Source organism: Aminobacter aminovorans (assembly GCF_900445235.1).
Taxonomy (GTDB): Bacteria; Pseudomonadota; Alphaproteobacteria; order Rhizobiales; family Rhizobiaceae; genus Aminobacter; species Aminobacter aminovorans.
The window spans coordinates 2,926,054-2,982,845 of record NZ_UFSM01000001.1 but is presented as its reverse complement, the minus strand read 5'-3'; the positions used below and the strand labels follow the sequence as shown (position 1 = coordinate 2,982,845).

Here is a 56,792-nt window from a genome sequence, read left to right as displayed (position 1 = left end):
CTCGACGCATCTCCGGCCGGGGATTAGAGCGCCAGCCCCTCACCTTCTCGGCAATCAGCTTGCGTCGGCGGAACGCCCAGATTGCCAAAAGGATGAATGTGTCGAGGATGCAGGCCTTGCCGATCATCCACGGGATCTTCGCCGCTTCGACGCCGAGCAATTCGCCATAGAGGTCGAAGATCGCCAGGTTCAGGGCGCGACTCAGGATCGGGTAACCGAAATGGAGGTCGTTGATCGACAGGAAGTACCAGCCCCAGAACAGGACCAGCGGCGCAGCCCAAACGGCGAAAATATAGCGCATCAGACGCTACCTCTGCCCGGCCGTCTGGCGGCTTTATCGCCCTGGAACTGGTTCGAAAGGACCGGCATCGGGATTCCTGCTTCTTTGCAAAAGACAGTGGCCCCTGCGCCTACGACGCGCAACGTAAACCATTTGTTAAGGTTAATTTGGCCGCAGCCATTCGAAAATGGGACGGCCTGTGACCCGGAACGTGTCAGCCCACCTGTGGATAGAGCGTATCGATGATCAGGCGCGAATCGTGGCGCGCGTCGAGCATGCCGTAGGTGCCGCGCCACTGGCCGGCGAGACGGGTCTCGATGAAGGCGTCGGCGATCCGCCCTGCCCCCATGCGGCGCAGTTCGGCAGCGGCCGCCGAGATCGCCAGTTGTTCGGTCAGGATGCGTGCCGAGCCCTCGTCCGACGATGCCACCTGCATGGCTGCGCGGAGCACGCCGAGCACACTGCGTCCGCCGGGACCAAGGTCGCGCTCAAGTGTAGCCAGTACATCCTCGAACAGGCCAGGCGCGCGCTGCAGAACGCGCAGCACGTCGAGCGCCATGACATTGCCCGAGCCTTCCCAGATCGCGTTGACCGGCGCCTCGCGATAATAGCGGGCCAGCGGCGCTTCCTCGACATAGCCGTTGCCGCCGAGGCACTCCATCGCCTCGTAGAGCAGCGCCGGCGCGATCTTGCAGACCCAGTATTTGACGACGGGCGTCATGGCGCGGGCAAAGGCCGCCTCGCCGCGATCCGATGCCGCTTCGTCAAAGGAACGTGCCAGCCGGAAGGCGAGCGCGGTCGCGCCGGCGACATCAAGCGCCATGTCGGCCAGCACGCGCTGCATCAGGGGCTGATCGACAAGATTGGCGCCGAACACCTGGCGGTGACGGGTATGATGGACGGCTTCCGCGAGCCCTGCCCGCATGATCGCCGAGGAGGCGACGGCGCAGTCGAGCCGCGTCAGCGTCACCATGTCCATGATCGTCTTGATGCCGCCGCCCGGTTCGCCGACGAGGTCACCGATGGCGCCCTGGATTTCGACTTCCGACGAGGCATTCGAACGGTTGCCGAGCTTGTCCTTCAGGCGCTGGAACTGCAGCCCGTTGGCCGAGCCGTCGCTCAATATGCGCGGAACGAGGAAGCATGACAGCCCCTCGGGCGCCTGCGCCAGCATCAGGAAGGCGTCGGACATCGGCGCCGACATGAACCACTTGTGGCCGGACAGCCGGTAGAAGCTGCCACCGGCCCGCTCGGCCTTGGTGGTATTGGCGCGCACATCGGTGCCGCCCTGCCTTTCGGTCATGCCCATGCCGAGCGTGAGACCTGTCTTTTCGACGGGCGGCTTCTGCGCCTGGTCGTATTTGCGCGTGGTGACGCGCGGCGCCCATTCGCGGAACAGCTTCGGGCTCGCCATCAGGGCGGCAAGCGAGGCATTGGTCATGGTGATCGGGCACAGGTGCCCGCATTCGAGCTGTGCGGTCAGATAAAAGCGCGCGGCCCGAACCTGGTGGCGCCGGCCGGTCTCGGTGCCGCCATTCTCCCAGACGGAGGAATGCAGGCCGCCTGCTATCGAGCGGCGCATCAACGCGTGATAGGCTGGGTGGAACTCGACCTGGTCGATGCGGCGGCCCTGGCGGTCATGCGTCCTGAGCTTCGGCACTTCACTGTTGGCGAGCCGCGCCAGATCCTGCGCTTCATGGGTCAGCACGAAGCGTCCGAGCCCGTCGAGGTCACGACGCACCGGGTCGGAAAAACCTTCTGCGATCTGGATCAGCAGCGGGTCGCCGCGCCAGGCATTGCTGCCCGTCAGCGGAGGGGGCTGGTTCGGCACGTCCTGCGTCACGCCTTGTCCTTCATCGGTGTGGGCGACGGGCACGAATCCGCAGCCATGGCCGGCTTTATAGCCGAAATGCTTATCGATAGCTTATGGCCCAGCTTGGAAGCGACGAAAATCCCGTGGGAGAACTTTCATCGATGAAATGCCGGCTTGCGGGTCACTTAAGCACAGCCTATAGCAGCGCCTTGAGATGACAGACCTATCGTCCCTGCCGCCCTACCCGCACCGCCATCTTCTTGGCATCCGCGACCTTTCTCCATTCGACATCGAAATCTTGCTCGACCGCGCCGACGCGGCCGTCTCGATTTCGCGTCAGTCGGAGAAAAAGACCTCAACGCTGCGCGGCAGAACGCAGATCAACCTGTTCTACGAAGCCTCGACGCGAACCCAGTCTTCCTTCGAACTCGCCGGAAAGCGCCTCGGCGCCGACGTCATGAACATGTCGGTGGCAAGCTCTTCGGTGAAGAAGGGCGAAACGCTGATCGACACGGCGATGACGCTGAACGCGATGCGGCCCGACATTCTGATCATTCGCCACCAGTCGGCAGGTGCCGCGGCCCTGCTGGCGCAAAAGGTCGGCTGCTCGGTGGTCAATGCCGGCGACGGCGCCCACGAGCACCCGACGCAGGCGCTGCTCGACGCACTGACCATCCGCCGCGCCAAGGGCCGCATTGCTCATCTTACGGTGGCGATCTGCGGCGACATCCTGCATTCGCGCGTCGCCCGCTCCAACATCCTGCTGCTCAATGCGCTCGGCGCCCGCATCAAGGTCGTGGCGCCTTCGACATTGCTGCCTTCCGGCATCGCCCAGATGGGCGTCGAGGTGACACAATCGATGGCCGAGGGCCTGAAGGACGCCGACGTCGTCATGATGCTGCGCCTGCAGCGCGAACGCATGGCCGGCGCATTCGTCCCTTCGGTACGCGAGTATTTCCGCTATTACGGCCTCGACGCCGAAAAGCTGAAGGCGGCCAAGCCAGACGCGCTGGTGATGCACCCCGGCCCGATGAACCGCGGCGTGGAAATCGCCTCGGAGATCGCCGACGGCCCGCAGAGCGTCATCCAGGAACAGGTGGAAATGGGCGTCGCCGTGCGCATGGCGGTGATGGAAGCGCTGCTCGACCCGCGCCGCAATCGCGACGGAAAGAACGCATGAGCATCACGGTTTTCCAGCGCGCCCGCGTCGTTGACCCTTCGCGCGGCATCGATGAGACCGGCACCGTCATCGTCGACGGCAAGAAGATCGTCGCCGCAGGCGCAGACGGGCTCAACCAGGGCATACCAGGCGGCGCCGAGGTCATCGACTGCACTGGTAAGGCGATCATTCCCGGCCTGATCGACGGCCGCGTCTTCATCGGCGAACCCGGCGGCGAACACCGCGAGACGATTGCCTCGGCAAGCATCGCCGCTGCAGCCGGCGGCGTCACGTCAGTCGTCATGATGCCCGACACCGACCCGGTCATCGACAACGTAGCGCTTGTCGAGTTCGTCCTGCGCACCGCCAAGGAAACCGCATCCGTCAACATCTTCCCGGCAGCGGCCATCACCAAGGGGCTCGACGGCCATGAGATGACCGAGTTCGGCCTGCTGCGGGAAGCCGGTGCCGTCGCCTTCACCGACGGACGCCACACCATCGCCAGTTCGATGGTGATGCGCCGGGCGCTGACCTATGCCCGCGACTTCGACGCGGTGATCGCGCATGAGACGCAGGACGCCGACCTCGCCTCGTCGGGCGTGATGAACGAGGGCCTTTATGCCAGCTGGCTCGGTCTATCAGGCATTCCGCGCGAGGCCGAGACCATCCCGCTCGAACGCGACCTGGCGCTCGCCCGCCTCACCCGCGGCCATTATCACGCCGCCAAGATCTCGACCGCGATGGCGGCAAATGCCGTTGCTCGCGCCAAGACCGACGGCGCCAGGGTGACCGCGGGCGTCTCGATCAACAGCCTGTCGCTCAACGAAAACGACGTCGGCGAATACCGCACCTTCTTCCGGCTGGCGCCACCGTTGCGCGCCGAAGAGGACCGCATTGCCATGGTCGAAGCGCTGAAGGACGGCACCATCGATCTGATCGTCTCTTCGCACGATCCGCAGGACGTCGACACCAAGCGCCTGCCCTTCGCCGATGCAGCCGTCGGCGCGATCGGGCTGGAGACGCTGCTGGCCGTGGCATTGCGCCTGCATCATAATGACGAAGTACCGCTGCTGCGCATCATCGAAGCGCTCTCGACTGCTCCGGCAAAACTGTTCGGCCTGCCCGGCGGCACGCTTAAGCCCGGCGCCTTGGCGGATCTGGCGCTTGTCGACCTCGGCGAGCCGTGGCTGGTGCGAGAGGCCGACATCCGCTCGCGTTCCAAGAACACCTGCTTCGAAGGGGCGAGGCTGCAAGGCAAGGTCTTGAAAACCTTGGTCGGCGGACGCACAGTGTTTTCGGCCTGACGGGCCACGGGGGAGACCATAGACCTTGATGCCGGATGACATTTTTCCGACGGCCATGCACGTACTCATCGCGGCCGCCATATTCGGCTATCTGCTCGGCTCGATCCCATTCGGCCTGCTGCTGACGCGCGCCGCCGGCCTCGGCGACGTGCGCAAGATCGGTTCCGGCAATATCGGCGCCACCAATGTGCTGCGCACCGGCAACAAGAAGCTGGCGGCCGCAACGCTGCTGCTCGACGCGCTCAAGGGCACGGTGGCGGTGATCATCGCCGCATGCTGGAGTCATGATGCCGCGCTTGCCGCCGGCCTTGGCGCCTTCATCGGCCATCTCTATCCGATCTGGCTCGGTTTCAAGGGCGGCAAGGGCGTCGCCACCTATCTCGGCGTCCTGTTCGGCCTGTCGGGGCTCGGCGCGCTCGCCTTCGCCGTCACCTGGCTTCTCGTCGCGTTCGTCAGCCGCTATTCGTCGCTTGCAGCGCTCACTGCGGCAGTGGTCGTGCCGATCGCACTTTACATGATCGACATGCCGCAGGCCGCCGGCCTGCTGGCCCTGATGAGCCTGATTGTCTTCGTCCGGCACCGCGCCAACATCTCGCGCCTGCTCGCCGGTACTGAATTGCGGATCGGGTCCAAGGGATGAGCCAAGCCGCCGTCGGGCCGCATCTCAGCGACCGGCAGCGGCTTCATTGGCTGCGCCTGATCCGTACCCCAAATGTCGGTCCCGCAAGTTTTCGCGATCTGATCAACCGCTTCGGATCCGCCGAAACGGCAATCGAGATGCTGCCCGAAATCATGATGGCCGGCGGCGCAAACAGACTGGTTCGGGTTCCCTCGGTAGCCGAGGCAGAGGCGGAGATGCAGCTGGCGCGCAGATGCGGCGCGCGCTTCGTTGCGCTTGGCGAGCACGACTACCCCAAGACGCTCACGCGTATGGACAACCCGCCGCCGCTGCTCGCCGTCAAAGGCACTGCCGCCGCCTTTGGCTTGCCACCGGTGGCCATCGTCGGCGCGCGCAACGCCTCGCTCGCCGGTATCAAGATGGCGCGCATGCTTGCCTCGGAGCTCGGCCGCAACGGCTATTGCGTGATCTCGGGGCTGGCACGGGGCATCGACACCGCAGCACATCAGGGCAGCCTCGACACCGGCACCGTCGGCGTTCTGGCCGGCAGTATCGATCGCCCCTACCCGCCCGAAAACACCAGGCTTTGCGACGAGATCGCCGAACGTGGCGCCATCGTTTCGGAAATGCCATTCGGCTGGGAGCCGCGCGCCCAGGACTTTCCACGCCGCAATCGCATCGTCGCCGGTCTGGCGCTCGGGCTTGTGGTCGTCGAAGCAGCACAACGTTCCGGCTCGCTTATCAGTGCGCGGCTTGCCGGCGAGTTGGGACGCCTGGTCTTCGCCGTGCCCGGCTCGCCGCTCGACCCGCGCGCCGCCGGCACCAACGGCCTGCTCAAGGATGGCGCGACGCTGGTGACCGAAGCAGCCGACGTGCTGGAAGCGCTGGCGCCGCTTGTTACCGGCCAGCCTTTTGTCCCGACCAGACTGGAGGAGCCGCCTGATTTCACCGCCACGCCGCCACCCGTCGACGGCGACCGCGCCCGGGTGGTCGAGGCGCTCGGCCCGGTCCCCGTCGAGATCGACGAATTGATCCGCCACACCAAGCTTCATCCGGCGCAGATCTTCATGATCCTTCTGGAGCTCGACCTCGCCGGCCGGCTCGAACGCCATTCGGGTGGACGAGTTTCGCTTGTCGCGCCTGACATGTGACTGCCGCTCGCCGCAACGGTCGGGCTCGGCGTGAGCCGGCGCCAGTTCCGGTGCCAAGACCAGCCGCAACCGGCGCTGGCGGAATCATGGCAAAACCATCCTGAATTGCAACAGCGAGATTTAATATACCCTGGATTGCAATCCCGTTCTTCACCGTCGTTTTTGCCCCCTTCCCCTTGACCGGACCGAAAAGCGCGGCCATGTGACGAGCGAATTCAAAATCTTCGCCACGCGCCGTTTGCCGTTGTTTTGGCGCTTCACTGGAAAATCAGCCACATATGGACGTCGTTGTCGTCGAGTCACCGAACAAGGTGAAAAGCATCAACAAGTACCTGGGCCGGAACTACAAGGTTCTCGCCTCGTTCGGCCATGTCCGCGATTTGCCGGCCAAGGACGGCTCGGTTAAACCGGAAGACGATTTTGCCATGTCCTGGGCGGTCGACAGCGCTTCGGCGAAGCGGCTCAACGACATCGCCAAGGCGGTCAAGGAAGCCGATGGCCTGATCCTCGCAACCGATCCGGATCGCGAAGGTGAAGCCATCGCCTGGCACGTGCTCGAGGTGCTGAAGCAGAAGCGGGTGCTGAAGGACAAGACGATCAAGCGCGTCGCCTTCAACTCGATCACCAAGCAGGCGGTGCTCGAAGCCATCTCCAATCCGCGCGAGATCGATCCGCCGCTGGTCGACGCCTATCTGGCGCGCCGCGCCCTCGACTATCTCGTCGGTTTCACGCTGTCACCGGTGCTGTGGCGCAAACTGCCCGGCGCCCGTTCGGCTGGCCGCGTGCAGTCTGTGGCGCTGCGCTTCGTCTGCGACCGCGAGGCCGAGATCGAGCGCTTCGTGCGTGAGGAATACTGGCAGATCGCAGCCACCCTCGGCACGCCGCGTGCGGAAAACTTCGAAGCCAGGCTGACCGCTTTCGACGGCAAGAAGCTGCAGAAGCTCGACATCTCCTCGCAGACCATGGCTGACGACATCAAGGCGATGCTCGATGGCGCCAGCTTCAAGACGCTGTCGGTCGAGGCCAAGCCGACCCGGCGCAACCCGAGCGCGCCGTTTACGACGTCGACTTTGCAGCAGGCGGCGTCCTCGCGTCTCGGCTTCTCGGCAAGCCGCACGATGCAGGTCGCCCAGCGGCTTTATGAAGGCATGGAGATCGGCGGCGAGATCGCAGGTCTGATCACCTATATGCGTACCGACGGCGTGCAGATGGCGCCGGAGGCCATCGAGGCCGCTCGCAACGCCATCGTCAAGGAATTCGGCGCCAAGTACCTGCCCGAAAAGGCGCGCCAGTACACCACTAAGGCCAAGAACGCCCAGGAAGCGCACGAAGCCATCCGTCCGACCGACTTCAATCGCACGCCGGCCGAGATGCGCAAGTTCCTCGATGCCGACCAGGCCCGACTCTATGAGATGATCTGGAAGCGCGCGATCGCCAGCCAGATGCAGCCCGCCGAGATCGAGCGCACCACCGTCGAGATCGAGGCGCGCAATGGCGCAAGGACTGCCAGCCTGCGCGCCGTCGGTTCGGTCACCCGTTTCGACGGCTTCATCGCCGCCTATACCGAGCAAAAGGACGAAGATTCGGAAGACGAGGAAAGCCGTCGCCTTCCCGAGATTCGTGCCGACGAAACGCTCAAGCGTGAGAGCGTCAACGCCACTCATCACACAACCGAGCCGCCGCCCCGCTATTCCGAAGCCAGCTTCATCAAGAAGATGGAAGAGCTCGGCATCGGCCGGCCCTCGACCTATGTCGCCACACTCAAGACGCTTGAGGACCGCGACTATGTGAAGATCGAGAACCGCAAGCTCGTGCCCCAGGCGAAGGGGCGGCTGGTCACCGCCTTCATGGAGAGCTTCTTCCGGCACTATGTCGAATACGACTTCACCGCCTCGCTCGAGGAAAAGCTCGACTTAGTCTCCGACGGCAAGCTCGCCTGGCGCGACGTGCTGTCCGATTTCTGGAAGGACTTTTCCGGCGCCGTCGACGAGATCAAGGAGCTGCGCGTCACCAACGTTTTGGACGCGCTGAACGAGGAACTCGCACCTCTGGTGTTCCCGGACCGCGAGGACGGATCGAATCCGCGCATCTGCCCGAAATGCGGCACCGGCAACCTGTCGCTCAAGCTCGGCAAGTATGGCGCTTTCGTCGGCTGCTCCAACTACCCCGAATGCGGTTTCACTCGCCAGCTCGACGGTCCCGGCGGCAATGGCGACAATGGCGGCATGGAAGACGGCACCAAGATCCTGGGCAGCGATCCCTACACCAATGAAGAGATCACGCTGCGCAGCGGCCGCTTCGGTCCCTACATCCAGCGCGGCGACGGCAAGGAGGCAAAGCGCTCGAGCCTGCCCAAGGGCTGGGCGGCGGCCTCCATCGACCATGAAAAGGCGCTCGCTTTGCTGGCGCTGCCGCGCGATGTCGGCCAACATCCTGAGACGGGCAAGATGATTTCGGCCGGTCTTGGCCGCTATGGCCCGTTCGTGCTGCATGACGGCGCCTACGCCAATCTCGAAAGCATCGAGGACGTGTTCTCGATCGGCCTCAACCGCGCGGTCACCGTGCTTGCCGAAAAGCAGGCCAAGGGCAAGGGCGGACGGGGCGGCGGCACCCCGGCAGCCTTGAAGGATCTCGGCGAGCACCCCGCAGGCGGCGGCAATGTCACCGTGCGCGACGGCAAGTACGGCGCCTATGTCAATTTTGGCAAGGTCAATGCTACCTTGCCGAAGAATACGGATCCGGCCACCGTCACCATGGAAGCAGCGCTTGCTTTGATCGCCGAAAAGGAAGCGAAAGGCGGCGGCGCCAAGAAGCCTGCCCGTGCCGCCAAGAAGCCCGCGGCCAGCGCAACCAAGAAAGCGGCCGCCAGCAAGGCCAAGAAGAAGGACTAGGCGACCGTGGCGCGAAAGATTTCCGGACGAAATGCCGGCACCAGACGCGCCGCAAGCGACGAGGTCCGAGGCAAGGACATCTACCGGCCGTCGCGGGACGAGATTCTGCGCTACATCGCGGAGAATCCCGACCGCAGTGGCAAGCGTGACATCGCCAAAGCCTTTGCGCTCAAGAACGACGACCGCATCTGGCTCAAGCACCTGCTGCGCGAATTGCAGGACGAGGGCCTGCTCGAAAAGAGCCGCAAGCGCCTGACGCGCGCCGGCGCGCTGCCGCATGTCGCCGTGCTCGACATTTTCGGCCGCGACGCCGAAGGCACGCTGCTCGCTCGCGCCTCCGAACAGCCGGATGGCCAGATCGTTGCCATCAAGCTGTCGCGCGGCGGCAACGGGCCGACGCCCGGCGTCGGCGACCGCGTACTGGCCAAGACCTTCCCGATCGAGGATCACATAGACGACAACGAGCCGGCCTACACGGCGCGCGTGATGAAGATTTTCGAAAAGCGCAGCGACACCGCGCTCGGCATCTTCCGTATCCTCAAGGACGGCACGTTCCGCATCGAGCCGGTCGAGCGCCGTCAGCCCGAGCTGGTGATCGAAAAGGACCACCAGAACGGCGCCAAGGATGGCGACCTCGTCGAGGTGGTGCCGGAACGCGCCAGCCGCTACGGCCTGCCGCGCGCCAAGGTGGTCTCGGTGCTGGGCTCGCTGACCAATGAGAAGGCGGTCTCGATGATCGCCATCCATGCGCATGACATTCCCCACATCTTCCCCGCCGAAGTGATCGCCGAGGCCGAGGCCGTGAAACCGGCAACGCTCGACGGCAAGCGCGAGGATTGGCGCGAGCTGCCACTGGTCACCATCGACCCGGCCGACGCCAAGGATCACGACGACGCCGTCTATGCCGAGCCGGATACGGACGAGAAGAACCCAGGCGGCTTCATCGTCACCGTCGCCATCGCCGACGTGGCGGCTTATGTCCGTCCGGGCACGGCGCTCGATAACGAAGCGCTGAAGCGCGGCAACTCGGTCTACTTCCCCGACCGTGTCGTGCCGATGCTGCCCGAACGCATCTCCAACGACCTGTGCTCGCTGCGCGAAGGCGTCGACCGCCCGGCTCTTGCCGTGCGCATGACGTTTTCGGCGGAAGGCCGCAAGACCAGGCACGCCTTCCACCGCATCATGATGCGGTCTGCGGCCCGCCTCGCCTATCCGCAGGCCCAGGCCGCCATTGACGGCGTGGCGGATGACAAGACCGGACCGATCCTGGAAAGCATCCTCAAGCCGCTCTGGGCCGCCTATGACGTGCTCAAGCGCGGCCGCGACAGCCGCCAGCCGCTCGAACTCGACCTGCCGGAACGCAAGATCCTGCTCAAGCCTGACGGCACGGTGGACCGCGTCATCGTTCCCGATCGCCTCGATGCCCACAAGCTGATCGAGGAGTTCATGATCCAGGCCAACGTCGCTGCTGCCGAGACGTTGGAAAACAAGAAGCAGAAGCTCGTCTACCGTATCCATGACGGCCCATCGCTCGCCAAGCAGGAGTCGCTGCGCGAGTTCCTGCAGACGATCGGCCTGTCGCTGGCGCGCGGGGCCGCGATGCGCCCAAGCCAGTTCAACGGCATCCTCGCGCAGGTGCGCGGCGGCGACAACGAGCAGCTGGTCAACGAGGTGGTGTTGCGCTCGCAGAGCCAGGCCGAGTACAACCCCGACAATATTGGCCACTTCGGCCTCAATCTGCGCCGCTACGCGCATTTCACATCGCCGATCCGCCGATATGCCGACCTCATCGTCCATCGCGCGCTGATCGGTTCGCTCGGCCTGGGCGCCGGCGGGCTGACACTCCAGGAAGAAGCGCGGCTGGAAGAGATTGCGGGCCTGATCTCGCAGACCGAACGCCGCGCCATGGCGGCCGAGCGCGAGACCGTCGACCGGCTGGTCGCCGGCTTCCTGGCCGAACGCGTCGACGAGACCTTCGACGCGCGCATCTCCGGTGTGGTCAAGGCGGGACTATTTGTCCAATTGCCGCAATATGGCGCGGATGGTTTCATCCCCGTGTCATCCTTGGGTGACGACTACTACCACTTCGACGAAGCCGCCCGCGCCTTGTTCGGTGAACGCTCCGGCAAGGGCTACCAGCTCGCCGACCGCGTCGAGGTCAAGCTGGTCGAGATCGCGCCTCTGGCGGGTGCCATGCGCTTCGAGATGCTGACCGAACCGAAGCCCCTGCCCGGTTCCAAGCGCTCCTTCCACAAGACCAAGGGGCAAAGAACGCGTGCCCGCGCCTCCCAGCCACGGCGAGGACCGCGCGGCAGGAGATGACGATGGAAGAACAGGTATTCGGCGGCGACCACCCAAAGGTCGTGCGTGAACCCCGGCCGGTCTGGCAAGCGATCAAGCGGGGCCTGTTCTGCAAATGCCCGAATTGCGGCCAGGGCAAGCTCTTCGCCTCCTTCGTCACGACCGTCGATAGATGCGAAGTCTGCCGCGAAGAGATCTTCCATCATCGTGCCGACGACCTGCCCGCCTATCTCGTCGTCGTCATCGTCGGCCACATCGTCGTTGGTGCCTTCATGGGCGTCGAGGCGACCAGCACGCTCGCCTTGTGGCAGCATCTGCTGATCTGGGTGCCGCTGACGATCGTTTCTGCACTCGCCCTGCTGCGCCCGATGAAGGGTGCCGTCGTCGGCATGCAGTGGGCGCTCTACATGCACGGCTTCGGCGGCGAAGAAGACGACGTCGAAACGCTACCAGAAGCCTGAACCGGCGCTGGCGCAATGCCCAAGGGCAAGCAAGTGCTTCCGTCCACCCCGACATTCCGTTAGGACAGCCGCGATGGATGGCATTAGCAAAGCAGAACTCGACAGGCTCGAAGCCAGGGAAATGGTAAAGAGCGGCGCGCCATTGCGTCCGCGCGACGCGGCGACGCTGATCCTGCTCGACCGCAAGGGCGATGATGTGCTGGTGCTGATGGGCCGGCGCCACATGAAGCACGCCTTCATGCCCGGGAAATTCGTCTTTCCCGGTGGCCGCACCGACCCGGCGGACAGCCGCATCAAAGTGGCCGACGAGCTTCATCCCGACGAACAGGACAAGCTGCGCGCCGGAACTGGTCGCGTCAGCATCGCGCGCGCCCGGGCAATCGCGCTTTCGGCGATTCGCGAAACCTATGAAGAAGCCGGTCTGCTGATCGGCCGTCGCAGCCCGTTCTCGACCACCAAGGCCGACTGGCAAGGCTTTGCCGAACATGGCGTGGCACCGACTCTCGGCTGCCTGCGCTTCATCGCACGCGCGGTCACCCCTCCCGGCCGTGTCAGGCGCTTCGACACTCGTTTCCTCTCGGCTTGGCGCAGCGACGTCGCCGTCGAACTGCCTGAGGGCGGCCCGACAAACGAGCTCGAAGAACTGGTCTGGCTGCCCCTGGCCGACGCCATGCAGGCCGACATCCCCGCCATCACCCAGTCGGTGCTCGGCGACCTCAGACAGCGGCTGGCGACAGACCCCGGGCTTGAGCCGGGTGGCGAGGTGCCGTTCTACCGCATGTTCGCCCAACGCTTCCGCCGCGACATCCTGTAGGCATTGCATGACCGATACCCTTCAGGAGGCTGAAAACGTCGAACGGGTGCACTGGCGCTCGATTTCCGCGGCTATCGCCTCGATCAGCGTCGTCGGCATCGCCATTGGCCTGGGCATTCCGCTCCTGAGCGTGATTCTCGAATCGCGCGGCTATTCCTCCTCGATGATCGGCCTCAACACCGCCGTCGCCGGCATTGCTTCGATTGCCGCAGCCCCACTCGCCACGCCGATCGCCATGCGTCTTGGCGTCGTCTGGACGATGCTGGTGATGATTCTCGCCGGCGCGGTGGCCTTTGTCGGCTTCTATTTCGCCCAGTCCTTCTGGATGTGGTTTCCGTTGCGGGCGGTGCTGCATTTCGCGCTGACCGTGCTTTTCATCCTGTCGGAATTCTGGATCAGCACCTGTGCCCCGCCCCATCGGCGTGGCCTGGTGCTCGGCATCTACGCCACAGTGCTTTCGCTCGGCTTCGCCGCCGGCCCGTGGCTGTTCTCGCAGATCGGCAGCAGCGGCTTCCTGCCGTTCGGCCTGACCTTCGCCTTCGTCATGATCGCCGCGATTCCCGTCTTGCTGGCGCGCAGCGAAAGCCCCAGGATCGTCTCCGAAGGCGGCAAGGGTGGCTTCTTCCGCTACATCTGGATCGTGCCGACAGCGACCGCCGCCGTTCTCGTCTTCGGTGCGGTGGAAACAGGCGGCTTCGCACTGTTCCCGATCTACGGCCAGCGCATCGGCTACACCGAGGGCGAGGCAGCGATGCTGCTGACCATGATCGGGCTCGGCAATTTCCTGCTGCAGATTCCGATCGGCATGCTGAGCGACCGCATCGGCGATCGCCGCATCCTGCTGCTCATCTGCGCCCTTGTCGGTCTGGGCGGAACGCTGGCGATGCCGTTGTTGACCGTCAACTGGCACCTGATGGCGGGCATGCTGTTTGTATGGGGCGGTGTGGTGGCGGCACTCTACACGGTCGGCCTCGCGCATCTCGGCGCACAGCTATCGGGCCGCGACCTGGCCTCGGCCAACGCCGCCTTCATCTTCTGCTACGGCGTCGGCATGATCCTGGGTCCGCAGGTCATCGGCATCTTCATGGATATCTTCGGCCCCAACGGATTCGGCTGGGCGCTGGCGGTGTTCTTCGGCGGCTACATCGCCATCGGACTGGGCCGTATTGCCGCGAAATCGAGCCGATAGCGCGCCAAGGCTTGACTTTCCGGGCGCGTTCTTTATGTGTCCCGCAGGTTTTCCGCGTCCGGGTTGTTTTCCCGTCCTGAGGCGGGTGCAACTCCAGACAATTAACGGACGAGAATCATGGCCAAGGCTGCAAACATCAAGATCAAGCTTCTGTCGACCGCCGACACCGGTTTCTTCTACGTGACGAGCAAGAACAGCCGCACGAAGACGGAAAAGCTGTCGTTCCGCAAGTACGACCCGGTTGCGAAGAAGCACGTCGAATTCAAGGAAACCAAGATCAAGTAATCTGGTTGCCTCCAGGAATTCCGGAACGCCGCCCCTCGGGCGGCGTTTTTGTTTTCATGGGATTCATGCAGCCGGCGCCGACTGCGCCCGACGAGCCAAGGGACATGCGGAAAAGCCACCTTCCCCACGCTCAGCCAATATGAAGTTGATTTCGAGAAAGGGGGCCGGTCGGCTTCTGGCAGCGGTACGAGGAGGCCACTATGTGCCAGTGCCGGCCGGCCGACCCCACGGACCCAGGAGATGCGGCGGACCTGAGCATCATGGGGCATCAAATAGGGCTATACGGCCTGTGCTCCTCGTGCCGATGCCCGTCCTTCTTCTCGATTTCACAGTCGCGCAAGATCGCTTGAAAATCAACACTTTCTTAACCACGGCTCGCGAATCGCTCGGGTTAAGGTAAACGATTGAGCTTAACGTGCTTGACCGTGAAGCCGATCCGCGACTCAGGCCGCCCTTGCAACCACACGATTGCGGCCGCGTGTCTTGGCGTCGTAAAGCGCCAGATCAGCACGCTTCATCAGCCCGGCGACCGTGTCGCCTTCCATCACCAGCGCCGAGACACCGACACTGACCGTGACCGACACACCCTGCTCGGATCCGCCGATCCTGAACGGCGTCCTGGCGATTTCGGAGCGGATACGTTCGGCAACGATCTCGGCGAGCGCGCCTTCGGTATCCGGCATCACGATAACGAATTCCTCGCCGCCGAATCGGCAAGCGAGATCAATGCCGCGCACGCTTTTCTTCACCCGCCGTGCGAATTCGCGCAGGACCTCGTCGCCTCCATCATGGCCGAACGTGTCATTGATGCGTTTGAAGCGGTCGAGATCGGTGATCATCAGCGACAGCGGCCGACGGCGGGCAGCCGCACGCTCGACAAGCCGCGGCAGGTGGCTGTCGAGATAACGACGATTATGCAGGCCGGTCAAACCGTCCGTCACCGCCATCTCGATGGTCTGGCTGACGCTCTGCCTGAGCTCGTCATTGTAGCGCTTGCGGCGCACCTGGGTGCGCAGCCGGGCGATCAGCTCCTGCCGGTCGAGCGGCCGCACCAGATAATCGTTGATGCCAAGCTCGAGGCCGCGAACGGTAAGGTCGTCCTCTTCCTTGTTGACGAGCAGTACGATCGGCAGCGAGCGCGTACGGTCGAGCGACCTGAGCTGCGAGCAAAGCCTGAGCGGATCGAACGCGGAGAACCCCGTCGACACGATGATGCACTCATAGGCACCTTCGGCCGCGTTGAAGAGCCCCGACTGCGGATCGGCGGCGATCTGCACGTCGGCAGCTCCGTCCAGAAGCGCGCCGACATGGGCCGCGGAAGACGTCCGCTCGTCGATGAGCAGAACCTTCGGCAGTTCGCCCCTGAGCAAGTCGGAACGGGCCAGCAGCTCGTCCACGCCGATGCTGTGGGTGGTCGAGGAGCGCAGCCTGAGCTCGTCGGTCAGGACCTTGAGACGGACGAGACTTTTGACGCGGGTGATCAGCTGGAGATCGTTCACCGGCTTGGTCAGGAAATCGTCGGCACCGACGTCGAGCCCGCGCACGCGATCGGTGACATGGTCGAGTGCGGTGACCATGACGACGGGAATGTGGGCGGTGGCTGGATCGGCCTTCAGGCGGCGGCAGACCTCGAAACCGTCCATGCCGGGCATCATCACGTCGAGCAGCACGACATCGACCTTGCCGTCCTCGCAGGCAGCAATGGCGTCGGGTCCGTTGAAGGCGGTCAGCACTTCGAAATATTCAGCGAGAAGCCTGACTTCGAGCAGCTTCACATTCGCCGGTATGTCGTCAACGACGAGGATGCGCGCGGTCATGCTAGTCCCTCGAGCGAGCCGGCGAGCGCATCAGGCATCGCCGAGATAGGATTTGATCGTCTCGATGAAGCGCGGCACCGAGATCGGCTTGGAGATATAGGCTTCACACCCGCCCTGCCTGATCCGCTCCTCGTCGCCCTTCATGGCGAATGCGGTAACGGCAATGACGGGGATGGTGTGGAGGTCGTCGTCCTCCTTCAGCCATTTAGTGACCTCGAGGCCGGAGACCTCGGGCAGTTGGATGTCCATCAGGATGAGGTCCGGCCGATGCTTGCGGGCAAGATCGAGCGCCTCGAGACCGTTGCGCGTGCGCACGGTCTCATAGCCGCTTGCCTCGATGAGGTCGCGAAAGAGCTTCATATTGAGCTCGTTGTCCTCGACGATCATCACCTTCTTGGCCATAGAAATTCCGTCCCGATTGCCTGCCACAGGTCCGCGGCAATCCTGTTGCGCGCCGGATGCGCACACCAACCCCGAATCCGACCTTAACTCAAGAACATTACGAAACGTAAAACGCTCCCGCCAAATCACGGATCGTTGCGCGCCCGCTTTTGCGGTTGCCCCGATGGCTGCTTGCGGTTACTCCCGACACAGGTCGATCGGGGCAAATACCAGATGCAGAAGAACCAGCAATCGCAGGAAAGCGCCGAAGCGCTGGCTGTTCAGGCGCTTGGCTTCGTGGCCTCCGACCCCGAACTCCTGCCGCGCTTCCTGGCCATATCAGGTATCGAGGCGCATCAGATCCGCCGCGCCGCACAGGAGCCCGGTTTCCTGGCCGGCGTCCTGAATTTCATCCTCGCCCATGAGCCGACGCTGCTGCAGTTCTCACAGCAGGCGGGCATCGCGCCGGGCGAAGTAGGCAGCGCCCTGCGCGCCCTGCCCCTGGGCAATGACGATCACGAGCGTTCCGCATGAGCGAAGATCCCGAGACAGCACGCCAGATCGCCGAGCTTGCCCGCGACACCAGGCCACTGCTGGTGCTCGACGTCGACGAGGTGCTGCTCGAATTCATGATGCCGTTCATGCGCTTCCTCGACGCGCAGGGGCTGGCCTTCCTGGCGAAGTCGTTCAAGCTGACCGGCAACATCGTCGACGTAAAGACCCAGGTGCCGCTGGAACAGGCGGCCGTTTCCGCGCTGCTCGACGGCTTTTTCCTTGCCCAGCGCGAATGGCAGTCGGCGGCACTTGGCGCGGCCGATGCCGTGGCAGGGCTCGCCACGGGCGCCGAAGTCGTCCTGCTGACCGCAATGCCGCACCGCCACCGCGATGTCAGGCGGCAGCATCTCGATGCCTTGGGCTTCCCCTACCCGCTGCTCACCACCGAAAGGGCCAAAGGCCCCGCGCTGCGGCTGTTGCGGGGCGAAACCAGCCGTCCTGTCGCCTTTGTCGACGATATCCCGCACAATCTGGTGTCCGTGCGCGACGCTGTTGCCGACGCGCACCTGTTCAACCTGATGTCCTACCGGGAGATGCGCGCATTTCTGCCGCCCTTGCCCGTCGACATTGTCATCGAGGACGATTGGACCCAAGCCGCGCCGAAGATCGCAACGGCTCTGGGCCTCTAACCTCCAGGATTATTCGCCGAGGTCGCGCCACCAGTTGCGGCCGGTATCGAGGCGTTCGATGCCGGCGCTGTCCAGCCCAGCGGCCCATTCGGCCGCTGACTTGCCGGCCAGAACGAGATCCGGCGCGATTTCGGCCAACGGCACCATTACGAACGCCCTGTCGAGCATGCGCGGGTGCGGTATCTCAAGCCCGACATCGCTGACATTGCTGTTGCCCAGCAACAGCACGTCAATATCGATGAGGCGCGGACCCCAGCGCTCGACGCGCACGCGCTTGAGCCGCCGCTCGAGTTCCAGGCAAAGCTCCAGCAACTCCAACGGCGCAAGCGTGGTGGCGACTTCGGCGGTGACGTTCAGGAAATCAGGCTGATCGACCTTGCCCCAGGGCGGTGTGCGGTGCAGCGACGAGACCTCGACGACGCGCGTGCTGCCCGAACTGTCGAGCATATGCAGCGCCGACGCCATCGACTTCGCCGGATCGCCCAGATTGCCGCCGAGGCTGAGGAACCCGCGCTCCTCAACCTGGCCAGACAACGGTCACCTCTACATAATCAAGGACGCCGGGCACCGGCGCATTCGGCTTGCGGACCGTGATTTCGGCGCGCTTGATCTGCGGGAAACGCGCCGCGAGCGCCCGGCCGCATTCCTGCGCCAGCGCTTCGATCAGGAAGCGCCGCTGGCCGGTTATGATCCTTTCGATGACCTGGAAGGCAACGCCATAGTCGACGGTGCTGTCCATCGAATCGTCTTCGAGCGGTAGCGACGGATCGACCGTCAGTTCGGCATCGACGTAGAAGCGCTGGCCCAGCGTCTCTTCTTCGTCGAACAGGCCGTGCCGGGCGAAGAAGGCGCAGTTTTTCATACGGATAAGGTACATCTGGGTCAGCGTCCCGGCAGGTTGGTCTGTCGCGCCAGCATAGCATCTGCGAATGCCAGCGCGTCCACGTTGATTGCGACATCATGGACGCGAAATATATCCGCGCCCTGCAGGCGGAGTATGACGCTCGTCGCCGCCGTTCCGGCATCGCGGTCGGCAGCTTCGCGCCCGGTGACATGGCCGACGAAGCGCTTGCGCGATGTGCCGGCGAGCAGCGGATAACCGAGCTGTGCCAGCTCCGAAAAACGCGCCATCAGATCGAGGTTTTCATCCGCATCCTTGGCAAAACCGAAGCCTGGATCGAGCACGATCTGCGCATCATGGACACCGGCCTCGCGGGTGATCTCCAACGAGCGGCGCAGGAACAGAAACTGGTCGTCTATGACGTCGGGCAGCTTTTCGCGTTCACGGCCGGTATGCATGAGTACCAGCCCTGCCCCGGTCTCGGCGGCGACCTTGGCGATACCAGGCTCGCGCTGGGCACCCCAGACATCGTTGACGATATGCGCGCCGGCGGCAACAGAGAGACGCGCGGTCTCTTCGCGATAGGTGTCGACGGATATCAACGCGTCGCCGGACCGGGCGAGTGCGGCGATGATCGGAAGCACGCGGTCCTGCTCTTCGGCGGAAGAAACAGGTGCTGCGCCCGGGCGGGTGGATTCACCGCCGACATCGACGATGGCGGCACCTTCGGCGATCATGCGGCGTGCCTGTTCAAGCGCGCTCTCCGGCGCATCGAACGCTCCGCCGTCAGAAAAACTGTCGGGCGTGACGTTGAGGATACCCATCACTAGGGCCCTGTCGCCGAGGTCGAGATGGCGCCCATGCGCCAGTTGCCATCGTTTGCCGGTCATGCCGTCGCCACAAAAGAACTCCAGAGCACAGACCACGTCACGAAATATCAACGCTTGCAGCTTCAACTCGCTGCACGGTCATTCAAGCGGCGCGAACCGATTTCCGTTGCGCCGCCAACGCCCCTAACGCAAGGTAGGCCAAGAGGCAACTAATGAAGCAACTCTTCCTGGCCGCCCTACTCGCTGGAGGCATTTGCCTACCCGTTCAGGCGGCAACTGTGTCCAAATCCTACAGCTATTTCACCATCACCGGCAAAACGCTCGACGAAATCGAGCAGCAGCTGATGACGCGCGGGCCCGAGGTCAAGAGCACCGGCGGCAGGCATCCTGGCGCCACGCAGATGGAGTTCACCAGCCGCATCGGCTACGCCGAGGTCAAGGGCGGCTGCGCCATCGTCTCGGCCCAGGTCACCGTCAAGGCCAAGGTTATCCTGCCGCGCTGGCGCCAGAACGGCAAGGCGGCCCAGGACGTCAAGCTGATCTGGAACACGCTGTCTTCCGACATCAAGCGCCATGAAGAAAGCCATGTCGTCATTGCCAAGAACCACGCCCGCGAACTGGAACAGGCGCTGAAGGCAATCGGCAAGCAGAAGAGCTGCGACATAGCCGCCACCAAGGCCAAGGCAACGAGCAACCGCATCCTCAATGCCCATGACCGGGCACAGGAGGAATTCGACCGCATCGAAGGCATCAACTTCGAAAGCCGGATCGTCAGGCTGCTGCGTTACCGGCTGGAGCGCATCGACGCCGGCAAGCTCAAGAACTGAGCGCCGGGCCTCTGGAAAATCAGTCCGGAACGCCGAGCTTCTTGTGCAGGCTCGTCGACGACGTCGTATATTGAAACACGACGCGTTCCTTGGGGCTGATGATGTGCTTGGCGGCCTGCGTCATCAGCGCGGCTTCATGAAAGCCCGACAGGATCAGCTTGAGCTTGCCCGGGTACCAGTTGATGTCGCCGATGGCGAAGATTCCCGGCTCCGACGTTTCGAATTTTTCGGTGTCGACCGGGATCTGGTTCTCGTGAAGATGGAGACCCCATTCTGCCACCGGCCCCAACTTCATGGTCAGGCCGAAGAACGGCAGCAACCGCGTGCAGGCAACCTCGGTATCGGCATCCGATCCCTTGACGGTGACGGAGCGCAATGTGCCGTCCTCACCTGACAGGCCTGAAACCTGGCCGATCACAAGGTCAATGGCGCCCGCATCGCGCAGCGCATGCATCTTGCCGACATTGTCGGGCACGGCGCGGAATTCCGGGCGCCGATGGACCAGCGTGACGCGTCTGGCCACCGGCTGCAGGTTCAGCGTCCAGTCGAGCGCGGAATCCCCGCCGCCGACGACGACCACCTCCTGGTCGCGGAAATCCTCGATGCGCCGAACGGCGTAGCGCACGCTGGCCTGCTCATAGGCCTCGATGCCGGGGATCGGCGGGCGCTTGGGCTGGAACGAGCCGCCGCCGGCGGCAATCACCACGACCTTGGCGTCGAAGACCTCATTCTCGTCGGTCATGACGCGGAAGCTGCCATTCTCGAGACGCTCCAGCGCAGTCACCATCCGGTTGAAGGTGAAACCGGGCTTGAACGGCGCGATCTGCTCCAGAAGCTTGTCGACCAGTTCCTGGGCGCCGATCACTGGATAACCGGGAATGTCGTAGATCGGCTTTTCCGGATAAAGTTCGGCGCACTGCCCGCCGGGACGGTCGAGAATGTCGATCAGGTGGCAGCGCATGTCGAACAGACCGAGCTCGAACACCGCAAACAGGCCGATCGGCCCGGCTCCGATGATCAGGACGTCGGTTGTGGTGATGTCGCTCAAGGCCACCTCGCCGCTGACGCATGCATTTCGAGAATGTGCATGACAACAGCTGTCATGCCAAGCAAGGCTAGGTTCGGAACGTCAGCCCTGGCGCTCGGGAATGGAGACGATCAGGCCGTCGAGTTCGTCGCGAACCTTGATCTGGCAGGACAGGCGCGACGACGGCCGGACCTCGTAGGCAAAGTCGAGCATGTCCTCTTCCATTGCCTCGGGCTCGCCGACGACTGCCGTCCATGCGTCGTCGACATAGACATGGCAGGTCGCACAGGCACAGGCGCCGCCACATTCCGCCTCGATGCCCGGCACGGCATTGCGGATCGCATTTTCCATCACGGTCGAGCCGTTCTCGGCCTCGACTTCGAAACGCGTGCCATCATGGGCGATGTAAGTCAGCTTGGTCATGCTCGTTCCCGAAATAGGTCACACGGCAGATAATCACTCCGCCGTGTGTGTCAACTGTCGTGCGATAGCGCCGCCGGCTGTCGGATTTACTATGCGCAGCGCATAATTGTTACTGCGGCCATTGCACGCCCCCACTCGGGCATCGCCAAACGTCAGCGGCTGAACGAGGCGATGAAGTCGCGCGCCTCGTCGATCAGCCGGGTAAGCCGTGCGATCAAAGTCGCACTGTCCGGATCCGCTTCGATCGCCGCAACGCAATCTGCGATGGGAAATGCGCCGACGCCGCGCGCCGAACCCTTCAGGGCATGGCACAACATGAGCCTCTCGGCGAGATCCGCCTTGACGATCGCATCGCGAACCGAAAGCGCTTGGTGAACGAACATGTCGAGCACCTCGCGCTCGACGTCCCGGTCGCCAATCGTCTGCCGGGACAGGTGTTCAAGGTCGATGGGCCGGCCATGCACGGATGCCGAGGATTCGCCTCCCGGCATGCCGAAAGCCATCGAAGCCGTCTCGCGCGTTACCATTCAACCCGTGCCCCGCCACTCGCCTTTGGGTTGGTAAGCTAGGGCGTCCATGTGGATAACCCGTTAACCTGCCAAAGCCAGGAACCGCACGGGATCGGGGCCAATAATCACTGCAGTGTTAACCTTATATTTAAACTTTTACGTATCGGGGCGAATGCATGTTTTCTTTACCCGATTGTGTCACTACGATACGGGCAGTCCATATTGAGCCTCGGCCGCGGACAAAAATAGGACAAAAAGTCCAGCAAATCCGCGTCTTTAGTACAGGGTAGCGAAGGCATGGCGAAAAAATCAACTCCGACAAAGAACCTCGATCTCGACGTGGCCAAGGAGCTAGAGCAGGCGCTCGACCTCGACTTGAGTGGCGACGAAGGCGGCCTCGACATGGCCGCATCGATGGACGATCTCGAAGCACAGATTTCGCAGGCAGCCGAAGAATTGGCACGCGAAGGCCGCAAGCAGAAGGCTGCTGCGCCGAAGGCCGAGCCCGCTCCGGTGGCACGTGCCGCCGAGCCGCCGACCCAGTTGCGTCCCGTCGAGACCCGGCCGCTGCAGCCCGAAGGCTTCAAGCCCGCGAATGACGATCGCGCCAAGGATTACAAGTCGCTGCTGCACAGCCTGAACCGCCGCGCGTCCAGCACCATCTACTGGATGGTCGGCCTGGTTTCCGTTGCCTGGGTTGCCGGCGCAGTGGCGCTGGCTGACCGCATCGTCACCCCCAGCATCTGGACCATCCGCTCGTTCGAAGACGCGCTGGCGCGTCCCGGCCTGCTGATGCTGCTCGTCGCCACCATCGTGCCGATCGCGCTGTTCTGGGCTTTTGCCGCGATGATCCGCCGCGCCCAGGAAATGCGCATTGCTGCGCAGTCGATGACCGAAGTCGCCTTCCGCCTCGCCGAGCCCGAAAACATGGCGCAGGACCGCGTCATGATGGTCGGCCAGGCCGTGCGTCGCGAAGTGGCGGCCATGGGCGAAGGCATCGAACGCACGCTGGCGCGTGCCGTCGAGCTCGAAACGCTCGTCCACACCGAAGTCAACCAGATCGAGCGCTCCTATTCCGAGAATGCCGCCCGCATCCGTTCGCTCGTCGATGGTCTCGGCAGCGAGCGCGAGGCCGTTGTCTCCCATGCGGAGCGCGTCCGCGCCTCGATCTCCGGCGCCCATGAAACGCTGCGCGACGAGCTCGGCTCGGCCAGCGACATCATCCGCGACAGCATCCTGAATGCCTCGACCAAGCTGTCGATGACGATCACCAATTCCGGCGACACGCTCATCGACCGCATCAACGAAGGCGGCATGGGCCTGTTCGAGGCGATCGACAACCGCATGGATTCGCTCAGCGACCGCCTGTCGACCTCGGGCGAAGCCTTCGCCAGCCTGCTCGACACCCGCATCGCCAAGCTGACGCAGAGCACAGACGAGGTGACCCGCTCGCTGACCGACCTCCTCGACAACCGTACCTCGGGCATGGTTTCGCTGCTCGGCGGCGCCGCCAAGACGATCAATTCCGAGTTCGAGGCAAGCTTGCACGGCATCGAACGCACGCTGGCCGAACGCGGCCAGGCGCTGATCGGCGAATTCCAGACCCGCGCCGAAGCGCTCGACACCGGCACTGCCAAGCTCAACGCGGCACTCGAAGCGCGCGCCCGCCAGATTAACGAGACGCTGGTCGAGCGTGCGCGCGAAATCGCCACCACCTTCGTCGAGGGCCGAGACTCGCTGTCGGCGATGATCGACCAGGGCAAGACCCAGATCGGCACCGACCTCGCCGACATCATCACCTCGACCTCGACCATGCTCGAAGCCCGCGCCAGCGATTTCGCCGGCCGCATGGAGGCAGCCCGCCATCAAGTCTCGCGCGCCTTCGACGGCGACATCCAGCGCCTGTCCGAAGCCCGCGTCGGCATCGAGCAGGCCGTGGAAGACCACACCACCAAGCTCTCCGAGGCACGCGACCGCATGGCCGCAGCGCTTCGCGACGACCTCAGCAAGTTCGCCGAGGGCCGCGCCAGCATCGAAGCCGCCGTCGGCTTCCAGGTGCAGAAGCTTGCCGAAGGCCGTAGCCTGATCACGCGTGCTCTCGACGACGACATGCGCAAGCTGGAGCAGTCGCGCCAGGCCATCGACGACACGCTCACCGGTCAGTTCCGCCAGCTTGCCCAGGGCCGCGAACAGCTCGCCCAGGCGCTCGTGGAAGACTCCGAGAAACTTGTTCAAGCCCGTACGAACATTGATGAAATGGTCGCAGGCCATGTCGGCAAGCTGGCCGAAGGCCGCAATATTCTGTCGCGTGCGCTCGAAGCCGACCTCGGCAAGCTCGCCGACAGCCGCGCCAGCATCGACGGCCTCGTCGCCGGTCAGGTCGAGAAGATCGCCGAGGGCCGCGCCATCCTGGCCAACGCGCTCGAAACCGACCTCGCCGGCATCAAGGCGCTCGTCGACGGCCATTCCTCCAAGATCGCGTCCGACCGCGCCGAACTTTCGCGCAGCCTGGAAACCGACATCGCCAACGTCCATGGCCTGATCGAAGGCCATGCCGAAAAGCTTGCCGGCGAGCGCACCCTGCTCTCCAAGACGCTGGAAACCGACCTTGCCAAGCTGGCCGACAGCCGCGCCAGCATCGACGGCCTGGTCGCCGGACAGGTCGAGAAGCTGGCCGAAGGTCGCGACATCCTCAGGCGCGCGCTTGAAACCGACCTCGACAACGTCAAGGGCCTGGTCTCGAGCCATGCCGAGCGTCTGGTCGCCGAGCGCAGCACCCTGTCGAAGGCCTTGGAAGACGATCTCGCCAAGCTGGCCGAAAGCCGCTCGGGTATCGACGGCCTGGTCGCCGGACAGGTCGAGAAGCTGGCCGAAGGCCGCGACATCCTCAAGCGCGCCCTCGAATCCGACCTCAACGCGATCCACAGCACGATCACCTCGCAATCGGAAAAGCTTGCCGAGGACCGTGCCATGCTGTCGCGTTCGCTCGAGGCCGACCTCGACAGCGTCAAGGGCCTGGTGTCGAGCCATGCCGAGCGCCTGGTCGCCGAGCGTGGAACCCTGTCCAAGGCACTGGAAGACGATCTCGCCAAGCTGGCCGAAAGCCGCTCGGGCATCGACGGTCTCGTTGCCGGGCAGGTCGAGAAACTGGCGGAAGGCCGCGACATCCTCAAGCGCGCCCTCGAAGCCGACCTCAATGCCATCCGCAACACCGTAGCGTCCCAGTCGGAGAAGCTCGCCGAAGACCGCGCCATGCTGGCCCGGTCGCTCGAAGCCGACCTCGACAGCGTCAAGGGTCTTGTTTCGAGCCACGCCGAACGCCTGGTCGCCGAACGCAGCACCTTGTCGATGGCGCTCGAAGACGACCTCGCCAAGCTGGCCGAAAGCCGCTCGGGCATCGACGGTCTGGTCGCCGGCCAGGTCGAGAAACTGGCCGAAGGCCGCGACATCCTGCGCCGCGCGCTGGAAGCCGACCTCGCCAAGATCGACGGCATGATGCTCAGCCAGGTCGACAAGCTGGCCGCCGGCCGCGACACGCTGACCAAGGCGCTCGAAGCCGACCTCGCCATGCTGAACGACAGCCGCGCCAGCATCGACAACATCGTCGCCGGTCATGTCGGCAAGCTCGCCGAAGGCCGCGACACGATGGCCCGTGCGCTCGATGAGGATCTCGGCAAGCTCAGCGAAGCCCGCCGCGACATCGACCTCGCCATATCAGGCCACATCGACCAGATCGCCGCCCGCAGAGTCGACATCTCAGATGCGATTGCCGGCGACATCGAGAAGATCGAGGAAACCTTCCGTCGCCAGACCGGCGTGATCGAAGAGCGCACCGGCACCATGGAACGCGCCCTGTCGCTGGGTGTCGACAATGTCCGCGGCGTGCTCGAAAAGAGCGCCGTCTTCGTTGCCGGCGCCCTGCGCGAAAAGGTCATGGAAGTGACCGCCGCCCTCAACGAAGAGGCGGGCAAGGCCTTCAGCGACGCCGACCGCGTCATTGCGGAGCGTGCCGAACAGACGTCGAGCGCCCTGCTCGCCCGTGCTGAAGACATCTCCCGTGCCTTTGAAGAAGCCGACCGCCGCCTTGCCGCCCGCGCCGACGAAACGTCGAACGCGCTCCTGGCGCGCGCCGAAGAAACCGCCGACACGCTGTCGGCCAAGGCAGGCGAGATCGCCAGCACCTTCGACGCCGCCGACCGCTCGCTCATCGCCCGCGCCATCGAAACCGCGGATGCCCTGTCGGCTCGCGCCGGCGACATCCTGCGCAACTTCGACACGGCCGACGAACGCCTGGGCATGCGCATCGGCGAATCCGCCGACGCGCTTGCCGCCCGCGCCTCCGAACTCGGCCGCATCTTCGATACTGCTGACGAAAAGCTCGCCGCCCGTATCGCCGAAGGCGCGGATTCGCTCGGCAGCCGTGCCGGCGAACTCAGCCGCATCTTCGATGCAGCCGACGAACGCATCGCGGCCCGTGTCGCCGACAGCTCGGCGACACTCGGAAGCCGCGCCGGCGAAATCGTCCGCAATTTCGAGGAAGCCGACGAAAGGCTCGCAGCGCGCGCGGCCCAGACCGCCGACACGCTTGCCGGCCGTGCCGCCGAAATCGGCCGGACCTTCGAAGAAGCCGACGGCAGGATCGCCGCCCGCGTCGACCGTACGGCCGAATCGCTGCTTGGCCGCGCTGCCGAAATCAGCCGGACCTTCGAGGAAGCCGACGGCCGCATCGCTGCACGCGTCGACCAGACGGCGGAAACGCTGCTTGGCCGCGCTGCCGAGATCAGCCGCGCCTTCGACGAAGCCGACAGCCGCATCGCTGCACGCGTCGACCAGACGTCAGAGGCCTTGCTCGGCCGCGCATCGGAAATCGGTCAGGCCTTCGACGAGGCAGGACGCCAGCTTGCCGCTCGCGTCACCGAGAGCACTTCGGGCATCGGCGAGCATGCGGCACTGATCGCCAGCGCCTTCAACGAGACCGAGCAGCGTGTCGTTGCCCGCGCCCATCGCACCTCGGCCGATCTCGATGCCCGCGCCCGCGCCATCGAAGAGACGCTGGCCAATGTCGATGAGCGCCTGGCTGCCGGCGCCGAAAGCGTCGCAGCCCGCATCGGCGAACACCTGTCGAGCGCCGAGAACCGCCTCGCCTACGGTGCTGAATCGATGGGCCAAAAGCTCAACGAACAGGTCACACAGGCCGAGGCACAGCTTGTCGCCCGCGCCAATGTGATCGCCGAGACCTTCACCGCCGTCGGCCAGCATATCGGCCAGAGCACCAACGAAGCTGCCCGCACCATCGGCACCAACACGCGCGAACTCAACGCGATGCTGACCGAACGCTCGAACGAGATCGCCAAGATCCTCGACGAGACGGCACGCCCGCTGGTCGACCGCTTCGCCGAAAGCGGCACCGAGTTGCACCGCTCGATGGAAGAAGCCACCGCTCGGGCAACCGAAAAGCTGCGTTCGGAAAACGCCGCCCTCGTCGACGCGCTCGCCAACCGCACGGCCGAGACGCTGTCGGCTGTCGAGGGTGCACGTTCGACGCTCGCCGAAAGCGTCGCCGACCTGATCGGCCGCATGACGACGTCTAGCGCGCAGCTTGGCAACCTCATCGACCAGGCGACGGCAAACCTCGCCAATGTCGACGAGCGCCTGACCAGCAGCACCTCGAACTTCGCCAACACCACCGAGAAGGCCGCTCAGACCTTCTCGAGCGCCGCCCGCCTGGTCGACTCGAACACCAACCGCCTGACCGACCTGTCGTCCAGCACCTTGCGCGAGGTGGCGTCCATCGCCACCAAGTTCGACGAGCACAGCCGCCTGCTGTCGAGCGCTTCCAACCTCTTGTCCTCGGCGCAGAGCAACCTCGAGCACACGCTCGAGCGCCAGTCGTCGCTGGAAGACCTGGCCGTCGGCCTGGTCAAGAAATCGGAAGACCTCGAGCGCGTCATGCAGTCGTTCGAGCGCCTGGTTGGCCAGACGCTCGAAAACGCCGAAGGCAAGACGATGGAGTCGGCGGACAAGATCCGTGCCGCGATCTCCGACGTCGTCGAGACGGCGACCAAGCGTTTCGCCGACGCCACCGAGGACATGCGCCGCACCGCAGGCTCGATCAAGACCGAGCTCGAAAGCACCCGCGCCGAGCTCAAGAAGGGCGTGCTCGACATGCCTGAGGAAGCCAAGGAATCGACGACGGCCATCCGCCGGGCGGTTTCGGAGCAGATCAACGCGCTCAAGGAACTGTCGGCGATCGTTGCCAAGTCGGGCCGCGGCGTCGACGTCTCCGACGCGTCGCTGCGCAACCCGCAGGCCCAGCCGCCTCGCCGCCCGGCAGCACCCCAGCCGCAGCCCGAGCGCCCGGCTCCGGCACCGCTCGCCGGCGCCACCCTGCGTGGCACGCTCGACATCGAGCGCCCGGCTCCGGCAGCACCGGCACAGCAGCCGGCTCGCGAACCGGCCAGCCGTGGTGGCCAGCAGCAAGGCGGATGGGTCCGCGACCTGCTGACCGGTGCCTCGCGCGAAGAGCAGCTGACCCGTGGCGCAGCCCAGGCCGAACCACGCGCCGTGCCGGCCCAGCGTTCGCCGCTGCATGTCGTCGAGTCGCTCAACTCGCTGTCGGTCGACATCGCGCGCGCCATCGACCATGACGCCTCGATCGAGCTGTGGGATCGCTATCGCCGCGGCGAACGCGACGTCTTCACCCGCCGACTTTACACGCTCAAGGGTCAGCAGACCTTCGACGAGATCCGCCGCAAGTATCAGTCGGATGGCGAGTTCCGCTCGGCCGTCGACCGCTATTGCGACGATTTCGAGAAACTGCTGAAGGACGTCTCGCGCAACGACCGCGACAGCATCATGACCAAGACCTACCTGACCTCGGATACCGGCAAGGTCTACACCATGCTGGCGCATGCGGCTGGCCGCCTGAAGTAAGGCTGGCCACCGCCCCTAGGCAATGGCAATAGGCAAGAAGGGCAGCAGGCATCACCTGCTGCCCTTTTTATTGTCCGCGCTCGCGGCTTGCGGCGTGGGTTCTGCCTTGGGCAGCGCGGTAAGGGCCGGACCTCCATCGACAGGCAGCCGAAGATGCAAAAAGACAGCAGCAACCTGCCAGGGGCGCCGGGATCACGGTCGGCAGCGAGATCGCTGCCTGCTGGACGACGACGGCAAGCGCTTGATCGCGCCTGACAGCCAATGACGATAAGGGGTGGGCGAAAGCCGGAGACAGGGCGCGTTGCCCTGCTGTCTCATTCCCCTGCTGACCTGTTCAGATCAACGTCTCGGTCCATTTGACGATTTCGGTCGCAGCCTGGCCGAAGGCGCGGTCGAGCGCCGCCGCATAGCCATCGTTACCGCTGCCGGAAACCGGCGCGCCAGCGGTGAAGACGCGCGAAGCGCGCACCTGGCCGTTGCGGTCGTTGAGCAGCCTGACGAACAGTTCGACCTCGGCGCGCTCGCCGCCGCCAACCTTGATCTCGAAGCTGCGCAGCTCGACGATCACCTGATAGTCGATGGCCAGGCCCTCGCCCGGCTTGCCGACGCCGATATAGCCGCCGGCGCGCTGGAAGGTCTCCGCGAGGCGTGCCTGCACGATGCGCGGCAGCCTGTCCGACCACTGCGCGCCCTTGAGGAACTGGATCGAACCGGGCGACGGCTTGATGACGATGCTCTGGCCGTCGAGCGACTTGAGCGCCGATGGTTCGGCAATCAGAATCTGGCGGCGGCTCGGGCCGTCGCGGCCGTCGACCGCGGGCGCGGTCAGCTCATAGGTGTCGAGTGGCGGCGGCGTGCTGACGAACAATGAGGTGCAGCCGGACAGCGCCAGCGCCACTGCGGTCAGCAGCAAAACAGATCTAGCAGACTTCACGTGTTGTCCCCGGACAAGACTCACCCGCGCCGTGCGCGAAACACCCTCGTCTACTGTCATGGTGTGGCATGCCGGCGATGTCAACGACGCACCCGCCCGTCGAACTCGCGGACGCTGCCCTCGCCGCCAGTGATGATGCGTTGGGGATTGCGCTCCAGGTCGGAAATGGCCTGCTCGATGCGGCCGATCGAGCGCCTGGAATCCTGCACCAGCGCATCGACGTCGCGCAGACCCTGTCCGGAGAAGCGCGACAGCCCGTCCATGATCGTGGCCAGCCGCGAGTTCAGCGTGTCGGCAACCTGCTTGAACGACTTCAACGTCGCGCTGGCGTCCGACATCACGCCCTCCGCCTCGCCCGAGCCGAGCAGCTTGTCGACCTTGGCCATGACGCCGTCGACGCGTACCGACGCCTGGTTGAGGCGCGACGCCAGTTGCTTGGCGTCGGTGATGATCTGGTCGATGTCGTCGGCGCGGTCGCCGAACTTGTCGGTGACCTTGGCGACGTCGGCGGCGGCCTTGTTGGCGCTCTCGCTGGCCTTGCGGATGTTGTCGAGCGATTCGCGTACGCTTGCAGCATCGACGCCCTCGAGCACGCCATCGACCTTGGTCAGCGTCTGCTGGGTCTTCTGGGCGAAATCGTTGATCGAGGCTACTGCGGTGTTGACGCCCTTGACGATGCCGTCAAGCTGGTCGCTCTGGGCGCTCAGGTTCTTGGTGAAAGTGTCGACGCTGGCGACGATGTTCTTGACCTTGTCGCGATCGACCGACTTGAGCAGGCCTTCCGCCGCCTCGATCGTGCCGTCGAGCTTGCCCGACACCGCCGACAGCTGCTCCGACAGCGCGCTCACGCTCGCCAGGAACTTGTCGACGCCATCGGCATTGCGCGCCAGCGACTCGGAGAATTTCTGGGCGTTGCCGACGGTCTCGGTCAGCGGCCCGCGGACATCGTTGGTGAAGCCTTCCAGATTGTTCAACACGGCGTCAGCGCGCTTGAAGATGTCCTGCGCCGTCTGCAGCAGGTTGGTCACGGCGGATGGATTGGCGACGATCTCGGCAATCTTGCCTTCGGCCTCGGCCTGGTCGAGCAGGTTAGGTTCCTTGATGCTGGCACCCTTGAGCTCGATATTGGCCTGGCCCGTCAGGCCGGCCAGGCCGATGTCCGCCTGGGTCGACCGGGTGATCGGCGTCAGCTTGTCGATCTCGGCGTCGGCGATCGCCACCTGGGGATTGGAAATGTCGAGATAGACGCGCCGGACGTCGCCGACCTTGACGCCGTTGAACAGCACGAAGCTGCCCCTGGCCAGGCCCGACGCGGAGCCGGGAATACGGACGCGCAACGTTGCCGTCTCGCCGCGTTCACCGATTGCCGCCGTCCAATAGACGAACGCAAAGGCGGCCAGAACGGCAAACAGCGTGAAGATGCCGACAATGACGTAGTTTGCCCTGGTCTCCATCACATCATTCCATTCTATGCCCTTGCGGCAAGATCAAGCTGCCGCGCGCGTTTTCCGCGGAAATACGACCTTACCCACGGCTCTTCGCTCTTCAGCATGTCTTCAATCGTGCCTTCGACGAGCACCTTCTTGTTGCCCAGCACCGCAACCCGGTCGCATACCGAAAACAGGCTGTCGAGATCGTGGGTGACCATGTAGACGGTGAGCCCCATCGTATCGCGCATCTTGCCGACCAATTCGTCGAACTCGGCCGCGCCGATGGGATCGAGGCCTGAAGTCGGCTCGTCGAGGAAGACGATGTCAGGGTCGAGCGCCAGCGCGCGCGCCAGTGCCGCGCGCTTGATCATGCCGCCGGACAGCTCGGAGGGAAACTTGCGGGCCGCGTCAGGCGGCAGGCCGACAAGCTCGATCTTGAGCATGGCGAGCTCGTCCATCAGCTGTTTCGGCAGGTCGAGATACTCGCGCATCGGCACCTGGACGTTTTCCAGCACGGTCAGCGCCGAAAACAGCGCGCCATGCTGGAACAGCATGCCGAGCCGCATGTCGATCCTGAGCCGCTCCTCCTCGCTGGCCTGCTCGAGATCGACGCCGAACAGCTCGATCGTGCCGGATTGCTTGCGGATCAGCCCGAGCACCGTGCGCAACAGCACAGACTTGCCGGCGCCCGACGCGCCGACGAAGCCGAGAATCTCGCCGCGCCTGATGTCCAGGTCGAGATCTTCGAGAATGACCTTGTCGCCAAAGGCCACCGTCAGATCGCGCACCGAGAGCACCACCTCGCCGCGCGTTTCCGCGCCGCGGCTTTCCACTTGAATGGTCTTTGCCCGGCTTGCCATGTCAGAAGTTGATCGCTGCGTAGAACATGGCGAACAGGCCATCGAGGATGATGACGACGAAGATCGCCTTGACCACCGACGCGGTGACATGGAGACCAAGCGATTCAGCGCTGCCGCCGACCTTCATGCCTTCGACGGAGGCGATGGTGCCGATGATCAGCGCCATGAATGGCGCCTTGATCAGGCCGGCGGAAATGGTGCTGAGGTCGATCGCCAGGCGCAGGCGATCGATGAAGGCAGCCGGCGGAATGTCGGAATAAAGCCAGGCTGCAAGAATTCCACCGCCAAGGGCGGCGAAGTTGGCGATGATGGTGAGGCACGGCAGCGCAATCACCAGGGCCACGAGCCTGGGAAAGACCAGCACGCCGATGGGATTGAGCCCGATGACCGTCAGCGCGTCGACCTCTTCGCGCATCTTCATCGAGCCGATTTCGGCGGTGATGGCACTGCCGGAGCGGCCGGCGATCATGATCGCGGTCATCAGCACGCCGAGTTCGCGCAGCACCAGCACACCGACGAGGTCGACGACGAAGATGTCGGCGCCGAAATAGGCAAGCTGATAGGCGCCCTGCTGGGCGACGATGGCGCCGACGATCGCCGACATCAGCACGACGACGGGAATGGCGCCGACGCCCATGCGGTCGATCTGGTTGAAGATCGCGGCAGGGTTGACCGCATGACCGCGGCCGAGCTTCATCTGGGCGCCGCGAATGGTCGCGCCGAGGATGTTCATCGAGGCCAGGAAATCGTCGCGCATCTCATAGACGCGGCGGCCGACAGCCTCGAGCATGCGCATGATGATGTTGGGCGGTCCAGCGGGAGCGGATTCGCCTTCGCGCCGGACGGCCTCGCCGACTGCCCCGAGCAGAATCGTGGCCACCTCGCTGCGGCCTTCCATCCGAACCTCGACACCCTTCTTCTCATTGGCGTTGACGAGCCTGTCGATGACCCACGCGCCGGCGGTGTCCATCTTCTCGATGCCGCCGAGGTCGAGCGCAAGCGTCTTGAAGCCGTCGCGGGCTTCGATCTTGCGCATTTCGGCGTCGACGAAGGCAACGGTGCGGGTGGTCCAGATACCGGTGAAGACGCAGGCGAGCACGCCTTCGCGCTCCGCCACAGCAACCTGCGGTCGGTGATCTCGGCCGTCGGCTGCCCCGCCGCTTGCTTCCCGTTTGCCGATGGTCAACATGGCACACTACTTAACGTGTCGGCTGCGGCATGTCGATTTTCGCAGCCAAGCCAAGCAGTTGAATGGAGCAGATTTTCATGAGGCGTGTCCTTTCGGTCGTTGACGAGCGCTTTCCCATCGCCGGAACGTTCACCATCTCCCGTGGTTCCAAGACCGAGGCCGAGGTCATCACCTGTGAAATCGCCGAATCAGGCGTCATCGGACGTGGCGAGTGCGTGCCCTACAAGCGCTATGGCGAGACCATGGCTGGTGTGGCCGAGGCGATCGAACAGGCGCGCCGCGCCATCGAGGACGGGGCTTCGCGCGTCGAACTGCTGACGCTGATGTCGGCGGGTGCGGCGCGCAATGCCGTCGACTGCGCGCTGTGGGACCTGGAAGCGAAGTTGAGCGGCGTGCCGGTCAAGGACAGGCTCGGCATATCGGTGCCACTGGCGCTTGAGACTGCCTACACACTGTCGCTCGGCGAGCCCGAGGCGATGGCAGCCCAGGCAAGCGCCAACGCGGCGCGGCCGCTGCTCAAGGTCAAGATCGGCGGCGACAACGACATCGCCCGCATCCGCGCCGTAACCGAAGCCGCGCCCGACAGCCGCATCATCCTCGACGCCAACGAAGGCTGGACCGATGCCAATATCGCCGAGAATCTCGCCGTCGCCGCGCAGCTCGGCATCGCGCTGATCGAACAGCCGCTGCCCGCCGGCGCCGACCAGATCCTCGGCCGCATCGCGCATCCGGTGCCGATCTGCGCCGACGAAAGCGTCCACATCGCCGCCGATCTCGCCGCGCTCAAGGGCCGCTACGACGCCGTCAACATCAAGCTCGACAAGTCGGGTGGCCTGACGGCAGCGCTCGAGCTGCGCGACCAGGCCCGCGCGCTTGGCTTCCAGGTGATGGTCGGCTGCATGGTCGGCACCTCGCTCGCCATGGCGCCGGCGGTACTGCTTGCCCAGGGCGCCGAATTCGTCGACCTCGACGGCCCGCTGCTGCTGGCGCGCGACCGTTCGCCGGGGCTTGTCTACGAGGGTTCAATGGTGTCGCCGCCCCTGCCCGAGCTTTGGGGTTGAGCGGGACGCCAGCAGCACAAGCACGATCGCGCAGGCAGCGACCGCTGCCATGAAATAGAAGCCGTCGACGCCAAAGCGCTGGTAGAGCGGGCCGGACAGCAGCGTCACGATCGCCATCGACATGCCATTGGCGAAGTATGCAACGCCCTGGGCAGCACCGGTGCGCTCTTCCGGAACCGACTCGGCGATCAGCTTCTGCACCCCGATCAGCACCAATGCGGTCGACACGGCGTGAAGGCTCTGCACGGCAAAGAAGCCGGCCACGCCGAGGCCGAGCGGCCAGATCAACGGATATGCGATCCATCGGACGATGGCGCCGGCGCCGGCCAGCACCAGCACCAGTGCCGTCGATCTGGAGCCGAACAGCCGCGTGAAGAACATGAACATGACGATTTCGGCCGCCACGCCCCAGCTCCACAACAGCCCGACAATCGTCTCGTTGATGCCGAGCGACTTCCAGTAGATCGACACGAAGCCATAGAGAAAGCCGTGGCTGCCGATGATGACGCCGGTGCCGCCGGCCATCAGCAGGAAATAGCGGTTGAACAGCTTTGGCGCCGCCTGCATGTCCGTCGCCGAGAGCGGTGACGCCTTGCGCGGCCGACCAAGGCGCGGCGCGATGAACGACATCAAGAAGCAGCCGAGCAGGCCGATCGAGATGATCGCCGGCACGGCATCCGCACCGGTCAGCGACAGGATGAAGCCTGCGCCAAGGCTGCCGGCGAGGAAGGCGATCGAACCCCAGATGCGCATCGCCGCGTAGTCGGAGCCGAAGCGGCGGACCCCCGAAAGCGCGAGAGAATCGGCTATCGGCGAATGCGGCGTCCACACCACCGCCAGCGCCAGTGAGACGGCCAGGACCATGAGGTAGGTCGGCTCGAGAAAATAGCCGAGCGACAGCAGCAGGGACGATGCCGCCAGGAAGATGAAGACGTTGGCGCGGTCCTTGGCACGATCGGCCATGGCGGCGATCAGCGGCGTGGTGATGACGCGCAGGAACATCGGTGCCGACAGCACGATGGCAATCTGCTCGGGATCGAACCCCTTGGCTTCGAGCCAGAGCGGAAAATACGGCAGATGCACGCCCATCGGCACGAACAGTGCCGCGAAAAGCAGGGAGATTCGCAGTTCAAAGCGTCGCGGCTTGACCTGCTGTTCTGGCGTGAGTGGCGGTAATGTCATGGTGGGTAAGCGTGTCCGGGCGCGACCCGAACCAACCAAGCCTCACCGATTTGCCTGATCCCTTACCATGGGTGGCCGCGCCACGAAAGCCGACGGCTCGGCGCAACGGCCCAAAGCTTGGGCCAAGCTCCAAGGGCCTTATCGGCCAAGGCGCGGCGTCGCGTGCGCTGCCATGGGCACGTGCTGCGCGCCGAGCCGTCGCGCCCGTCTGTGCAGCGTCTCGGCGACGCGCAGTGCCGATATCGCCGCATGGCCCGGTCCGTCCCGCCAGGGACGCGAGGCGTATCTGGAGCTGCACATCGATGTCGTTCCGTTCAGGCGGCGGCCTTGTCGACACGCTGGTCGACGACCATCGGTACGAAGGGTTCATTGACCAGCTTGCCGGCCAGCACATGCGGCCAACGCAGGATGACGAAGTTGCCGTCGAAATCCTCGGCGACGGCAGTGCAGTTTTCGACCCAGTCGCCGGTATTGATGTACTGGATGCCGTCGAAGTTCTCGATCGCTGGATGATGGATATGGCCGCAGATGACGCCGTCGACTTCCGAGCGCCGCGCTTCCTCGGTCAGCACGTCCTGGAAGGCGCCGATGAAGTTGACGGCCTTCTTGACCTTGACCTTGGCCCAGGACGAGAACGACCAGTAGGGCAGGCCGAAGGTGCGGCGAAAGCGCGCCACGAGCCGGTTCGTCGCCATTGCGGCGTCATAGGCAAAGTCGCCGAGATAAGCGAGCCAGCGCGCATTCTGCACCACCGCGTCGAACTGGTCGCCATGGATGACCAGGAAGCGCTTGCCGTCGGCCGCTTCGTGGATGGCACGGTCGGCGACGACGATGCCGCCGAAATGCACGCCCTGGAACATGCGGGCGAACTCGTCGTGGTTGCCGGCGATGTAGGTGATCGCCGTGCCCTTGCGCGCCTGGCGCAGCAGCTTCTGGACGACGTCGTTATGCGTCTGCGGCCAGTGCCAGGAGCGGCGCAGGCGCCAGCCATCGACGATGTCGCCGACGAGAAAGATCGTCTCGGCCTCGTGGTGACGCAGGAAGTCGATCAGATAGTCGGCCTTCGCACCCTTCGAGCCGAGATGGACGTCGGAGATGAAAAGCGTTCTGAAACTGCGTGTGCCGGTGCCTGACATGGCATTCCACCCGTTGCTGTCGCGGTCGCTATGCCCAGATTCATGCAACAGCCGTATGACGGTTGCAGTCGCCGGCCTGCGGTCCTAGGGTGGATCATCACCTACAGGAGACGCACATCATGGATCTCGGGATCAGCGGGAAGAAGGCAATCGTCTGTGCGTCGAGCCGCGGCCTTGGCAAGGGCTGTGCCATCGCGCTCGCCGAAGCCGGCTGCGAGCTGTTCCTCAATGGCCGCGACGCTGCAGCGCTCAGCCGCACGGCAGAGGAAATCCGCACGCGATTCGGCGTGAAGGTCACGGAGATCGCCGGCGACGTCGCCAATCCGGAGGTGCAGAAGGCGCTGCTCGCCGCCTGCCCGTCCCCCGATATACTGGTCAACAACAATGGCGGGCCGCCCTATCGCGATTTCCGCGAGCTCGACCGCGCAAAAATCCTCGAAGGCGTCACCAACAACATGGTCACGCCGATCGAACTGATCAAAGCGGTGCTCGACGGCATGGCCGAGCGCGGCTTCGGCCGCATCGTCAACATCACCTCGCTTTCGGTCTATACGCCGATCCCCGGCCTCGACCTGTCGTCGGGCGCCCGCGCCGGCCTGACTGCATTCCTGGCCGGCGTGGCGCGAACCGTCGCCAACCGCAACGTCACCATCAACAACATGCTGCCGGGCAAGCTCGACACCGATCGCCTGCGCGGCCCGCACGAGCCTGGCATCGTCGAGGACCCCGAACAGGGTGCCGCGCGGCGCGCCCGCCTGAGCGCGGAAATCCCGGCCGGGCGCCTCGGCACGCCGGAAGAATTCGGTCAGATCTGCGCCTTCCTATGCTCGGTTCACGCCGGCTATCTGACCGGCCAGAACATCCCGGTCGATGGCGGGCTCTATGTCAGCTCCTTCTGACGGTTGATTCGAGATATCAGCAATCTTCGTCAAGCGTCTGGAATGATTGCCGTTCCAGCGCTTGAAACTGATTCAACTCCCATCTGGGCGTTGACACCTCCAAAAATGTCAGTGTCGTGCTAAGAACGGCCTTTGATGCGGATTCTGCAAGGAGCGATAGATGGCCGGGAACGACAAGAAAAAGGAAGCGCTCTCCGACCTCGACCAGGCCGCGCTCTTTTTCCACAAGCACCCGATCCCCGGTAAGCTCGAAATCCAGGCAACCAAGCCGCTCGGCAACCAGCGCGACCTGGCGCTGGCCTATTCGCCCGGCGTCGCGGCCCCTTGCCTCGCCATCAAGGACGACCCCGAAACCGCCGCCGACTACACCGGCCGTGCCAATCTTGTCGCGGTCATCTCCAACGGCACCGCCGTGCTCGGCCTCGGCAATATCGGCCCGCTGGCGTCCAAGCCGGTGATGGAAGGCAAGGCCGTCCTTTTCAAGAAATTCGCCGGCATCGACGTTTTCGACATCGAGATCGACGCGCCGGAGATCGGGCAGATGGTCAGCACCATCGCGGCGCTCGAGCCTACCTTCGGCGGCATAAACCTCGAGGACATCAAGGCGCCCGAGTGCTTCGAGGTCGAGGAGCAGCTCAAGGCCAAGATGCGTATCCCGGTCTTCCACGACGACCAGCACGGCACTGCGATCATCGTCGCTGCGGCTGTCCTCAACGGCCTGGAACTCGCCGGCAAGAAGATCGAAGACGTCAAGATCGTCACCTCGGGCGCAGGCGCTGCCGCACTCGCCTGCCTCAACCTCCTGGTGTCGCTTGGCGCCAAGGTCGAGAACATCTGGGTCACCGACCGCTTCGGCGTCGCCCACAAGGGCCGCGTCGAGGAAATGGACCGCTGGAAGGACCCTTACGTCAAGGACACCAACGCACGCGTCCTGGCCGATGTCATCGGCGGCGCCGACGTCTTCCTCGGCCTGTCGGCGGCCGGTGTGTTGAAGCCGGAACTGCTGTCGGAGATGGCGGACAAGCCGCTGATCCTGGCGCTGGCCAACCCGAATCCCGAGATCATGCCGGAAGCGGCGCGCGCTGCCCGTCCTGACGCGATGATCTGCACCGGGCGCTCGGACTTCCCGAACCAGGTCAACAACGTCCTGTGCTTCCCCTACATCTTCCGCGGCGCCCTCGACTGCGGCGCGCGTGCCATCAATGAAGAGATGAAGATGGCAGCCGTCCGTGCCATCGCCGCCCTCGCCCGCGAGGAACCGTCCGACGTCGCGGCACGCGCCTATTCCGGCGAGACGCCGACCTTCGGCCCCGACTTTCTGATCCCCTCGCCCTTCGACCCCCGGCTGATCCTGAGGATCGCGCCGGCCGTCGCCAAGGCGGCCTGTGAGACCGGCGTGGCGACCCGCCCGATCGCCGACTTCACCGCCTATGTCGAAAAGCTCAGCCGCTTCGTCTTCCGCTCCGGCCTGGTGATGAAGCCGATCTTCTCCAACGCCAAGCAGGCGACGTCCAAGCGCGTCATCTACGCCGACGGTGAAGACGAGCGCGTGCTGCGCGCCGCCCAGGTGGTGCTCGAGGAAGGCTTGGCCAAGCCGATCCTGATCGGCCGTCCGCATGTCATCGAAGTCCGGCTCAAGCGTTATGGCCTGCGCATCCGGCCGGGCGTCGATTTCGAGGTCATCAATCCCGAGGACGATCCGCGCTACCGCCACTATGTCGACCACCTGATCGACCTCGGCGGCCGCCAGGGCATCACGCCCGAGGCGGCACGTACCATGGTGCGTACCAACAACACGGTCATCGCCGCCATCGCGCTGAAGCGCGGCGATGCCGATGCCATGATCTGCGGCCTGGAAGGCCGTTTCGAGCGCCACCTGCGCAACGTCACGCTGATCGTCGGCGCGCGTGACGGCGTCAAGGACCGCGATCTGTCGGCGCTGTCGATGTTGATCTCGCAGCGCGGCGTGCTGTTCTTCACCGACACCTACGTCACCGTCGACCCGACCGCCGAAGAGATCGCCGAGATGACGATGCTGGCGGCCGACGAGATCCGCCGCTTCGGCATCGAGCCCAAGGCGGCCTTGCTGTCGCATTCGAATTTCGGTTCGCGCGACTCGCAAAGTGCCCAGAAGATGCGCATGGCTGCCGCGATCCTGAAGCGGATTGCGCCGGAACTCGCCAGCGACGGCGAAATGCATGGCGATTCCGCCCTGTCGGAAGTGCTGCGCCAGCGCGTCTATCCGCACTCGACGTTGAAGGGCGAAGCCAACCTGCTGGTCTTCCCCAATCTCGACGCGGCAAACATCGCGCTGACCACGGTCAAGACGATGATGGACGCGCTGCATGTCGGGCCGATCCTGCTCGGCACGGCCCAGCCGGCGCACATCCTGACGCCGTCGGTCACCTCGCGCGGCATCGTCAACATGACCGCACTCGCCGTCGTCGAGGCGTCGCAGCGGGCGAACGCAGTGTCCTGACCCGGTGTGGGGTCAGCCGTTTCCAAAGAAACGGTTAACCTCGTCGGCGCTAGGGTTAGAGCCGAGGCAGGTGCGTGCGCCGGATTGGGAGTGTCTGGGTCGGAACATGCACCATTTCATGCTGTTGCAGTGGCGCACCCATCGCGCGGCACTGCGGGAAAGCGGGATGTTCGGGCGCGGCAGAAGCAAATTCCCGGTGAAGCGGCCAGCCATCGCATTGCTGGCTGCTGTTGCCGTGTCGTTTCTGGCGACCGGGTCTTCATTCGCCGTCACGGCCCAGTGTCTCGAACTTGAGACCGAACTGGCGAGCCTGCCCGCGCAGGCGACCGGCAGCTTCGCCCAGCCGGACGAATTCGCCGCCGCCGCGGCCACCCAGCAGGACCAGATCGACCTTGCCCGCATCAGGGCCTCGGATCTTGGTTGCGACAGGGCGATCTCGGGCGACATGATCGCCCAATGCGCCGCGCTCAATGCCAAGATCACTGAGATGCAGGACAATCTCGGCAAGCTCGACGGCCAGTCGGCACGCCCCAACAGGAACGTCAGGCGCGAGCGCATCCGCATTCTCGATGCCATGCAACTCGCCGGCTGCAACGATCAGGGCGATGAGGTGGAAGAAGCCACAACCAACGATCCCGCGCCAGAGCAGGCCGGCGCGACGATCATCCGCGGCGGCGAGGCAACTACTCTGAGCTTCAATGAAAGCTATCCGCAGCACATCGTCATCGGCCGCAACAGGCAGCAAGGCGCGGGCGAATACCGCACCTTGTGCGTGCGCACCTGCGACGGCTACTTCTTCCCGATGTCGAACGCCGCCGACCTGTCGGATTTCCAGCGTGACGAGAAGAACTGCGAAGCAAGCTGCCCGGGAACCGAGATCGAGCTGTTCTATCACCTGCATGCCGGCCAGCCGCAGGAGAGCATGGTTTCCGCCCGCTCCGGCCAGCCCTACCGCAATCTTGCGACCGCCTACCGCTACAAGCGCGTCGACCTGCCGCGCGTACCCGCCTGCGGTTGCAATGTCAGCCTGAACAGGAATTTTTCAGTCATTGCCGGCGAAGGGCGCCCGCTGCCGAGCGCCCCGCAAGCCAAGCCCGTGGTGACAGAGCCGCCGGCACCGGCAGCGCCGCGTCATGCGCCAGATCCCAACCGCAAGGTCAGGGCCGTCGGGCCAACGTTCCTTCCCGACCCACAAGCGGCAATAGATCTGCGAGCTCCGGGCCCGACTCCAGCCCGGTGAGCGCGAGCCGCAGCGGCATAAACAGCGCCTTGCCCTTGCGGCCGGTCGCCTTCTTCACCTTGGCCGTCCAGTCTTTCCAGACATTGCCGTCCCACGGCTCCTCCGGCAAAAGGTCCAGCGCCTGACCGACGAACTCGCGATCCTCATCGGCGATTTCGGCAGCCGGCTGCGGCCCTTCGCGTAGGATGCGCCACCACGACACGGCATCCGGCAGTCTGTCGAGATTGCCGCGCACAGCCATCCAGAACGCTTCGGCATGGTCGCCGCTGACGCCAAGCACCATCAGGCGGTCGCGCACCTCGTCAAAGGACATGTGATGCAGCAGCGCGCGATTGAGCACCACGAGCTCTTCGGGATCGAACTTCGCCGCCGATTTCGAGGTTGCGGCCGGATCGAACTTTTCGGCAAGTTCGCCAAGGTTCGGCACCGCGGTGACATTCTCCGACGTGCCGACAAGCACGGCGAGCGAGGCAACCGACATCGGTTCGATGCCGCCTTCGCGCAGGCTCTCGATCGAAAGCGCACCGGTGCGCTTGGACAGCCCCTCGCCGGACGCTGTCGTCAGCAGGTTGTGATGGCCGAAAACAGGCGGTTCGGCGCCGAGCGCGCGAAACAGCGCGATCTGCACACCGGTATTGGTGACATGGTCGTCGCCGCGGATGACGTGGGTGATCTCCATCTCGATATCGTCGACCACTGACGGCAGCGTGTAGAGATAGGTCCCGTCCTCACGCACAAGCACCGGATCGGACAGGGACGCCAGATCGACGGTCTCTTCGCCACGCACGATGTCGGTCCAGTGCACGTCGGTACGCTGGGTTGCGAACGGATCGGAGACGAAATTGGGCAGCAGGAAGCGCCAATGCGGCTTGCGCCCGTCATGCTCGTAGGATTCGCGTTCGGCATCGGTCAGCTTCAGCGCCTCGCGGCCATAGACCGGCGGCAGACCGCGCGTCCGCCGCACCTTGCGGCGCAGGTCGAGCTCTTCAGGCGTTTCGTAGCACGGATAGAGCACGCCTGATGCCTTGAGCTTGTCGACGGCTGCATCGTAGCTGGCAAAGCGGCGCGACTGATACTCGGTCTGGTCGGGAAAGATGCCGAGCCAGTGCAGGTCGTAGAGAATGGAGTCGGCGAATTCCTGCCGCGAGCGCTCGACATCGGTGTCGTCGAAGCGCTGGACAAAACGCCCCTTGTGCTTGAGGGCGAACAACCAATTGAACAAGGCGGTGCGCGCATTGCCGATGTGGATGCGGCCGGTGGGCGAAGGGGCGAAGCGAACTGTTACTGTCATGATCGGGGCGTAGCGGAAGGCTTTTGCGTTGACAAGGCGGCGCCCCCGCACCTCTGCACCAGAAATAAAGCAACCACGGCGCGAATGGAAGCCGGCCAAAGGGGCTACATCTACTTGTGGCTACTTGCAGATGACGAACGGGCCGCGATCTCTCGCGGCCCGCCCCTGATTTAGACGAGCCCTTTGGTGAGCTCCAGCGCCTGGCGTTCGAACAGGCGACGGTAGATGCCGCCGTCACGCCGAACCAGCGCCTCGTGGCGGCCTTCCTCGACGATCTCGCCACGATCGAAGACGAGCAGCCGGTCGAGCGCACGCACGGTCGACAGACGGTGCGCGATGATCAGCGTCGTGCGCCCGACCATCAGGCGTTCCATCGCCTGCTGGATCAGCACCTCCGATTCCGAATCGAGGCTGGAGGTCGCCTCGTCGAGAATCAGGATCGGCGCATCGGCCAGGAAGGCGCGGGCAATCGCCACGCGCTGACGCTCGCCGCCCGACAGCTTGACGCCACGCTCACCGACCAGCGTGCCATAGCCCTTGGGCAGCCGCTGGATGAAGTCGTGCGCGCTGGCAAGTTTTGCCGCGTGCTCGATCTCAGCCTGCGTCGCACCCGGCCGGGCATAGGCGATGTTCTCCGCCAGCGAGCGGTGGAACAGGATCGGCTCCTGCTGCACGATCGCGATCTGCGAACGCAGCGACGACTGCGTCGCCTTGGCGATGTCCTGCCCGTCAATGGTGATCTTGCCGCCGCCGACATCGTACAGCCGCTGGATCAGCTTGACGAAGGTCGTCTTGCCGGAACCGGAATGGCCGACGAGGCCGACGCGCTCGCCCGGCTTGATCGAAACCGAGAAGTCCCGGTAGAGCGGGTTCGCATGCGTGCCGTAGTGGAACGTCACATGCTTGAACTCGATGCCGCCTTCGCCGATCTGGATCGGCTTGGCGCCGGGGCGATCGGCAACACCGAGCGGCTGGCCCTGGATGTCGACAAGCTCTTCCATGTCGTTGACCGAGCGTTGCAGGTTGCGAATGTGCATGCCGACATCGCGCAGATAGCCCTGCAACAGGAAGAACGAAGTCAGCACGAAGGCGATGTCGCCGGCGCTGGCCTGGCCGCTGGACCACAGGTACAGGGCGAAGCCGATGATCGCGGCGCGCAGCAGGACCAGCGTGATGTTCTGCGACGTGCCGTTGATCGTTCCGCGCATCCAGGTACGTCCCGTGCGGTGACGCCACTTGGCGATCACCTTGGCGAGGCGTCCTTCCTCGCGCTCCTCGGCGCCGAAGGCCTTGACCACCGAGTTGCAGCTGACGGCGTCGGCCAAAGAGCCGCCGAGACGCGTGTCCCAGCTGTTGGCCAGGCTGGCTGCCGGGGCGACGAAGCCGAGCGACATCACCACCGTCTGGGTAATGAAGATCAGCGAGCCCGCGGCAATGATCAGGCCCATCATTGGCCAATGCCAGCCGAGCAGGATGGTCGAGCCGACGAGCATCACAAAGGACGGCAGCAGCGCCACCAACAGCGTGTCGTTGAGCAGGTCGAGCGCCCACATGCCGCGCGTCACCTTGCGCACCGTCGAGCCGGCGAAGCTGTTGGCGTGCCAGTCGGTCGAGAAGCGCTGGACGCGATGAAACGCATCCTGGGCGATGTCGGACATCATCTTGAGCGTCAGCTCGATGATGCCGGCAAAGGCGATATGGCGGAACACCAGCGAGCCCGTGGCAAGCGCAAGCAAGGTGAAGAACGCGGCCAGCGCCGCATTCCATGCCACAGCGTCGGTCGCCGCCCCACTGGCGACGGCGTCGATAAGCCGGCCCGAATAAAGCGGCGTCAACACGTCAGCCATCGTCGAAATGAGCACGGCCGCCGAGATAATGACGAGCCGGACCGGCTGGCGACGCCAGTGCCTGAAAGTGAAACCCAGAACGCTGCGGAATGCACCGCCGCGCAGATCGATACGGAAACGAGACATGATGCCATGCGGCGCCGGAAACCGACGCCATCCCTAGAGAAAGATGTACAAAGGCGCGACGAATAATTCTTGCTGAATCAGGAAGTCGCGGAACGGCAGCGTCAGAAAGAAGCGACGCCGAAGGCGGAACGCCGAGTCAATGACCTCGGTTCGAACCTCGGGAGGACATGTCATATTCTGGCATTCAGACCTCCCTGTTAGTGGCCGCGAAGAATTTGCTTATAACCGAGCAATTTTGCTTAGCCAACCCCCGCTCTGGACCGAAGCCTGTTGTGCCAGAACAGCACCGAAAACAGGCGAGCCACTTGCGCAACAGATAAGTATGTGCTTATCTCAACGCATGAACGAATCTGAGATATTCCGTGCTTTGTCCGACCCCACCCGCCGCGCCGTTCTCGATCGGCTGACGGCGGGCGAGAAAAATGCGACGGAACTGCGCGAAGGGCTGGAGATTTCGCAGCCGGCTATTTCACAGCACATCGCCGTGCTGCGCGGCGCAGGCCTGATCAGGGAAGCGCGCGCCGGCCGGCATGTGAACTACAGCGTCAACCCGGACGGGCTGCGGCCACTGTTCGACTGGCTCACCCGCTATCGCAGCTTCTGGCCGGACCGCGTCGAGAGGCTGAAGACACTGCTCAAGGAGATGGACCAATGACGGACGCCCGAAGGCAGGAAGAGATCGAGGACACAATCGTCGTCGAATGCGAGCTGGCAGCGACGCCCGAAAAGGTCTGGCGCGCGCTGACGGTGCCGGAATTCGTCGCAAGCTGGCTCGATGTGCCGGCGGCCGACAAGGTCACCTCCGATACGACCGGCCCCGCCTATCGCATCATCGAGGCCCTGCCCTTCTCGCGCGTTCGCTACGCCTGGAACGACGCCATGGTGAACGAGCCCGAAACCTTTGTGACCTTCGATCTCGAAGCACAACCGGACGGCGGCACATGGTTCCGCCTGACCCATAGCGTCGAGACGGTGAGAACCATCGCCTCGCCGGCGAATTCGAACAGCCCACCGCTGATGCGCGCCGCCGCCTAAGTCCAACAGATACCATCGACGAAAGGAATTTCGCGCATGCGCGCCACGATGCAACTCGTCCCCATGGTCGTGGAACAATCGCCGCGAGGCGAACGCTCCTTCGACATCTTTTCCCGGCTGCTGCGCGAGCGGATCGTCTTTCTCAATGGCGAGGTCGACGACAATTCGGCCTCGCTGATCTGCGCGCAACTGCTGTTCCTCGAGTCGGAAAACCCGAACCGCGAAATCTCGTTCTACATCAACTCCCCGGGCGGCGTGGTCACCAGCGGCTTTGCGATCTACGACACGATGCAGTTCATCCGCTGCCCTGTATCGACGCTGTGCATGGGCACGGCGGGCTCGATGGGCTCGTTCCTGCTGATGGCCGGCGCACCCGGCAGGCGCATCGCCTTGCCCAATGCGAGCGTGATCCTGCACCAGCCTTCCGGCGGGTTCCGTGGCCAGGCCTCCGACATCGAGCGCCACGCCGAGGACATCATCAAGCTCAAGCGGCGCATGACCAGGCTCTACGCCGAGCATTGCGGACGCACCGAAGACGAAGTGGCGCGCGTACTCGACCGCGACTTCTTCTTCACGGCAGAAGAAGCCAAGAATTGGGGCATCGTCGACCACGTCTATGACCGCCGCGAAACCGTCGAGGGCATTTCCGGCACGTAGCCGGCTACATCCCAACCACGGCTGGTGCCGCTTGGATATGGCTTCGCGCGCGGATCCGGCGCGACGCCAGCAGCAGGACGAATGAAATGGCGAAGCAGTAGACCGCCATCGCCACGATCTGGCCGGGGTAGCTGACGCCGCCGTCGATCAGGAACCCGGTCAGGCCCGGCCCGATTGCCGAGGCAAACACGCCGGCGGAAACGATCAACGCCCTGATCGAGCCAAGGTGCCTGAGGCCATAGACTTCAGGCCATATGGCACCGAACAGCGTCGTCGACAGGCCATTCGAAATGCCGAGCAGCGCCATGAAGCCGAATGCGCTCCATTGCGCGTCGACGAGGCCCAGCAACAGGCAGGCCAGCCCCAGCGGCAACAGCACGAAGGGAAGCAGCGACACACCGGAAAAGCGGTCGATGAGCTGGCCGACGACAAGCGTGAAAGCGGCGTTGACCACCGCCGTCACCAGAAAGGACGAGGCGAACACTTCGAGCGACCAGCCACGCAATTCCACCAGATAGACCTGGTGGAAGAACAAGGTCGTCACGATCAGGCCCGGTGCCATGACGCCGAGCAAGAGCACGTAGAAGATCGGATCGCGGACCACCTCGGCGCGCGTCCAGTCGCGCGCATCTATCTGACTTGCCACCGGGTCCGATGAGCGCGGCTTGCGGTCGACGGCAACCAGCAATGCGATTGCCGGCACGGCAATGAGCGCCAGCGCCGCCGCTGCAAGCAGCCAGCCGTCGCGCCAGCCTACCGAGGTGGCGATCAGCACGAAACCCATCGGGATGACGGCGTCGCCGGCGTTGTGGCCGAGAATGACGGTCGAAAGCGCCCGCCCCCTTTGCGCCGAAAACCAGCGCGCGGTTGCGGTATAGGCGGTGTGCGCCATCATGCCCTGGCCAAACAGCCGCAGCAGATAGATGGCAACGAACAGGATGACGAGGTGCTGCGACAGTGCCATCGATGCACTCGCCAGCGCCAGCATCGGCACGATGAACAGCGCCACCTTCCGCGTACTGTAACGGTCGACGATCTGGCCAAGCCGCGGCAGGCTCAAGGCGCTGGCCAATGTGGCGACCATGTAGAGCGTGCCGAACTCGCCGTGCGACAGCCCATAATCGCGACGGATGTCGCCGGCCGACAGCGCGATGAAAGAGGTCATGCCGAAGGTCGAAAAGAAGGTGAGCAGGAACCCGCCGGCCAGCCAGCGCGGGTTGTCGCGAACAAAGGAGATGTAGGACACGCCCCTGGTCTATCCCTGGGCTGTCGGCTGCCTGGACAGGCGCATGTACATGCCGTCAGTCGAGGTTACGAAGCCGAATTGTTCATAGAGGCTGTGCGCGTCCGAGGTCCTGAGCGAGAAGCCAGTCACGGTGGCAAGCGCCGGATGGTCGAGCAGTGCTGCGATCAGCTTCTTGCCGATGCCGAGGCCGCGCCGCTCAGGCCAGACAATGACGTCGGCGACATAGGCAAAGCAGGCATAGTCGGTGATGGCGCGGGCGAAACCGACCTGTTCGCCGTCGACATAGGCGCCCAGGCACAGCGAATAGGCGAAGGCCCGGCGATGAATTTCGTCGGTTCGGCCCTCGCCCCAGTAGCTCGCCTTGATGACCTCCGACGTCTTGTCGAAGTCGATGCGCGATACGTCGAAACTGATCTCGACCTCGGCCATGAACCCTCCGGTCTGCTGGCGGTTTTCAGTTCAGTTCCAGCTACTTAGCCACGATCCCTGAATCTGTTCGTGATAGGGTAGCGGCGATCACGGCCGAAATTCTTCTTGGTGATCTTCACCCCGGGTGCTGCCTGCCGCCTTTTGTATTCGGCGATGTAGAGCAGGTGTTCGATCCGGTGCACCGTGTCGCGGTCGTGACCGCGCGCGACGATGTCGTCGACGCCCATCTCGTTCTCGACCAGGCATTCGAGGATGTCGTCGAGCACCGGATAGGGCGGCAGCGAATCCTGGTCGGTCTGGTTGGGCCGGAGTTCCGCCGAGGGCGCCTTGTCGATGATGTTCCTGGGGATCACCTCGCCCGAGGGGCCGAGCGCCCCGGGCGGCACATGGGTATTGCGCCAGCGCGACAGCGCGTAGACCTGCATCTTGTAGAGGTCCTTGATCGGATTGAAGCCGCCATTCATGTCGCCATAGAGCGTGGCATAGCCGACCGACATTTCGCTCTTGTTGCCGGTCGTCACCACCATCGAGCCGAACTTGTTGGATACCGCCATCAGGATCGTGCCGCGGGCGCGGCTCTGCAGGTTCTCTTCGGTGATGCCTTCCTTGGTACCCTCGAACAGTTGCGTCAGCGCATGCGAGAAACCGTCGACCGGCTCGTGGATCGGCACGATGTCGTAACGGCAGCCGAGCGCCCGGGCGCAATCCTCGGCGTCCTTGAGCGAATCCTTCGAGGTATAGCGATAGGGCATCATGATCGCCCTGAGCCGCTCCTCGCCGAGCGCGTCGACGGCGAGTGCCGCGCAGATCGCCGAATCGATGCCGCCGGAAAGGCCAAGCACGACGTTCTTGAAGCCGTTCTTGTTGACGTAGTCGCGCAGTCCCAGCATGCAGGCGCGATAATCGGCCTCCTCGCGCTCGGGGATTTTCGACATCGGCCCTTCGACGCAGGCCCAGCCTTCGTCGCCGCGCTTCCAGGTGGTCATCGCCACCGTCTCTTCGAACTGGCTCATCTGGAACGCCAGCGAATGGTCGGCGTTGATGGCGAAGGAAGCGCCGTCGAAGACGAGTTCGTCCTGCCCGCCGAGCTGGTTGGCATAGAGCAGCGACAGGCCGCTCTCGATCACCTGACGGATCGCCACCTGATGACGCACGTCCATCTTGGCGCGATAATAGGGTGAGCCGTTGGGCACGAGCAGGATTTCAGCACCACTCTCGGCCAGCGTCTCGCAGACGCCGAGCTCACCCCAGATGTCCTCGCAGATCGGGATACCGATGCGAACGCCACGGAAATTGATCGGACCCGGCATGTCGGGACCGGGCTGGAACACACGCTTCTCGTCGAACTCGCCATAGTTGGGCAGGTCGACCTTGAAGCGCTCGGCAATGATCTTGCCGCCATCGGCAACGACGACCGCATTGTGCACGCCGCTCTTGCGCTTGAGCGGCACGCCGATGATGACGCCGGGGCCATTGTCCGATGTGTCCTTGGCGAAATCTTCCGCCGCACGCTCGCAGGCAGCCAGGAAGGCCGGCTTGAGCACCAGGTCCTCCGGCGGATAACCGGCGAGGAACAGTTCGGTGAACAGCACCAGATCGGCACCCTGTCGCGCCGCGTCCGCCCTCGCCTCGCGCGCCTTGGCGAGATTGCCCTTGATGTCGCCGACCGTCGGGTTGAGCTGGGCAACGGCGATGCGCAGGATATCGGGAGATTTTTTCGTCATGTCAGCGGTTTAGCCTGCGTTGTGAAGTCGGGCAATCCAGTTCGATTGGGCCATCATTCGCCCATGTAGCTCGCCAATTCCTCGGCCGGACGGTTGACGCCGATCGACATCGAGAGGATGCGCGAGATATGTGCCCGCGGCAGCCTGGTCGCCGTTGCCCATTCGTTGATCTGAGCCTGCACCTTGGCCTGATCTTTCTTGGAGGTCGCTGCCTCGCCGATGTCGAGACCGGCGTCGCGCAGCGCCAGGATCATGTCCTGCGACAGGATGAAGGTGTCCCAGCCCAGCCAGCGCAAAAGATATTGGCCGGTGTTGCCGCCGAGCCGGCTGCCGTGCTTGCCGAGATAGGCCGTCAGCCCGACCTGGTCGTCGGCCGGCCAGGCCGACAGGAACCTGCCGAAGCTGCCATGTTCCTTGGACACGCGCTCGACAAAGGCGGCGTTGTCGCGCACCGAGCGGATCTTTTGCGGATTGCGCACAATGCGCTTGTCGGAGGCGAGATCGTGCCAGAAGTCGTGGGGCTGGAACAGAAGCCGCTTCGGCTCGAAATGAAGGAAAGCCTCCTCGAAGCCGGGCCATTTCTGCTCGATGACACGCCAGACGAAACCGGCGGCAAAGACACGCTCCGCCATCGTTGACAGGATCCGGTCGTCAGGGACCTTGGCAAGCGTCGCATTGTCGAACGCCGGCCCCAGCAGCGACTTCAGCACCGCCTCGCCGCCCTTGCGCTCCGCGGCGCGGGCCCTGATCCTGGCGAAGTCCATCATTCCATTCCCCGCAACCGCATTTTGGCGACATCGCCAGCTATCTTCATATAAGGATTCGTGGCTGCTAGGCAGCCGATTGGAAAGCGGGGGCATGCTAATGAACAAGACCGTGGCGGACCTCGCCGGACGATGGCTGAAGCGCACACCGGAGCATCTGAGCGAGCTCGAGCACAAGGTTCTGCAGAGCGCGATCGATCGGCAGCCGGTTTCGCGCAACGTCAATGACAGTGTCGCTCACCATGAGAGCCTGGGCGAGCGACTGGCCGACGGCATCGCCCGGGTCGGCGGCTCCTGGAGCTTCATCCTCTGCTTCGTCGGTTTCCTCGTCGTCTGGACGATGCTCAATGCCTGGCTTCTGGGAATGGGCTCGTTCGATCCCTACCCGTTCATCTTCCTCAACCTTATCTTGTCTATGCTCGCGGCCATCCAGGCACCCATCATCATGATGTCGCAGAACCGCCAGGCCGAACGCGACCGCATCGACGCCTCGCACGACTATGCGGTCAACCTGAAGGCCGAGATCGAGATCATGGCGCTGCATGAAAAGCTCGATGAGATCCGCTTCCAGGAGATCATCCTGCTGCGCGAGCAGATGCAGCAGCTGACCGCCCAGGTCCAGCGCATTGCCGACGCCTCCGCAGGTCAGTCGCCGGCGCGATGATCGACACCTTCCACCATCTCGTCGAACGTTTCGGGCTTGTTGCCGTCTTCATCGGCTGCATGGCCGAAGGCGAGAGTTTCGCTATCCTCGGTGGCTTCTTTGCCCACCAGCGGTTTTTCGAACCCTGGAACGCCTTTGCCGTGGCGGCGACAGGCGCCTTTCTTGGCGACACGCTGTTCTTCGTCCTAGGGCGACGGTTCTCCAACCACAAATGGGTGCGGTTGCTGCGCCGCAGGCCCGGCTTCAGCCATGCCTTCCGCCTGGTGCAGGCGCATCCCAACCTGTTCGTTCTCGGCAACCGCTACGTCTACGGCATGCGCCTGGCCGGCGGCATCGCCGCGGGCCTGTCGCGCATCCCGGTTCCAATGTTTCTTGCCCTCAACGGCCTGTCGGCGCTCGTCTGGGCCGGCATCTTCGTCAGTCTCGGCTACGTATTCGGCCTCGGCGCCGAGCACATCCTCGGCGACACGCTGAAGGCACACCACCGGCTGCTTCTGGGACTTGGTATCGGTATGGCCGTGGCGCTGGCAACCTGGCTCCTGGCCCGCCACATCGCCCGCAAGCAGCCGAAGGATTAGTCCGAGCCCACCAACTCCCGGTCGCCGCGATCGAGGATGAGCGGAATGATCAGGTCCTCCTCGTCCTCCAGATGCCGCGTCAGCATGGCGACAAGGCGCGCATTCTCATCGGCATAGGCGTCGGCGGCGAAACGTTGCCGGTCCTGGCTATCCTGCAGCGCCCGAATGAACGCATTGGCGGAGCTGGCGTTGCGCTCGAGCGCCTCGTGGATCAGGTGGTGATCGGCGTCGAGGATCTCGAAGCCGCGCTTCAGCCTGCTTTCAGCCTTGGCGAAAACCGGAAAGTAGTGATGGTCCTCGACATTGTGGTGGCCGTCGAGATTGCCGAGGAAATGGTTCAGCCGCGGCGCAAACCAGCGGGCGAATTGCGGGGCGTCCATGCGGCCCTCGCGATAGTCGCCGATGCCTGCGGTCAGCATGCCGCCCAGTTCGCGGAACATGTCGTGGCGCTGCAGCCACATCGAGGCCATGCCATGAACGTTGTCGTGGGCGCGCCAGTCCTCGCGCGGATATTTGTCGACCAGCCAGCGCAGGTCCTCCGGCAAGCCCGCGCGCGCCTCGAGGTGGTGGGTATCGGTCTTGTCGATCATGTCGGTCTCCTTTGGTAACCGACATATGGGGATACCCCCTCAGATCGGAAACCCGAGCATCCGCTCGACGATGGCGAAGCCCCAGACGCCCAGAACGATGACAATCGAAATGAGCACGGCGAGCGAGCCGCAATCCTTGGCAAGCTGGATGTCGATGTTAAATTCGCGGCTGACGGCATCGCACGCCGCCTCGATACCGGTGTTCAGCACCTCGACGGTGATCAGGAACAGGATCGATCCGATCAGCAGCGCGTAGCCGCCCCAGGTGCCGGCCACGAACCAGCCGAGCGGCAAGGCTGCGACCAGCAGGATGATTTCCTGCTGGAATGCCGCCTCGGAGCGGATCAGTCGCGAGAATGCCCGCACCGAGTTCTGGAAAGCCTTGACCAGCCGCTCCATGGAATGCCCTTTCAATTCAATCGAAGCGGCATCATTTAGCGGCTCGACGCTCAGTCGAACAGATATGAATCGTTGGCAAAGAAGCCGTGATCGACTGAATCGTGCACCCGGCGACCCTTCGCACCCTCACCTGCCGCACCGTAAGCGAAGAAGATCGGCATCAGATGTTCGTCGGTCGGGTGGTTCTCGGCCGGGAAAGGCGCCTTGTCCTTCCAGTGCAGCAGCGCATCGGTATCGCCGCTCGCCAGCTTGTCGGCGAACCATTCGGTGAACGCACGCACCTTGCCGGCCAGCGCCGGATCGGGTTCGGCTCCGCGCCGGAGCCGGCTGAAATAGGCGCGCAGATTGTGGGTGATATGGCCTGAGCCGACCAGCAGCACGCCTTCGTTGCGCAACGGCGCCAGCGCGTTGCCGATGGCATAGTGCCAGGCAGCGTCGCGGCTGGGGTCGATCGACACCTGAACCACGGGAATGTCGGCGTCTGGGAACGCCAGCTTGAGCGGCGTCCAGGTGCCGTGGTCGTAGCCGCGTTTCTCGAATGTATGCGGCTTGAGACCAGCCTGATCGAGCATGCCGAACACCCTTTCGGCCAAGGCAGGCTCGCCGGCCGCCGGATAGACCATCTTGTAGAGCTCCGGCGCAAAACCGCCGAAGTCATAGATCATGCCCGGCTTCGGATCGGTGACGACGGCGACCCCATCGGTCTCGAAATGCGCCGAGACGATGACAATGGCCTTGGGCTTGTCGATTAGGCCCGCAAGGCCTTCGAGATAATGGCGCGCCGGCGTGTCGGCCAAAACGATGTCGGGGCCGCCATGCGAAATGAAAACTGTAGGCAACGAGGTCATGTCATTTCTCCTTGCCAGGAATATACGCCCTCGCCACTGTTTCGAGCAGAGCGCCTAATCACGACGAAGCGTTCAACAAATGAGAACGATCTTAGGCCGCCCGTTCAATCCTCGAGCACCTTGAGCGACGGTGACGACCGTTCATATCGAGGCAGGCTGTCATCGATCTCGTAATACGATCCCTTGTCCGCGACGAAGATGTGATAGCCGCCGGCAAGCGATGACGGTTCCTCGAACGATCCGGCCATGATCGAAACATAGCCGTCGTCATTCGGCTTCCAGAACATCACCGATCCGCAACGGCTGCAGAAACCGCGGCGGGCGAAGTCCGATGCGGCAAACCAGGTGACGTTTTCGCCGCCCTCTATGTCCACCATCTCGTCGCTGACATTGGTTGCGGCATAGTAGTGGCCGCTCTGTTTCCGGCACATGTTGCAATGGCAGTAGATGACCTCGCGCAGCGCGCCCCTCGCTGTAAAGCGCACCGCTCCGCACAAACATGAGCCCTTGTGCAAATTCTCCATTGCATTCTCCTCTATTGACCGACGGCTATATTGATCTTGATCGCCGCACAGGACATGAGGGTTTGCGACATTATGTATGCTGGCCAGTGCTGAGGCATCGCCTGGCACAGTGGAAATTACACCCTCTGGTAGAAAAATACGGGCAAGAAGGCTGCAAATTAAGGAAACCTTAGCCAGCCTAAATTAGAGCTCATTACAAGTGATGAGCGCAGAGGGGACCTGCGCCGCCGCAAGCATTCTATCTCACGCCGCTCGCGCCCCCGACCGGTTTGTACGCCAGCCCAGCGCTGGCTATGCAGCCGGCCATCTGGCCAACTGAAACGGGACATACATGCAATCTGCAGCCGCCCCGACAGAACGAGGCAACGATATTGCGAGTACTGTCGTGGCGACGATGAGCCAGATGGGCGTCATCGGGCTGCCGCGCAATTACGAGATCTTCTACGAGGCGTTGACCGGCACCAACGCCGCCCTCAGCCTGGAGGTTATCGCGCTCGGCAATCGTCCGACACAGGAGCAGCTCGACCTGCTCGGCCAGAAGTTTTTTGCCCACAACCATGGCCAGGGAATCGTCGAGCATGCGCGCGAGGTCCTCGCCCGCGAACTGGAAGGCGTCGCCAGCCTGCTGCGCAACGAGCAGACCTATCTGGAACGCTACGGCAAGGTGCTTGACGAGACATCGAGCGGGCTCAGCAGCCGCACCGCCATGTCGCAGGAGCTGCTGCAGAAGATCGCCAGCGTGATGGCCGTGGCCACGGCGTCGACCATCGACCACGGCAAGCACGTGGCAACGACGCTGAGCGACAAGTCGAGCGAACTCGAAAGCGTCAAGTCGAAGCTCGAAGAATACAAGAAGCTCGCCGACACCGACCCCCTCACCCATATCTGGAACCGGCGCGCCTTCGACCGGCGGATCGCCAGGATCTACAACGATAGCAGGGGCGTGTTGTTCAGCGCGCTGATCCTGGCCGACATCGACCGCTTCAAGGACATCAACGACCGTCACGGCCACCCGGTCGGCGACAAGATCCTTCGCATCATCGCCAGCATCTTCCAGTCGAGCGTCCACCGCGACATGTTCGTGGCACGCACCGGCGGCGAAGAGTTCGCACTTATCGTCGAAGGCACGACAGAGGAAGCGACATTCGAGATCGCCGACCGCGTTCGCCTTTTGGTTGCACAGACGCAATTCAGGGACGTCCAGCCGGGTGTGAACTGCGGCCAGGTCACGGTCTCCATGGGCGTCTGCATGGCATCTGATGCCGACAGCGCCGAAGACCTCTATGCCAAGGCGGACCGTGCGCTCTATCGCTCCAAGCTGATCGGCCGCAACCGCGTCACGCGCTACTCGACCATCGCCGAGCGCCAGGGCAAGAACTGGATGCTATACAAGAAAGACTAAGGCCAATCGGCCTCGCCATCGCTAATCGCTTTCCATGGAAATGTTTCTGGTCTATATTTTCCAGAGTAATGGAGAGTTCGATGCGAAGTCATCCGGATTCAGAGGCGCACGTCGCTCCGGGCGCAGTCATCACCAAGGCAACGTTGCGCGCAGCCGACCTGCTGGGCATCACCGCCAGGATGCTGTCGTCCATCATCGGTGTCTCCGAAGCCACCGTCTCACGCATGCGCAAGCAGGATTTCGTGCTGGAAGCCGGCACCAAGCCGTTTGAGCTCGCCGTGCTGTTCGTCCGCCTGTTCCGTTCGCTCGATGCCATAGCCGGCGGCGACGAACCGGTTGCCCGGGCCTGGCTGCGCAACGAAAACACGGCGCTCGGCGATGTGCCGCTCGAAAAGATCGTCACCATCACCGGACTTGTCGATGTCATTGCCTATCTGGACGCCCGCCGCGCTCTCATCTGAGGCACGCAGCCTCGACGGCAACTGCTGGCGCCTCGTCGAGGCCCAGCATCGCGTCTCGACCCTCAAGCTTGTCGACAATCTCGACGAACAGGCACTGCTGGAGGAGCTGATCGAAACGTCCAAGCCGGTCATCCCCAGGGAATGCCGGCATCTGCATTACCTTCTCGCGACCCCGTTTCGCTACGGCTCGAACTATCCTTCCGGCTCGCGCTTTCGCCGCGCAGGCAAGACACTGGGCGTCTACTACGCGGCTGAGAAGGTGGAGACGGCGGTCGCGGAAATGGCGTTTTATCGGCTGCTGTTCTTCTCGGAGTCGCCCGATACGCCATGGCCGGGCGACGCCGCCGAATATACTGCGTTTTCGGCAGTCGTCCGGACTGCGCGCGCCGTCGATCTGACGGCTCCACCGCTCGCGCGCAACAAGCAAGCATGGACAAACCCGACTGAATACGCCGCCTGCCAGCAACTGGCCGACGATGCACGCGAGGTCGCAATTCAGGCGATACGCTACCGCTCGGTGCGCGATCCTCAGGGCGGCGCCAATCTGGCGCTGCTGACCTGTACGGTCTTTGCCACGCCGGCTCCAGTCGAGCGACAGACCTGGCGTATCCGGCTCGGCCCGTCAGGCGTTCAGGCTATCTGCGAATATCCAGGCAAGCGCATCGGTTTCGACCGCGACAGCTTCGCCGGCGATCCACGCCTCAAGGACATGCGCTGGATCCGCAAATGAAAAAGGCGCCGGTTTGACCGGCGCCTTT

At 64.0% G+C, this 56,792-nt stretch carries 53 protein-coding genes (2 of these 53 only partly in view); 27 read left to right on the top strand and 26 right to left on the bottom strand.

The features are described 5' to 3' along the window. A protein-coding gene (ruvX, locus tag DY201_RS14695) for a Holliday junction resolvase RuvX (protein ID WP_067962477.1) crosses the window boundary here: on the top strand, positions 1-27 show its final stretch. Its footprint begins 459 nt before the window's first position; the window shows 27 of its 486 coding nt (coding positions 460-486); its start codon lies off the left edge, out of view; its stop codon occupies positions 25-27. Here the strand turns inward: ruvX and DY201_RS14690 are convergent. Together DY201_RS14690 and DY201_RS14685 are read right to left on the bottom strand one after the other, a co-directional pair. Beyond that, a protein-coding gene (locus tag DY201_RS14690) for a DUF6105 family protein (protein ID WP_115731832.1) crosses the window boundary here: on the bottom strand, positions 1-301 show its 5' portion. It extends 35 nt beyond the left edge of the window; 301 of the gene's 336 nt are visible here — the first part of the coding sequence; its start codon is at positions 299-301; the stop codon falls past the left edge of the window. The genes ruvX and DY201_RS14690 overlap by 62 nt on opposite strands. Before the next feature lie 193 nt (positions 302-494). Further along, positions 495-2,123, bottom strand: a complete 1,629-nt coding sequence (locus tag DY201_RS14685) for an acyl-CoA dehydrogenase family protein (protein WP_115733803.1) — start codon at positions 2,121-2,123, stop codon at positions 495-497. Between the two features lie 184 nt (positions 2,124-2,307). Here DY201_RS14685 and DY201_RS14680 point away from each other — a divergent pair, with 184 nt between their 5' ends. From DY201_RS14680 to rpmG, 10 genes are all read left to right on the top strand, one after another. After that, the gene (locus DY201_RS14680; protein ID WP_067962480.1) at positions 2,308-3,273 is read left to right on the top strand and encodes an aspartate carbamoyltransferase catalytic subunit; all 966 of its coding nucleotides are present in this window, start codon (positions 2,308-2,310) and stop codon (positions 3,271-3,273) included. Further along, complete coding sequence (locus tag DY201_RS14675; protein ID WP_115731831.1) at positions 3,270-4,556, top strand: dihydroorotase; 1,287 nt, start codon at positions 3,270-3,272, stop codon at positions 4,554-4,556. The genes DY201_RS14680 and DY201_RS14675 overlap by 4 nt, the downstream gene beginning before the upstream one ends. Before the next feature lie 28 nt (positions 4,557-4,584). After that, positions 4,585-5,196, top strand: coding sequence for a glycerol-3-phosphate 1-O-acyltransferase PlsY (plsY, locus tag DY201_RS14670; RefSeq protein ID WP_172582932.1), 612 nt, complete (start codon positions 4,585-4,587; stop codon positions 5,194-5,196). Beyond that, positions 5,193-6,326: a DNA-processing protein DprA gene (dprA, locus tag DY201_RS14665; protein WP_115731830.1), complete on the top strand. Its 1,134-nt coding sequence runs from the start codon at positions 5,193-5,195 to the stop codon at positions 6,324-6,326. Before plsY ends, dprA begins: the two co-directional genes overlap by 4 nt. Before the next feature lie 278 nt (positions 6,327-6,604). After that, the gene (gene topA, locus DY201_RS14660; RefSeq protein ID WP_115731829.1) at positions 6,605-9,217 is read left to right on the top strand and encodes a type I DNA topoisomerase; all 2,613 of its coding nucleotides are present in this window, start codon (positions 6,605-6,607) and stop codon (positions 9,215-9,217) included. 6 nt (positions 9,218-9,223) lie between these two features. Then, positions 9,224-11,539, top strand: coding sequence for a ribonuclease R (gene rnr / locus DY201_RS14655; RefSeq protein ID WP_115731828.1), 2,316 nt, complete (start codon positions 9,224-9,226; stop codon positions 11,537-11,539). A 2-nt stretch (positions 11,540-11,541) separates the two neighbouring features. Next, positions 11,542-11,979, top strand: coding sequence for a DUF983 domain-containing protein (locus tag DY201_RS14650; RefSeq protein WP_115731827.1), 438 nt, complete (start codon positions 11,542-11,544; stop codon positions 11,977-11,979). A 73-nt stretch (positions 11,980-12,052) separates the two neighbouring features. Continuing rightward, entirely contained in the window at positions 12,053-12,793 is a 741-nt protein-coding gene (locus tag DY201_RS14645; protein WP_115731826.1) for an NUDIX hydrolase, read from the top strand. Positions 12,794-12,800: 7 nt separating this feature from the next. After that, on the top strand, positions 12,801-13,982 hold the full coding sequence (locus DY201_RS14640) for an MFS transporter (protein WP_115731825.1): 1,182 nt from the start codon (positions 12,801-12,803) through the stop codon (positions 13,980-13,982). Between the two features lie 117 nt (positions 13,983-14,099). Then, positions 14,100-14,267 carry a 50S ribosomal protein L33 gene (gene rpmG / locus DY201_RS14635; RefSeq protein WP_019173400.1) on the top strand — a complete coding sequence of 56 codons (168 nt, stop codon included), beginning with the start codon at positions 14,100-14,102 and terminating at the stop codon, positions 14,265-14,267. A gap of 443 nt (positions 14,268-14,710) precedes the next feature. Here rpmG and DY201_RS14625 read toward each other — a convergent pair whose 3' ends face one another. Both DY201_RS14625 and DY201_RS14620 read right to left on the bottom strand, forming a co-directional pair. After that, positions 14,711-16,084: a PleD family two-component system response regulator gene (locus DY201_RS14625; RefSeq protein WP_115731824.1), complete on the bottom strand. Its 1,374-nt coding sequence runs from the start codon at positions 16,082-16,084 to the stop codon at positions 14,711-14,713. Positions 16,085-16,114: 30 nt separating this feature from the next. Then, a complete protein-coding gene (locus DY201_RS14620) occupies positions 16,115-16,486 on the bottom strand; it encodes a response regulator (RefSeq protein ID WP_108607955.1) in 372 nt (123 codons plus the stop codon). Positions 16,487-16,699: 213 nt separating this feature from the next. Between DY201_RS14620 and DY201_RS14615 the strand changes: the two genes are divergently transcribed. After that, the gene (locus DY201_RS14615; RefSeq protein WP_115731823.1) at positions 16,700-16,999 is read left to right on the top strand and encodes a DUF3572 domain-containing protein; all 300 of its coding nucleotides are present in this window, start codon (positions 16,700-16,702) and stop codon (positions 16,997-16,999) included. Then, positions 16,996-17,649, top strand: a complete 654-nt coding sequence (locus DY201_RS14610; protein ID WP_115731822.1) for a hypothetical protein — start codon at positions 16,996-16,998, stop codon at positions 17,647-17,649. The genes DY201_RS14615 and DY201_RS14610 overlap by 4 nt, the downstream gene beginning before the upstream one ends. Before the next feature lie 9 nt (positions 17,650-17,658). Here the strand turns inward: DY201_RS14610 and folK are convergent, their stop codons facing one another. From folK to folP, 3 genes are read right to left on the bottom strand one after another with little or no spacing between them, the layout of a single operon-like run. Next, positions 17,659-18,183 (bottom strand): 2-amino-4-hydroxy-6-hydroxymethyldihydropteridine diphosphokinase, encoded by a 525-nt coding sequence (folK, locus tag DY201_RS14605; protein WP_115731821.1) that lies wholly within the window; start codon positions 18,181-18,183, stop codon positions 17,659-17,661. Then, entirely contained in the window at positions 18,167-18,526 is a 360-nt protein-coding gene (gene folB, locus DY201_RS14600) for a dihydroneopterin aldolase (RefSeq protein WP_115731820.1), read from the bottom strand. The genes folK and folB overlap by 17 nt, the downstream gene beginning before the upstream one ends. Positions 18,527-18,531: 5 nt before the next feature. Beyond that, positions 18,532-19,380: a dihydropteroate synthase gene (gene folP / locus DY201_RS14595; RefSeq protein ID WP_115733801.1), complete on the bottom strand. Its 849-nt coding sequence runs from the start codon at positions 19,378-19,380 to the stop codon at positions 18,532-18,534. Positions 19,381-19,532: 152 nt separating this feature from the next. Between folP and DY201_RS14590 the strand changes: the two genes are divergently transcribed. Next, a complete protein-coding gene (locus DY201_RS14590; protein WP_115731819.1) occupies positions 19,533-20,147 on the top strand; it encodes a DUF922 domain-containing Zn-dependent protease in 615 nt (204 codons plus the stop codon). Positions 20,148-20,166: 19 nt separating this feature from the next. Here the strand turns inward: DY201_RS14590 and DY201_RS14585 are convergent, their stop codons facing one another. From DY201_RS14585 to DY201_RS14575, 3 genes are all read right to left on the bottom strand, one after another. Continuing rightward, complete coding sequence (locus DY201_RS14585) at positions 20,167-21,195, bottom strand: NAD(P)/FAD-dependent oxidoreductase (protein ID WP_115733800.1); 1,029 nt, start codon at positions 21,193-21,195, stop codon at positions 20,167-20,169. Positions 21,196-21,276: 81 nt separating this feature from the next. Next, positions 21,277-21,597 carry a 2Fe-2S iron-sulfur cluster-binding protein gene (locus DY201_RS14580; protein WP_115731818.1) on the bottom strand — a complete coding sequence of 107 codons (321 nt, stop codon included), beginning with the start codon at positions 21,595-21,597 and terminating at the stop codon, positions 21,277-21,279. A 152-nt stretch (positions 21,598-21,749) separates the two neighbouring features. Next, on the bottom strand, positions 21,750-22,124 hold the full coding sequence (locus tag DY201_RS14575) for an Hpt domain-containing protein (protein ID WP_115731817.1): 375 nt from the start codon (positions 22,122-22,124) through the stop codon (positions 21,750-21,752). Positions 22,125-22,403: 279 nt separating this feature from the next. Between DY201_RS14575 and DY201_RS14570 the strand changes: the two genes are divergently transcribed. After that, the gene (locus DY201_RS14570; protein WP_115731816.1) at positions 22,404-29,039 is read left to right on the top strand and encodes a kinesin; all 6,636 of its coding nucleotides are present in this window, start codon (positions 22,404-22,406) and stop codon (positions 29,037-29,039) included. Positions 29,040-29,373: 334 nt separating this feature from the next. Here the strand turns inward: DY201_RS14570 and DY201_RS14565 are convergent, their stop codons facing one another. From DY201_RS14565 to DY201_RS14550, 4 genes are all read right to left on the bottom strand, one after another. After that, positions 29,374-29,973: an ABC-type transport auxiliary lipoprotein family protein gene (locus tag DY201_RS14565; protein ID WP_245432000.1), complete on the bottom strand. Its 600-nt coding sequence runs from the start codon at positions 29,971-29,973 to the stop codon at positions 29,374-29,376. Between the two features lie 80 nt (positions 29,974-30,053). Continuing rightward, positions 30,054-31,427: an MlaD family protein gene (locus DY201_RS14560; RefSeq protein ID WP_115731814.1), complete on the bottom strand. Its 1,374-nt coding sequence runs from the start codon at positions 31,425-31,427 to the stop codon at positions 30,054-30,056. A 14-nt stretch (positions 31,428-31,441) separates the two neighbouring features. After that, positions 31,442-32,263: an ABC transporter ATP-binding protein gene (locus DY201_RS14555; RefSeq protein ID WP_115731813.1), complete on the bottom strand. Its 822-nt coding sequence runs from the start codon at positions 32,261-32,263 to the stop codon at positions 31,442-31,444. 1 nt (position 32,264) lies between these two features. Next, on the bottom strand, positions 32,265-33,452 hold the full coding sequence (locus DY201_RS14550; protein WP_115731812.1) for an ABC transporter permease: 1,188 nt from the start codon (positions 33,450-33,452) through the stop codon (positions 32,265-32,267). 77 nt (positions 33,453-33,529) lie between these two features. Here DY201_RS14550 and dgcA point away from each other — a divergent pair, with 77 nt between their 5' ends. Beyond that, positions 33,530-34,513: an N-acetyl-D-Glu racemase DgcA gene (gene dgcA, locus DY201_RS14545; RefSeq protein ID WP_115733799.1), complete on the top strand. Its 984-nt coding sequence runs from the start codon at positions 33,530-33,532 to the stop codon at positions 34,511-34,513. On the opposite strand, the gene DY201_RS14540 is transcribed toward dgcA, so the two are convergent. Further along, a complete protein-coding gene (locus DY201_RS14540; protein ID WP_115731811.1) occupies positions 34,475-35,695 on the bottom strand; it encodes an MFS transporter in 1,221 nt (406 codons plus the stop codon). The two genes, dgcA and DY201_RS14540, sit on opposite strands and share 39 nt — an antisense overlap. A 314-nt stretch (positions 35,696-36,009) precedes the next feature. Then, positions 36,010-36,831 (bottom strand): UDP-2,3-diacylglucosamine diphosphatase, encoded by an 822-nt coding sequence (locus DY201_RS14535; RefSeq protein ID WP_115731810.1) that lies wholly within the window; start codon positions 36,829-36,831, stop codon positions 36,010-36,012. 119 nt (positions 36,832-36,950) lie between these two features. Here DY201_RS14535 and DY201_RS14530 point away from each other — a divergent pair, with 119 nt between their 5' ends. From DY201_RS14530 to DY201_RS14520, 3 genes are all read left to right on the top strand, one after another. Next, positions 36,951-37,730 carry an SDR family oxidoreductase gene (locus tag DY201_RS14530; RefSeq protein ID WP_115731809.1) on the top strand — a complete coding sequence of 260 codons (780 nt, stop codon included), beginning with the start codon at positions 36,951-36,953 and terminating at the stop codon, positions 37,728-37,730. Positions 37,731-37,890: 160 nt separating this feature from the next. Continuing rightward, a complete protein-coding gene (locus DY201_RS14525; RefSeq protein WP_115731808.1) occupies positions 37,891-40,209 on the top strand; it encodes an NADP-dependent malic enzyme in 2,319 nt (772 codons plus the stop codon). Between the two features lie 196 nt (positions 40,210-40,405). Further along, positions 40,406-41,449, top strand: coding sequence for a DUF2865 domain-containing protein (locus DY201_RS14520; RefSeq protein ID WP_165915872.1), 1,044 nt, complete (start codon positions 40,406-40,408; stop codon positions 41,447-41,449). On the opposite strand, the gene gltX is transcribed toward DY201_RS14520, so the two are convergent. Next, a complete protein-coding gene (gene gltX, locus DY201_RS14515) occupies positions 41,367-42,740 on the bottom strand; it encodes a glutamate--tRNA ligase (RefSeq protein WP_115733798.1) in 1,374 nt (457 codons plus the stop codon). The genes DY201_RS14520 and gltX overlap by 83 nt on opposite strands. Positions 42,741-42,910: 170 nt before the next feature. Then, complete coding sequence (locus tag DY201_RS14510; protein ID WP_115731806.1) at positions 42,911-44,713, bottom strand: ABC transporter ATP-binding protein; 1,803 nt, start codon at positions 44,711-44,713, stop codon at positions 42,911-42,913. Positions 44,714-45,053: 340 nt separating this feature from the next. Between DY201_RS14510 and DY201_RS14505 the strand changes: the two genes are divergently transcribed. The 3 genes from DY201_RS14505 to DY201_RS14495 are packed head-to-tail and all read left to right on the top strand — an operon-like array spanning position 45,054 to position 46,405. Then, a complete protein-coding gene (locus DY201_RS14505) occupies positions 45,054-45,368 on the top strand; it encodes an ArsR/SmtB family transcription factor (RefSeq protein ID WP_115731805.1) in 315 nt (104 codons plus the stop codon). Then, the gene (locus tag DY201_RS14500) at positions 45,365-45,748 is read left to right on the top strand and encodes an SRPBCC family protein (protein ID WP_115731804.1); all 384 of its coding nucleotides are present in this window, start codon (positions 45,365-45,367) and stop codon (positions 45,746-45,748) included. The genes DY201_RS14505 and DY201_RS14500 overlap by 4 nt, the downstream gene beginning before the upstream one ends. A gap of 36 nt (positions 45,749-45,784) precedes the next feature. Beyond that, on the top strand, positions 45,785-46,405 hold the full coding sequence (locus DY201_RS14495) for an ATP-dependent Clp protease proteolytic subunit (RefSeq protein WP_115731803.1): 621 nt from the start codon (positions 45,785-45,787) through the stop codon (positions 46,403-46,405). Between the two features lie 4 nt (positions 46,406-46,409). Here DY201_RS14495 and DY201_RS14490 read toward each other — a convergent pair whose 3' ends face one another. Genes DY201_RS14490 through DY201_RS14475 form a run of 4 tightly spaced genes read right to left on the bottom strand, consistent with a single transcriptional unit; the run spans position 46,410 to position 50,571 of the window. Then, complete coding sequence (locus tag DY201_RS14490) at positions 46,410-47,651, bottom strand: MFS transporter (protein ID WP_115731802.1); 1,242 nt, start codon at positions 47,649-47,651, stop codon at positions 46,410-46,412. A gap of 9 nt (positions 47,652-47,660) precedes the next feature. Beyond that, entirely contained in the window at positions 47,661-48,080 is a 420-nt protein-coding gene (locus DY201_RS14485; RefSeq protein WP_115731801.1) for a GNAT family N-acetyltransferase, read from the bottom strand. Positions 48,081-48,124: 44 nt separating this feature from the next. Next, on the bottom strand, positions 48,125-49,804 hold the full coding sequence (locus DY201_RS14480) for an NAD+ synthase (RefSeq protein WP_115731800.1): 1,680 nt from the start codon (positions 49,802-49,804) through the stop codon (positions 48,125-48,127). A gap of 53 nt (positions 49,805-49,857) precedes the next feature. Beyond that, positions 49,858-50,571 (bottom strand): DNA-3-methyladenine glycosylase I, encoded by a 714-nt coding sequence (locus DY201_RS14475; protein ID WP_115731799.1) that lies wholly within the window; start codon positions 50,569-50,571, stop codon positions 49,858-49,860. A 97-nt stretch (positions 50,572-50,668) separates the two neighbouring features. On the opposite strand from DY201_RS14475, the gene DY201_RS14470 reads away from it, so the two are divergent. Both DY201_RS14470 and DY201_RS14465 read left to right on the top strand, forming a co-directional pair. Beyond that, complete coding sequence (locus DY201_RS14470; protein ID WP_115731798.1) at positions 50,669-51,232, top strand: DUF1003 domain-containing protein; 564 nt, start codon at positions 50,669-50,671, stop codon at positions 51,230-51,232. Continuing rightward, positions 51,229-51,810 (top strand): DedA family protein, encoded by a 582-nt coding sequence (locus DY201_RS14465; protein WP_115731797.1) that lies wholly within the window; start codon positions 51,229-51,231, stop codon positions 51,808-51,810. Before DY201_RS14470 ends, DY201_RS14465 begins: the two co-directional genes overlap by 4 nt. On the opposite strand, the gene DY201_RS14460 is transcribed toward DY201_RS14465, so the two are convergent. The 4 genes from DY201_RS14460 to DY201_RS14445 all read right to left on the bottom strand — a co-directional run bounded on the left by DY201_RS14460 (position 51,807) and on the right by DY201_RS14445 (position 54,171). Continuing rightward, positions 51,807-52,400, bottom strand: coding sequence for a hemerythrin domain-containing protein (locus tag DY201_RS14460; protein WP_115731796.1), 594 nt, complete (start codon positions 52,398-52,400; stop codon positions 51,807-51,809). The two genes, DY201_RS14465 and DY201_RS14460, sit on opposite strands and share 4 nt — an antisense overlap. Before the next feature lie 39 nt (positions 52,401-52,439). Then, on the bottom strand, positions 52,440-52,799 hold the full coding sequence (locus DY201_RS14455; protein WP_115731795.1) for a diacylglycerol kinase: 360 nt from the start codon (positions 52,797-52,799) through the stop codon (positions 52,440-52,442). 50 nt (positions 52,800-52,849) lie between these two features. Continuing rightward, on the bottom strand, positions 52,850-53,647 hold the full coding sequence (locus DY201_RS14450; protein WP_115731794.1) for a DODA-type extradiol aromatic ring-opening family dioxygenase: 798 nt from the start codon (positions 53,645-53,647) through the stop codon (positions 52,850-52,852). A 104-nt stretch (positions 53,648-53,751) separates the two neighbouring features. Further along, a complete protein-coding gene (locus tag DY201_RS14445) occupies positions 53,752-54,171 on the bottom strand; it encodes a GFA family protein (protein WP_115731793.1) in 420 nt (139 codons plus the stop codon). Positions 54,172-54,565: 394 nt separating this feature from the next. Here DY201_RS14445 and DY201_RS14440 point away from each other — a divergent pair, with 394 nt between their 5' ends. From DY201_RS14440 to DY201_RS14430, 3 genes are all read left to right on the top strand, one after another. Beyond that, positions 54,566-55,573 carry a GGDEF domain-containing protein gene (locus tag DY201_RS14440; RefSeq protein ID WP_245432131.1) on the top strand — a complete coding sequence of 336 codons (1,008 nt, stop codon included), beginning with the start codon at positions 54,566-54,568 and terminating at the stop codon, positions 55,571-55,573. Between the two features lie 80 nt (positions 55,574-55,653). After that, positions 55,654-56,034, top strand: coding sequence for an MbcA/ParS/Xre antitoxin family protein (locus tag DY201_RS14435; RefSeq protein WP_115733797.1), 381 nt, complete (start codon positions 55,654-55,656; stop codon positions 56,032-56,034). Further along, positions 55,994-56,764 carry an RES family NAD+ phosphorylase gene (locus DY201_RS14430; RefSeq protein WP_115731791.1) on the top strand — a complete coding sequence of 257 codons (771 nt, stop codon included), beginning with the start codon at positions 55,994-55,996 and terminating at the stop codon, positions 56,762-56,764. Before DY201_RS14435 ends, DY201_RS14430 begins: the two co-directional genes overlap by 41 nt. The last annotated feature ends 28 nt before the right edge of the window (positions 56,765-56,792 follow it).

Coding starts and splice junctions, on each gene's coding strand:
- DY201_RS14580 (WP_115731818.1), bottom strand. CDS start 21,597: ATGACCAAGCTGACTTACATCGCCCATGATGGCACGCGTTTCGAAGTC.
- DY201_RS14680 (WP_067962480.1), top strand. CDS start 2,308: ATGACAGACCTATCGTCCCTGCCGCCCTACCCGCACCGCCATCTTCTT.
- DY201_RS14500 (WP_115731804.1), top strand. CDS start 45,365: ATGACGGACGCCCGAAGGCAGGAAGAGATCGAGGACACAATCGTCGTC.
- DY201_RS14610 (WP_115731822.1), top strand. CDS start 16,996: ATGAGCGAAGATCCCGAGACAGCACGCCAGATCGCCGAGCTTGCCCGC.
- DY201_RS14510 (WP_115731806.1), bottom strand. CDS start 44,713: ATGTCTCGTTTCCGTATCGATCTGCGCGGCGGTGCATTCCGCAGCGTT.
- DY201_RS14675 (WP_115731831.1), top strand. CDS start 3,270: ATGAGCATCACGGTTTTCCAGCGCGCCCGCGTCGTTGACCCTTCGCGC.
- topA (WP_115731829.1), top strand. CDS start 6,605: ATGGACGTCGTTGTCGTCGAGTCACCGAACAAGGTGAAAAGCATCAAC.
- DY201_RS14540 (WP_115731811.1), bottom strand. CDS start 35,695: ATGACATTACCGCCACTCACGCCAGAACAGCAGGTCAAGCCGCGACGC.
- DY201_RS14525 (WP_115731808.1), top strand. CDS start 37,891: ATGGCCGGGAACGACAAGAAAAAGGAAGCGCTCTCCGACCTCGACCAG.
- dprA (WP_115731830.1), top strand. CDS start 5,193: ATGAGCCAAGCCGCCGTCGGGCCGCATCTCAGCGACCGGCAGCGGCTT.
- DY201_RS14530 (WP_115731809.1), top strand. CDS start 36,951: ATGGATCTCGGGATCAGCGGGAAGAAGGCAATCGTCTGTGCGTCGAGC.
- dgcA (WP_115733799.1), top strand. CDS start 33,530: ATGAGGCGTGTCCTTTCGGTCGTTGACGAGCGCTTTCCCATCGCCGGA.
- DY201_RS14440 (WP_245432131.1), top strand. CDS start 54,566: ATGAGCCAGATGGGCGTCATCGGGCTGCCGCGCAATTACGAGATCTTC.
- DY201_RS14575 (WP_115731817.1), bottom strand. CDS start 22,124: ATGGTAACGCGCGAGACGGCTTCGATGGCTTTCGGCATGCCGGGAGGC.
- DY201_RS14465 (WP_115731797.1), top strand. CDS start 51,229: ATGATCGACACCTTCCACCATCTCGTCGAACGTTTCGGGCTTGTTGCC.
- DY201_RS14555 (WP_115731813.1), bottom strand. CDS start 32,263: ATGGCAAGCCGGGCAAAGACCATTCAAGTGGAAAGCCGCGGCGCGGAA.
- rpmG (WP_019173400.1), top strand. CDS start 14,100: ATGGCCAAGGCTGCAAACATCAAGATCAAGCTTCTGTCGACCGCCGAC.
- folB (WP_115731820.1), bottom strand. CDS start 18,526: ATGTACCTTATCCGTATGAAAAACTGCGCCTTCTTCGCCCGGCACGGC.
- DY201_RS14625 (WP_115731824.1), bottom strand. CDS start 16,084: ATGACCGCGCGCATCCTCGTCGTTGACGACATACCGGCGAATGTGAAG.
- DY201_RS14560 (WP_115731814.1), bottom strand. CDS start 31,427: ATGGAGACCAGGGCAAACTACGTCATTGTCGGCATCTTCACGCTGTTT.
- DY201_RS14495 (WP_115731803.1), top strand. CDS start 45,785: ATGCGCGCCACGATGCAACTCGTCCCCATGGTCGTGGAACAATCGCCG.
- DY201_RS14445 (WP_115731793.1), bottom strand. CDS start 54,171: ATGGAGAATTTGCACAAGGGCTCATGTTTGTGCGGAGCGGTGCGCTTT.
- DY201_RS14455 (WP_115731795.1), bottom strand. CDS start 52,799: ATGGAGCGGCTGGTCAAGGCTTTCCAGAACTCGGTGCGGGCATTCTCG.
- DY201_RS14650 (WP_115731827.1), top strand. CDS start 11,542: ATGGAAGAACAGGTATTCGGCGGCGACCACCCAAAGGTCGTGCGTGAA.
- DY201_RS14430 (WP_115731791.1), top strand. CDS start 55,994: ATGTCATTGCCTATCTGGACGCCCGCCGCGCTCTCATCTGAGGCACGC.
- DY201_RS14485 (WP_115731801.1), bottom strand. CDS start 48,080: ATGGCCGAGGTCGAGATCAGTTTCGACGTATCGCGCATCGACTTCGAC.
- DY201_RS14590 (WP_115731819.1), top strand. CDS start 19,533: ATGAAGCAACTCTTCCTGGCCGCCCTACTCGCTGGAGGCATTTGCCTA.
- DY201_RS14480 (WP_115731800.1), bottom strand. CDS start 49,804: ATGACGAAAAAATCTCCCGATATCCTGCGCATCGCCGTTGCCCAGCTC.
- gltX (WP_115733798.1), bottom strand. CDS start 42,740: ATGACAGTAACAGTTCGCTTCGCCCCTTCGCCCACCGGCCGCATCCAC.
- DY201_RS14460 (WP_115731796.1), bottom strand. CDS start 52,400: ATGATCGACAAGACCGATACCCACCACCTCGAGGCGCGCGCGGGCTTG.
- DY201_RS14615 (WP_115731823.1), top strand. CDS start 16,700: ATGCAGAAGAACCAGCAATCGCAGGAAAGCGCCGAAGCGCTGGCTGTT.
- DY201_RS14645 (WP_115731826.1), top strand. CDS start 12,053: ATGGATGGCATTAGCAAAGCAGAACTCGACAGGCTCGAAGCCAGGGAA.
- DY201_RS14450 (WP_115731794.1), bottom strand. CDS start 53,647: ATGACCTCGTTGCCTACAGTTTTCATTTCGCATGGCGGCCCCGACATC.
- DY201_RS14505 (WP_115731805.1), top strand. CDS start 45,054: ATGAACGAATCTGAGATATTCCGTGCTTTGTCCGACCCCACCCGCCGC.
- DY201_RS14640 (WP_115731825.1), top strand. CDS start 12,801: ATGACCGATACCCTTCAGGAGGCTGAAAACGTCGAACGGGTGCACTGG.
- folP (WP_115733801.1), bottom strand. CDS start 19,380: ATGACCGGCAAACGATGGCAACTGGCGCATGGGCGCCATCTCGACCTC.
- DY201_RS14435 (WP_115733797.1), top strand. CDS start 55,654: ATGCGAAGTCATCCGGATTCAGAGGCGCACGTCGCTCCGGGCGCAGTC.
- DY201_RS14550 (WP_115731812.1), bottom strand. CDS start 33,452: ATGTTGACCATCGGCAAACGGGAAGCAAGCGGCGGGGCAGCCGACGGC.
- DY201_RS14535 (WP_115731810.1), bottom strand. CDS start 36,831: ATGTCAGGCACCGGCACACGCAGTTTCAGAACGCTTTTCATCTCCGAC.
- DY201_RS14570 (WP_115731816.1), top strand. CDS start 22,404: ATGGCGAAAAAATCAACTCCGACAAAGAACCTCGATCTCGACGTGGCC.
- DY201_RS14470 (WP_115731798.1), top strand. CDS start 50,669: ATGAACAAGACCGTGGCGGACCTCGCCGGACGATGGCTGAAGCGCACA.
- DY201_RS14475 (WP_115731799.1), bottom strand. CDS start 50,571: ATGATGGACTTCGCCAGGATCAGGGCCCGCGCCGCGGAGCGCAAGGGC.
- plsY (WP_172582932.1), top strand. CDS start 4,585: ATGCCGGATGACATTTTTCCGACGGCCATGCACGTACTCATCGCGGCC.
- DY201_RS14620 (WP_108607955.1), bottom strand. CDS start 16,486: ATGGCCAAGAAGGTGATGATCGTCGAGGACAACGAGCTCAATATGAAG.